The organism is Nocardia sp. IFM 10818 (assembly GCF_054655275.1).
The window spans coordinates 564,168-620,236 of sequence record NZ_BAAHJH010000001.1; the positions used below are offsets into that span (position 1 = coordinate 564,168).

The following is a 56,069-nucleotide window of genomic DNA, read 5'->3' on the forward strand; positions in this document are numbered from 1 at the left end:
CACACCGGGGTGGCGGCCTCCACCGCGACCGAGCATCTGAACCGGCTGCTGGCGGGCGGGCTGCTCGCGGAGCGGCGGCAGGGGCGGCATCGGTATGTGCAGCTGGCGGATTCGCGGGTGGCGGAACTGCTGGAGGCCATGGTCGCCTATGCCGGACCGCCGCGCACCGAGGCGACGGGGCTGAAGGCGGTCACCGTCGCGGCCACCCTGGCGCGCGGGCGGACCTGCTACGACCATCTCGCGGGCCGGCTCGGCGTCGCCATCACCGATGCGCTCACCGCGCGCGAATTCCTCGATCCCGATGCGGGTTTCGCCCTCACCGGCAGCGGTCTGGCCCTGCTGACCGGACCGCTCGGCATCGATCCGGCGGCCCTGCGCAAGACGCGCCGCCCGGTGGCCAAGCCCTGCCTGGACTGGACCGAGCGGCGCACCCATCTCGGCGGCGCCGCCGGGGCGCAGGTGTGCCGCCGCTTGCAGGAACTCGAGTGGGTCAAGCGGATCGGCTCCGGCCGCGCCATGGCGGTCACCGCGAAAGGCGAAGCGGGACTGCGTGATCTGCTCGGCATCGAACCGGCCGCGCTGGCCTAGCTATTGCCACCCGGGGCGGACCAGCCCGGATTCGTAGGCCATGACCACCAGCTGCGTGCGGTCGCGCGCATTGAGCTTCAACAGGATCCGGCTGACGTGCGTGCGGGCGGTGGCGGGGCTCATGAACAGCCGCTCGGCGATCTCGGCATTGGTGAGCCCCTCGGCGACCAGCGTCATGACCTCGCGTTCCCGGTCGGTGAGCTCGGAGAAACTGCCCTCGGGCGCGGGTTTGGCGTGGGTGGCGAATTCGGCCACCAGGCGTTTGGTGACGCTGGGCGAGAGCAGCGCCTCGCCGCCGGACACCACGCGCACCGCCTTCACCAGATCGGCGGGCTCGGTGTGCTTGACCAGGAATCCGGTGGCCCCGGACCGCATGGCCTCGAAAACGTATTCGTCCAATTCGAAGGTGGTCAGCACGACCACCTTCACCTCGGCCAGCTCGGGTGCGGCGGCAATGGCGCGGGTGGCGGCCAGCCCGTCGAGCACCGGCATGCGGATATCCATGAGCACCACATCGGGGACGAGCTCGCGGGCCAGCGCCACGGCCTGCTCGCCAGTGTCGGCCTCGCCGACCACCTCGATATCGTCCTGCGCGTTCAGCAGTGCGACGAACCCGCCGCGCACCAGCGCTTGATCATCCGCGATCAGTACTCGAATGCTCACGAAACCTCCCGTATCGCCGGCACGTCGAACCTAGGCGGCCGGTTCCGGATGTGCCAGGTGGATGGGCAGGCGCGCCTCCACGCGGAAGCCGCCGTCGGGTTTGGGCTCGGCCAGCAGGCGGCCGCCCAGGGCGTGCGCGCGCTCGGTCATGCCGGTGATGCCGTGCCCGCCGCTGGGGGTGGCGAGCGGCGGCCGGTCGGGGCGGGTGTTGTCAATGGCCAGGTGCAGCCGATCGGCCGAATATCGCACGGTGACAAGGACACTCGCGCCGGGCGCGTGCCGTACCACATTGGTGAGCGATTCCTGCACGATGCGCGCCGCCGTCACGTCCACCACCGACGGCAGCCGTTTGGGCGACCCGGTCACGATGGTGCGCACCAGCACGCCCGCGGTCCGCGCGGACTCGGTGAGCCCGTCGAGATCGCCGATGCCGATGGCCGGGGTGGTGGGCGCGGTGGTGGTGCCCGCACTGGAGCGAATGGACCGCAGCAGCGCGTGCACCTCGCCGAGCGCGTCCTTGCTGGCGGTCTTGATGGCGGCCAGGGCGGTGGCGGCCTGCTCGGGCTTGCGATCGATCAATTCCAGGGCGACCGAGGACTGCACATTGATCAGCGAAAGGCTGTGCGCCAGCACATCGTGCAGATCGCGGGCGATGGCGAGCCGTTCCGCACTGGCCCGCTGCTCGCGTTCGGCCAGCTCCCGGGCGCGCTGCGCCTGCTCATTGCGCCGGGCCTCCTCCTCCCGCTGCCGCCGCGCCAGCACGGCCGCGCGGCGCTGCCGGATGCCCTCGGCAATGGCGACGAGCACCACGAGCCAGGCCAGCAGCCCGAACTCCCGCCAGCCATTGCTCTCGTAGCCGCGCCATCCGGGCACCGGCCACACCATGAGCAGATAGCCGAGCGGCACGACAGCGTATGTGTACCAACGGGATCCGATGACGGCGGCGGTGAGGAAGGCGATGATGAGCGAGAGGAAGATCGGGCCGTAGCCGTAGCCGATGAGCACATAGGCGGCGTTGGCGGCCAGCACCCCGTAGAACACCGGATACGGGTACACCTGCCGCACGATCAGCAGCAGCGGTCCCGCCACCAGCAGTGCGTAGCCGAGCACGTCCAGGGCGCGCATATCCGGTTGGTGCTGATTCGCGAAGGTCCCCGCGATCACCGTGATCGCGGCGACCGCCGCGGCCAGCGGTACGTCCCACCGCCCGATTCGTCCCCCACTCGTCTCCATAGCTGAACCGTAGCGCCGTACGCGGCCCGGCGGCACCGCTCCGGACCAGAAATACGTCCGGATACGTATGCCGGATCGGGCTCCGCGGCGGATGTTCCGCCGCAGGTCGGAGCGGATCGTTGAACCCATGAACGAAGCAGAATCCGATAGCGGCCGTCGCGAGCCCTCCGTGGCTACGCAGGCTGCCTCCTCCGGGCTCGACGCGACGGCCGCGGTCGTCAATACCGACCGGTTGACCAAACGCTACGGCTCCCACACCGCGGTGGACGCCGTGAGTATGAGTGTCCGGCGCGGTGAGATCTACGGATTCCTCGGCCCGAACGGCGCCGGCAAGACCACGACCCTGCGCATGCTGGTGGGCCTCATCTGGCCCACCGACGGCGCCGCGACCGTGCTCGGCCGATCGCCGGGCCATCCGGAAACGTTGTGCCGCATCGGTGTTCTCATCGAGGGCCCGGGCTTCTACCCGTATATGTCCGGCCGCGACAACCTGCGGGTGCTGGCCCGCTATCGGGGCGCCGGCCGTGGCGAGGTGGACCAGGCCCTGGCGCGGGTGGGCCTCACCGCCCGCGGCGGCGACAAGTTCCGCACCTACTCCCTCGGCATGAAGCAGCGGCTCGGCGTGGCCGCGGCCCTGCTCGGCCATCCCGACCTGCTGATTCTCGATGAACCCACCAATGGTCTCGATCCGGCCGGCATGGCCGAGATGCGGGAGCTCATCACCGGACTAGCCGCCGACGGGCACACCGTCGTGCTGTCCAGTCACCTGCTCAGCGAAGTGCAGGAGATCTGCGATCGCGTCGGCGTCATCTCCGGCGGGCGGCTGCGCACCGAGTCCACGGTGCGGGAATTGCGCGGCGCGGCATCGCTGTTCGTCCGCGCCGAACCCCTCGAGCTGGCCTTCCCGGCGGTGCGCCGGGCGGTCGGCGACCGGTCCGCGCTGCTCACCGCCACCGGCATCAGAGTCGATGCCGGTGTGGCACAGGCGCCCGCGGTGGCGCGCGCGGTCATCGAGGCGGGCGCGGACCTGCTGGAACTGCGCAGCGATGAGAAGTCCCTGGAAGAAGTCTTTTTCGAGATGACGGAGAGCGTGAAATGACCGACCTACTCGCGTCCACCCGGGCCGAACTGCTGCGCCTGCGCACCTGGCCCGCCTTCTGGATCGTGCTCGGGACGTGGATACTGCTGAATCTCACCTTCGCCTACCTGTTCAACTATCTGGCCTACACCTCCGGAGACAGCGGCCGGATGTCCAATGGCCAGCCGCGAGATGTGCTGTTGCAGTTGATGCTTCCGGCCGCCGTGCCGGAGGTGTTCACCCAGGGCATGGCCCTGTTCGGCGGGGCGCTCATGCTGGTGCTGGGCGCGCTGGTCATCGGCAGCGGCTACGGCTGGGGCAGCTGGAAAACCGTTCTCACCCAAGGCCCGTCGCGGGTCGCGGCCGTCGGTGGAGTGGTGATCGGCCTGGCGGTGACGGTGGTCGCGCTGGTGATCGCCGCCTTCGTGATCGACACCGGGGTGGCGGCGCTCATCGCCGCGACCGAGGGGCAGTCCCTGGCGCTGCCCGCACCCCGGCAGGCCGCGCTCGGAATCGGCGTCGGCTCGGCCATTCTGGGCATGTGGACCCTGGCGGGTGCGCTCATCGGCGCGATCGCCCGCGGCCCGGCCCTGGCCGTCGGCCTGGGCCTGGTGTGGGTGCTGGTGGTGGAGAACCTGCTGCGCGGCGTCGCGGGCATCTTCGAGCCGATCGAGATCCTGACCGACCACTTGCCGGGTACGGCCGCCGGATCGCTCGCGGGCTCCATGCGCACGGTGGGCGGCGGCGGCCCGGCCACCCCGGGCGTACTGGATGTGCTCGGCCGCACCGAGTCCCTGGTTGTGCTGACCGCCTACCTCGCGATCTTCGTGGCGGGCACGGTGTGGCTGATCCGCCGACGCGACATGATCTGAGCGGCAATCGAATACCGCTGGCAAGCGACCGTCCGTACACCGCGGGCGGTCGCTTCGTCGTGCCGAAGTCCTATGCGGCCGTGCCGATCACGCCGTGCGCCAGCCGCGTGAGCGCGGCGCTGATCTGCTTCGAGCTCAGTCCACGCTCGCGCTGGTGCTGATAGACCTCCGCGGCCAGCGGTGCCAGCAGCGCGTCGACCAGCGGATCCGGTTCCGCCACACCGGCTTCCACGAGCAGCGACCGCACGTGCACGGCCCAGAACTGATAGGCGCCCGTCCGGAACCGGGCGCCGCCGGCCTCCGCGCCGAGCACCAGATTCGCGTGCGTCTCGAGCAGCTCCACCATGGCGGCATAGAACGCGGCCAGCCGTTCGGCGGGCGGTGCGCCGGGCCCCAGCGGCGGCTCCCCGCGCAGCAGCTGCTCCTGGATCGCGCGCTCGTGTTCGTCCAGCAGGGCGGTGGCAATGGAGACGACATCCGGATACCGGCGATACAGCGTCCCGCGCCCGATCCGAGCCGCCTTCGCGATGTCGTCCATGGTCACCCCGCGCGGATCGCGGGCGGCGAACAGCTCCGCCGCGGCGCTGAGGACCTTGGCGCGATTGCGCGCCGCATCGGCCCGTTCGGTCCGTGCGGCCGAGCCCGATTCCGTGACGAGGGGCAAGTCCACCATGCCGACCACTGTATCCGAATCCCGGAATAAGTGGACAGAATGTCCGGTTGAGGTCATTATCGACACGGAAACGGACACAAAGTCCACTTATTGGAGGTTCGAAATGCCCGCCCTGCTGCACCTCGACGCCAGCGCCCGCCGCAACTCCCTCAGCCGCGAGCTGAGCTCCGTCTTCGCCGATGCCTGGCGCGCGGAACATCCCGGCGGCGACTACGTCCACCGCGATCTGGCCGCCGAGCCGATCCCGTTCATCGGCGAGGGCTGGACCGAACTCTGCGATGCCGTTCTTGCGCAAGGAAATACGGATCTGGATCGGCTCGCGGAGCTCGCGGTCTCACCCGCCCAGCGCGCGGCCTGGGCCATTGTCGAACCCCTGCTCGCCCAAGTGCGCGCCGCGGACGTGATCCTCATCGGCACGCCCATGTACAACTACTCGATCCCGGCGAGCCTCAAGGCCTGGCTGGATCAGATCACCTTCCCGCGAATGTCCCTCGCCCCCAGGCGTTTCGTAGTCGCCACCGCCCGCGGCGGGGCCTACTCGCCGGGTGCCCCGAAGGCCGTCTACGACTACCAGGAGCGCTACCTGCGCGACTTCTTCGCGGGCCATTTCGCCGTGCACGACACGGTTTTCATCAATGCGGAGCTGGTGAACTCGCGCCACGACCCGGCGCTGGCGCACCTGCGCGACAAGCACGACGCCTCCTACGCCGCCGCGCTCGAGACCGCCCGCCGACTCGGCAAGGAGTACTGAAATGAACTGGCTGATACTGGGTTTGGCCGGATTGGTGGAGATCGCGTGGTCGCAGTCCATCAAGCCGACGGAGAACTTCACCAGGCCGCTGGCCACCCTGGTCTGCTTCGTGCTCGGAGCCGCGGCGGTGTACCTGCTGTCGGTATCCATGCGGACCCTGCCCGTCGGCACCGCCTACGCGGTCTTCACCGGCATCGGGGCGGTGGGCGCCATCGGGCTGGGCGTGCTGGTGCAGAAGGATCCCATGAGCCTGGGCCGGATGCTGGCGCTGGCCATGATCGTCGGCGGCATCGTGCTGGCTCGGGTGACCAATCCCGAATGATCGGCCCGGCGAGCGGTATCTTCTCGCCCATGGACGTTGCGCCGATACGGCCGCCCGACCTCTCCGCGCGGCCCTTCTTCCTGGTCGCCGAACGAATCATGGCGGCCTCGCCCGAAGAGCTGTACCGCATGATCACCCAGCAGCTGAGCCTCTGGTTCGCCGATCCCGGTTCGGTGCTCAGCCGTCCCGCGGTGAACGAGCCGTTCTTCTTCACCGCGGGCGGCGGCCATCCGCACTACGGCCGCTTCCTGCGCCTGATCCCCGATCAACTGGTGGAACTCACCTGGGTGACCGGCGCCGGCGGCACCGAGGGCGCGGAAACCGTTCTCACCGTGGAACTCACGCCGCACGGCGCGGGCACCGCGCTGCTGCTCACCCACGCCGGATTCCCGCACGCGGCGGCCCGTGACCGGCACGAGAAATCCTGGCCGCTGGTCCTGGAACAGTTGGACCAGCGGGCCACCGCACCGGTCTGACGGGGAGTACGTTCGAACGCGGACGGCTTCCCTCAATCGAAAGGACAGTGATGCCAGTACGTACCGCACGCACCGCTTGGACCGGCGGGCTGCAGGACGGCTCCGGCCAGGTCGAACTCGTCAGCTCGGGCGTCGGCAAGTACGACGTTTCCTTCCCGAAGCGCTCGGCCGACAATGCCGACGGCACCACCAGCCCCGAGGAGCTGGTCGCCGCCGCGCACTCCTCCTGCTACTCCATGGCGCTGTCCGCGCAGATCGCCGCGGCCGGCGGCACGCCGCAGAGCCTGGATGTCACCGCCGATGTGACGCTGGGCCCGGATCCGGCGGGCGGGTTCCGCATCTCGAACATCAAGCTCACCGTGGTCGGCCGGGCCGCGGGCATCGACGAGGCGGGCTTCCTCGCCGCCGCCGCGGCCGCCAAGGCCGGCTGCCCGATCTCCAAGGCGCTGGCGGGCGTCGACACCATCGAGCTGGACGCCACTTTCGAGGCGTGAGTTCCCGATTCCGGCCCGGGGGTAATCGAAAGAGCTACGCCCGGGCCGGAGTCGTTTCCCATGGTCGGCTGTGGAACTAACTCTTTCGTCTATTTCTCGCCTTGAATCGGACATCGGGCTCGTAATGGGCCATTGCTCGTAATTAGCCTGGCGATCATGTCGTCGTCGAAAACCGTAGATGCACAGCAGCGATCGGACCCCGCCCCCTCATTGCCCCGGGTTCTGGCACTCGACGCCGCGCGCGGTATCGCCGTCCTGGGCATGTTCGCGGTCCACGTCGGACCGCAGCCGGCCGTGCCCGGTGGCGATTCCTGGCTGACCATCTTCCAAGGGCGGTCGGCGGCACTGTTCGCCGTGCTGGCCGGCGTCTCGCTGGCCCTGATGTCCGGCGGACAGCGGCCCTACACCGGGAAAGCCGCACAGCGCGGCATGGTCCGCATCGCCGCCCGCGCGGTGATCGTGGCGCTGCTCGGATTGGCCCTCGCGCTGCTGCACTCCGGTATCGGCATCATGCTCATCCTGACCTACTATGGTCTCTACTTCCTGCTGGCGTTGCCGTTCCTGCGCGCGAGCGCGCGCACACTGGCCCTGCTCGCGGCGGTGTGGGCGATTGCCGGTCCCGTCGTCTCGTTCCTGATCCGAAGCCGTATGGAGCAGAACAGCTTCGGCGGCAGCCCCACTCCGGAGATGCTGACCTCGCTGTCGGGGCTGCGGGAGATGGCGGAGATGCTGCTGTTGACCGGTGCGTATCCGGCGCTGTCGTGGATGCCGTTCGTGCTGGCCGGAATGGCGTTGGGACGGCTGGGAATTCGTGCGCTGCGCCCGGTGTCGGTCATGCTGGCCGGTGCGGGTCTCGCGGTCCTCGGCTACGGCGGATCGTGGCTGGCGCAGCATCCCTTCGGCGGGCGCGCGCATCTCGCCGACCTGATCACGCAGAGTCTGGGCGCGGCCGGGGTGGCGGATGTCGATCCCGGCGCGATCATCGACGCGGGCAATTTCGGGACGGTCGCCACGTCGAGCTGGTGGTGGCTGACCGTCGCCACCCCGCACAGCGGCACGCCGTTCGAGGTGATCGGCGCGACCGGCGCGGCCTTCCTGGTCATCGGCGCACTGCTGGCCGTCACGCCGCGCGCCGGGATCGCCTTGCGGCCCTTGATCGCCGCCGGTTCGTGCGCGCTGTCGCTCTACATCGTGCAGGCCGTCGCCGTGAGCGTGCTGGTTCCGATCCCGGACGCCGACGCCCAGGCGCTCCCCGGCGGCCTCCACGGTCCGGGGTGGCCGCTGCTGACGCTGCTCGTGCTCGGCTCCCTGGCGCTGGCGACCCTGTGGCGCAGTGCATTCCGCCGCGGCCCGGCGGAATGGGCGCTGCACGAGATCAGCTGGCGCACAGCGAAACGGGCGGTGCCCGTCGGATGACCGGCACCGCCCGTTCGGATCGTCGGTAGACTACGCCGCGGCCGAATCCTTTTCGCGCACCCCGCGAGACGCGAATTCGGTCAGCGCCGCGAAGGCCAGGCCCAGTGACAGCCACAGCGTGGCGGTCTCGGCCAGCGAGGCCACCCGGAACTCCCACAGCAGCGAAGCCGGGAAGTCGGACTTCACCTCGTCGACGCCCGGCAGCAGGATGTAGCCCACGGCCGTGATGAGCACGAAAGCCGCTACCGCACCGATCAATCGAAGGGTCGGCAGGCTGCCGCGCAGCAGCTTGAACACGTACACCCCGACCCCCACGGCCGCGAAACCGAGCAGCACCACCGCGACCCACAGCCAGGTGCGGTCATTGATGGTCTCCGGATCGCCCACGGCGGGCGGATTGGCCGGGTACTTGAAGAACGGCACCGCGACAATGGCCAGCCAGCCACCGGCCGCGAGCCCCAGCGACAGCCGCGCGCCCGGCAGGGTGGTGTAGCGGCGGGCCACATTGGCCACGGTGGCGAAAATGGCTCCGATGGCCAGGCCGTAGATGCCCAGCGCCAGGAACTGACCGGCCTTCTGGCCGGTCCGGCTCACCAGGGGTTCTTCCTCGTCGCCATGGGAATGCCCGCCCGCCTGGGCCTCCTCTATGGCAATCGCCGCTTCCACCTTGGGTTCCCCGAGGAAGTACCCCACGGTGCCCGCCAGCAGGCCCGCGATGAGGCCGGCCAGCAGGCCGCGCAGCAGCAGCGTCTTGAGCGAACCCGTCAACTGCTGGGATTCGCTCAGTGACACGGGACGCCCAGCAGGTGCCGTCCATCGTGCATGAGCTCGTGCATGAACATGCCGCTGCGCGAGATCGCGCCCTGATCGAAGCCGACCAGGTACAGCGTGAGCAAAGCGAAAAGAACGACAGCCGCGGACACGAGCAGCGGGGTGAGCGCGTCGCCGGTCCGGCCGGGGGAGTGGACGATGGCCATTCGAGTCCTCCTTGGGGATTTCGCGTCCCCATCGAGTTGGGTGCGACGGTGCCGGTGTCTGGCTCTCCCGGCACCTCACCAGACTCGGCTCGAGTGCTTGGAACTACAGTGGCGCGACCGCCCCGGAATCACACCGGGTTACTCGCCACCGTCGCGTACTTCATCTCGAACTGTGACAGCTCACCTGGCCATACGTCAATCAGGCGCGCTTGCCCGCCACGTCCAGGACCACCTCGAACTCCAGCAGCGAGGCGCCGGTGGCGACGGGCTTGCGGGCCTCGCCGGCATGCGCCTCGCGCGCCGGGCCGTCCCGCCAGGCGGCGAAGGACTCTTCCGAATCCCACTGCGTGACAACGAAGTACCGGTTGTCACCGGCGACCGGGCGGAGCAGCTGGAAACCCAGGAAGCCGGGGGAGTTCTCCACGGCGTGCGCGCGATGGGCGAAGCGCTTCTCCAGTTCGGGGCCCGCGCCCTCGGGAACCTCGATTGCGTTGATCTTGACGACTGCCATGGAGTGGAGGGTACTCCCGGCGCCCGGGAATGCCGCGGGCACGGAACGAGGGCGGGAGCGGCGTCGTATCGTCAGCATGGTGTTGTACGACGAAGGCGGCGCGGGCGCGCCGATTCTGCTGCTGCACGGGCTGATGGGCAGTGCCCGCACCTGGCGCGGTCAGCTGGACTGGTTGCGCGAATTCGGGCATGTGTACACGTTCGACGCCGCCGGGCACGGCCGCCCCGCACCGGACGAGCTCACCACCGAAGCCTTCGTGGCCGATCTGGCGGCGGCCACCGCGCGCATTACCGAACCCATGGTGGTGATCGGGCATTCGATGGGCGCCCTGCACGGCTGGGTGTTCACCGCGGCGCATCCGGCGCGGGTGCGGGCGCTGGTGGTCGAGGACATCGCGCCCGATTTCCGCGGCCGCACCGCCGCGCACTGGGCGGCCATGATCGAGGCGTGGCCGCAGCCGTTCGCCGACGCCGCCGCCCTGGTCGAGTTCTTCGGCCCGGTCGCCGGTCGCTACTTCCTCGACTCCTTCGAGGAGGGTCCCGACGGGTACCGGCTGCACGGCGAGGTCGCCACGTTCCGGGACATCTCCGAGGAGTGGGGCGCCCGCGATTTCTGGGCCGAGTGGAAGTCCGTCACGGTCCCGGCGCTGCTGATCGAGGGCGAGCACACCATCACCCCGCCCGGGCAGATGCGCGAGATGGCCGCGGTGCACCCCGATGCCCGGCATGTCGTGGTCCCGGGCGCCGGGCATCTGATCCACGATGAGGAACCCGCGCTCTACCGGGCCGAAGTCGAGGCGTTCCTGCGCCGGATCAGAATTTGATGGCGGGTGCCTTCAGTCAGTGGGGGGTGGCGTCGTATGCTCGGCTCGCAGTCAAACCGGAACGAATGGGTGACCAATGATCGACTTCTCGATTCCCGCCGAGCTCGCCGCCGAACGTGATCGGGTCCGGCAGTTCGTCATCGACAAAATCGTCCCCTTCGAGCGTGATCCGCGGCTGACCGCGCACGGCCCGAACGACGATCTGCGCCAGGAACTGGTCGAGCTCGCCCGCGCCGAGAAGCTGCTGACCATTCAGGCCCCTGTCGAACTGGGCGGTCGCGGGCTGACCCATGTGGAGCAGGCCGTGCTGTACGAGGCCGCCGGCTGGTCCACCCTCGGCCCGGTCGCCATGAACTGCGCCGCCCCCGACGAGGGCAATATGTTCCTGCTCTCCAAGATCGCCAACCCGGAGCAGACCGCCAAGTACCTGCAGCCGGTCATCGACGGTCATCAGCGTTCCGTCTTCGCCATGACCGAGCCCGGCGGCGCGGGCTCCGACCCGAACCAGCTGGCCACCGAGGCCGTCTTCGACGGCGAGAACTTCACCGTCAACGGCCGCAAATGGCTGATCACCGGCGCCGACGGCGCCAAGACCTGGATCATCATGGCGCGCTTGGCCGCCAACCCGCACCTGCCCGAGGGCCCGACGCTGTTCGTCACCGCCGGCGACACCCCGGGCATCGTCATCGAGCGGGTCATGAACACCATGGACCGCAACTACGTCGGCGGCCACGCGGTGGTCAACTTCGAGAATCTGGTGCTGCCGCGCGAATCCGTGCTCGGCGAGACCGGCCAGGCGCTGCGCTACGCCCAGCTGCGGCTGGCCCCCGCCCGCCTCACGCACTGCATGCGCTGGCTGGGCGCGGCCGAGCGGGCGCAGTCCATCGCCGTCGACTACGCCAAGACCCGCACCGCCTTCGGCAAGCCCATCGGCGAGCATCAGGGCGTGTCGTTCATGCTGGCGGACAACGAGATCGCGCTGCACCAGTGCCGCCTCACCATCTGGCACGCCTGCTGGCTGATGGATCAGGGCGAGAAGGCCCGGCACGAGAGCTCCATCGCCAAGTCGTATGTCTCCGAGGAACTGTTCAAGGTCACCGACCGCTGCGTGCAGGTGCTCGGCGGCATCGGCATCAGCGATGAGACGGTGGTGGAGATGATCTTCCGCGATATGCGCGCCTTCCGCCTCTACGACGGCCCCACCGAGGTGCACAAGTACGCCATCGGCCGCAAAATACTGCGTTGAATTTGCCTACGCTTCGCTCCGGCTGTTCGCGGCCCTCGCGACCCCGATCTTCCCTCCTCCGCTCCTCCGCTTCGCTCCCGCTTCCGCTCCAAGCGCGGGGAGGCGGAGCGCAGTCCAGATCGGGGCGGGCCGCGAACTCGGGGGTGGTCGACCCCGGGCGTGGCGGACCAGCATTGCACTAGGATTTGCGCGTATGAGTTCGGAACTGCACGTCGACGTCTCCGGCGGCGTCGCCGTCCTCACTCTGAATCGTCCCGCCCAGCAGAATGCGCTGACTCCCGCCATGGCCGCCGAACTCGGTGCGGCGCTACGGCGCTGCGATATCGAGGACGCTATCGGCGCGGTGGTCATTACCGGCACCGCGCCCGCGTTCTGCGCGGGCGCGGATCTGTCGCTGCAGGTCGGCGAGGTCAACGGCCTCATCGATCCGCCGCCGTTCCGGATCCGCAAGCCCGTCATCGCCGCGGTGAACGGGCATGCCGTCGGCATCGGGCTGGAGATCGCGCTGCAGTGCGATCTGCGCTACGTGGCCCGCGATGCGGTGTACGGCCTCAACCAGGTTCGCCGCGGCGCGCTCGCCGACGGGTACGCGCACTGGACCCTGCCCCGGCTCATCGGCAGCGCCAACGCCGCAGATCTGCTGCTCACCGGCCGCACCTTCGACGGTGACGAGGCGCGGGCCATGGGCCTGGCCAATTCGGTCCTGCCCGCCAGCGAGGTGCTGCCCACCGCCCTGGCCGTGGCGCACGATATCGCGCACGGGTCCGCCCCGCTCCCGGTCGCCCTGTCCAAGCGCCTGCTGTGGGAAGCGCCGACCATGACCCCGGAGACCGTGGGCCGCTTGGAAACCGAGCTCAACGACTACGTCGCCAAGAGCGCCGACGGCGGGGAGGGCGTGGCCGCGCTCAAGGATCGCCGCCAGCCCAAGTGGAGCGGCAGCGTGAGCACCGAATGGCCGGCCTGGGACGCCGTCACCGGCGGCGAGGCGCGCCCCGGGCTGGACTGAGCCTCAGGCGTTTCCGCCGAGGGCCATGAGCAGGAACAAGGTGCCCATGATGATCATGAAAATGGTGCCGACAATGCCGAGCACATAGCCGACCACCACCTGCACCCGGCCGCCGTACTCACCGCCGGACGCCTCGATCTCATTGAGCGCCCGCCGCCCCAAGACCCAGGCCACCGGCCCGAGGATGCCGCAGCAGAAGACGCTGAGCACCCCGAGTAGCAGCACCGTCGTCGCATACTCGTGCTCGACGGTTGGGCCGATGGGCTTCTCGGGGATGACCACCGCCCGATTTTACGGTCGCAGCCCCGTTGCGAACAGGGTGACGCGCGGGATTCGGTTGCGCCACTTCGCTCATCGCGACGGTGGCGCCACCCGAACCGGCGAGAATCAGGCGCGGCGCTGGCGCGCGACCTCGGCGAGCACCACACCCGCCGCCACGGACGCATTGAGCGACTCGACCGGACCGGCCATCGGAATCGACAGGATCGAATCGCAGGTCTCGCGCACCAGGCGCGACAGGCCCTTGCCTTCGGAGCCGACCACGATGACCGTCGGTGCACTGCCGTCGAATTCGTCCAGGGTGGTGTCGCCGCCGGCGTCCAGGCCCACGATCTGGAAGCCCTGATTCGCCCAATCCTTCAGCGTGCGAGTGAGATTGGTGGCGCGCGCGACGGGCAGGCGGGCGGCCGCGCCGGCGCTGGTGCGCCAGGCGACGGCGGTGACGCTGGCGCTGCGGCGCTGCGGAATGACCACGCCCTGGCCGCCGAAGGCCGCCACCGAGCGGATGACCGCGCCCAGGTTGCGCGGATCGGAGATATTGTCCAGCGCGACCAGCAGCGCGGGCTCACCCGAGGCGCGGACCTTGTCGACCAGATCGTCGGGGTGGGCGTACCGGTACGGCGGCACCTGCAGGGCCAGGCCCTGGTGCATGCCGTTGTGGCTCATCTTGTCCAGGTCGGTGCGCGGCACCTCGAGAATGGAGATGCCGGTATCCGCGGCGATCTTCACCGATTCGGTGAGCCGGTCGTCGTTCTCGGTGCCCACGGCCACGAACAGCGCGGTGGCCGGAACACCGGCGCGCAGGCACTCCACCACCGGATTGCGGCCCAGCACCAGCTCCGGGCCCTCATTGTCCTTGCGGCCCGGAATCGGGCGGTTGGCATCGCGGGTGCGCGCCTTGGCGGCGCCGGCCTCCGCCTTGGCCTTGGCCTTGGCGCGCTTGGCCGCGGGATGATAGACGCGATCCTCGGCCTTGGGGGTGGCGCCCTTGGGCGCGAGGGCGCGGCGGCGCTGCCCGCCGGACCCGACGGTCTGCCCCTTCTTGCTGCCCGACTTGCGCACCGCACCGCGTCGCTGAGAATTCCCTGCCATCACTTCGCCTTCCGTATCACGCGGGCATCCCGCATCGAGCCGGCCGCGGGCGCACCCGCTCACGGTCGATCATGCGGGATACCTGCATCCGGACGACGCAGCGAACGGCTGCGCCACTGTAAAACTTGTGCCGCCGAATGGCGGTGCTGGTTACCCATTCTCCTTGGTCAGGGTCCACTCCGGACCCCGCGGGGTGTCGGTGACCTCCACGCCGGCGGCTTTGAGCCGGTCGCGCACCGCATCGGCGGTGGCCCAGTCCTTGTCCGCGCGGGCCTGTTGGCGGCGCTGCAACTCCGCGCCGATGAGTACATCAAGGGCGCCGATGGCGGCGGAATTGTCGGCGGGCGCGGCCCAGTGCGCGTCCAGCGGATCCACGCCGAGAATGCCCAGCATGGCCCGCACCTGACCGGCCAGCAGGCGCGCACCCGACAGATCGCCGGCCTCGAGGGCCCGGTTGCCGTCGTTCACCACGCGATGGATCTCGGCCAGCGCCCGGGGCACCGCGAGGTCGTCGTCCAGCGCGTCGGCGAAACTCTCGGTCCAGGCGCCGACCGCGACCTCGCCCGCGCGCTCGACGACCCGCTGCACGAAGGCCTCGATCCGCTGATACGCGGTCGCGGCCTCGGTGAGCGCGTGGTCGGAGTACTCCAGCATGGACCCATAGTGCGCGCTGCCCAGGTAGAACCGCAGCTCCACCGGCCGCACGCCGACGCGTTCGAGCACATTGGGGATCGACAGCACATTGCCCAGCGATTTGGACATCTTCTCGCCGCTCATGGTCACCCAGCCGTTGTGCAGCCAGTAGCGGGCGAACCCGTCCCCGGCCGCGCGCGACTGCGCGATCTCGTTCTCATGATGCGGGAAGACCAGATCCATTCCACCGCAATGGATATCGAATTCCGGTCCGAGATAGAACTCGGCCATGGCAGAGCATTCCAGATGCCAGCCCGGCCGGCCCGGACCCCACGGCGACGGCCAGCTCGGCTCACCCGGCTTGGCGGCCTTCCACAGTGTGAAGTCGCGCTGATCCTTCTTGCCCTGCCCGGCGCTCTCGCCCTGGTGCACATCGTCGAGCTTGTGTCCCGACAGCTGCCCGTACTCCGGATAGCTCAGCACGTCGAAGTAGACATTGCCCTCCGACGGATAGGCGTGCCCGCGCGCGATGAGCCGCTCCATCATGTCGATCATCTGGGTGATGTGCCCGGTGGCGCGCGGCTCCGCGGACGGCGGCAGCACACCGAGAGTCTCGTAGGCGCGGTCGAAGGCGCGCTCGTGGGTGGCGGCCCATTCCCACCACGGCCGGCCGTGCTCGGCGGCCTTGTTCAGGATCTTGTCGTCGATATCGGTGACATTGCGAATGAAGGCGACATCGAAACCATTGGCGCTCAGCCACCGTCGCAGCACGTCGAACGCGACGCCGCTGCGCACATGCCCGATGTGCGGTTCACCCTGCACGGTCGCGCCACACAGGTACACCGAGGCGTGGCCGGGGACCAGCGGCGTGAATTCACGCAGGGTCCGCGTCTCGGTGTCGTTAAGGCGCAGAGTCACGACAGAGCATCCTAGCTTCTGGGATAGGGCGGAATTCGGGCGGATACGGCTGTAGTTCGCCGTGCAAGGAAATCGCGTTAACGCCGGTCCGGATTCAGGACCGACAACAGAGCAGGGCATTGGCGATGGCCGCCACGCCCTCACCGCGGCCGGTCAGACCCAGGCCGTCGGTGGTGGTGCCCGAAACCGATACGGGGGCACCGAGAATCTCGCCCAGAACCTGCTGCGCCTCGGCGCGGCGCGGCCCCATCTTGGGGCGATTGCCGATCACCTGCACCGCGGCATTGACGATGGTGAAGCCCGCCTCGTCCAGCAGCCGCCGGACTTCCTTCAGCATGGCCGCGCCGGAAACGCCTTCCCATTCCGGGCGTCCGGTACCGAAAACCGCGCCGACATCGCCGAGACCGGCGGCCGACAACAGCGCGTCGCACAGCGCGTGCGCCGCGACATCGCCATCGGAATGACCGGCGCAGCCGCTGTCGCCGTCGAAGAGCAGGCCCGCCATCCAGCAGGGCCGCCCGGGCTCGATGGGATGCACATCGCTGCCGATACCGGTGCGCAGAGAGGTGGGATCGATCATGGGGCCGCCACCACCTCTCGGGAATCGTTCTGGGCCACCAGTGTATTCGCCAATACCAAATCGAGGGGCGTGGTGATCTTGAAAGCCAGGGGATCGCCGGGCACGGTCCGCACCGTGGCCCCCAGCAATTCGACCAGACCCGCGTCATCGGTCGCTCGAGTTCCGGTCGAATAGGCCGCGCGCAGCAATTCGGCCTCGAACCCCTGCGGGGTTTGAATGGCGCGCAAGCCGGATCGATCGGGCGTTCCGGTCACCGCGCCCGCCGCGTCCACGGCCTTGATGGTGTCGGTCACCGGCAGGGCGGGCACCACCGCCCGGGCGCCGGCCCGCAGCTCGGCCACCACGCGCGCGATGAGCGACGGCGGCGTGAGGGCACGGGCCGCATCGTGCACGAGCACATGGGTGGCATCGGGTGCGGCGGCCAGGCCGGCGCGCACCGAATCGGTGCGCTCGGCGCCGCCGGGCACCACGTGCACCGGCGTGTCGGTCACCGGGAGCAGGGCTCGGGTCTCGTCGACGAGTTCGGCGGGCACCATAACCACAACCTCGTCGACGGAACCGGAGGAGATCAAGCCATTGACCGCCAGTGTGAGCATGGGACTGCCGCCGACCGGTACGAACGCCTTCGGTGCATTCGCACCCAGGCGCACGCCCATGCCGGCGGCAGGAACCAACGCTACGACACGGCGGTGTTGCTCGGTGAGCAGAGCAGAACCGTGCGTTTCGTTCACGGTCAGGAGGCCGCGGCGAGGACCTCGTCGAGCAGGGTCTCGGCCTTGACGTCGTCGGTGCCCTCGGCGAGCGCGAGCTCCCCGACGAGGATCTGGCGAGCCTTGGCCAGCATCCGCTTCTCACCGGCGGACAGGCCGCGGTCCTGCTCCCGGCGCCACAGATCGCGAACGACCTCGGCCACCTTGTTCACATCGCCGGAGGCGAGCTTCTCGAGGTTGGCCTTGTAGCGGCGGGACCAGTTGGTCGGCTCCTCGGTATGCGGAGCGCGCAGTACCTGGAAGACCCGATCCAGGCCCTCCTGGCCGACGACGTCGCGGACGCCGACATACTCCGCGTTCTCAGCGGGAACCCGAACGGTCAGATCGCCTTGCGCGACCTTCAGGACCAGATACTCCTTTTGCACACCCTTGATGGTGCGGGTTTCGATAGCTTCGATCAGCGCCGCTCCGTGGTGGGGGTAAACGACGGTGTCTCCGACCTTAAAAATCATGTGTCCCGTGCCCCTTTCGATGTTCACAGTTTAACATGCGACTCGGTAACGGCGCGATCAACGGCGCAGGTCAGGGCCACAACGAGCCAGCGGCGGGGGTTGACAGAACGCGATGAGTGTGCATCTTGTTGTGCCATAACGGGATACCGCTCAGTTCCGTCAGAACGCATATGCCGATGCCTTCTCCGCATACGCACTGCGCACCCTCACATAAACGACAATGCATCTATTGTGACGCATGACCGGGTGTGTCCTATTCCGGGACGCGTCGGATGCGACCGCCCGCGTGCGAGGCGTGGCGGGACACGCATTACTCTCTTTGACTACTACTCTCCATAGTGGAGTGAGCCGGTCGACATGGAGGACAACCCGTGACTGCCCTGAAAGCCACCTCAGCGTCGAAGATGCGACGGCGTGCCGTGACAGTTGCAGCATTCGCCGCCGGTGCGGTGCTCGCGCTGTCGGGCTGCAGTGCCGGCCAGATCTCGCAGACCGCGACCCAGGTCGCGGCCGTCAACGGTAACGAAGCCAATGTCGGCCAGGTGGCGCTGCGCGACGTGCGCATCCTGCTGCCGCAGTCCGAGCAGTACAACAATGCCAAGGGCGGCAGCGCCGTGCTGGCCTTCTCCGCCATCAACCTGGGCGAGTTCAAGAGCGACGAGCTGGTCAGCATCACCAGCGAGCTGGGCCCGGTGAAGATCGGCGGCAAGATCGAGCTGGGCGCCCAGCAGACCGTCGTGGCCAACCTGCCGGACAAGACGGGCGCGGCCGCGGCGGCCGAGAGCCACGGCGATTCGCACGGCGCGCCGGCCACCCCGGCGGCTGACCAGGGCGATCCGGACGCCACCCCGGTGCTGGTCGAGATCACCGGCCTGACCAAGGACATCACCCCCGGCCTGACCTACCCGGTCACCTTCAACTTCAAGGAGAACGGCACCGTCGTGGTGAACGTTCCGGTCGACGCCGGGCACGAGCTCGAGCGCGCCGTGAGCGAGAAGTCCGGCGGCGAGAGCGAGCCGAAGCCGGCCGGCGGCGGCCACTGAGATACGGAACGGTTACGACAGAGCCCGCTTCGGATCACCGAAGCGGGTTTTGTTGTTTCGGGGGGTTGACGATGTGCGCATCTCACAGTGATGACGAGCCGGTGACCGGAAAGAATCATGAAGGTCCCCGGATGCACGGAACTGTCGGGGCCGCTGGCTAGGCTGCCGGGCGTGGCCAAGGTGAAATCGCTGTACCGGTGCGCGGATTGCGCGCACGAGGTCGCCAAGTGGGTGGGCCGCTGTCCCGGGTGCGGGGGGTGGGGAACCATCGAGGAGATGGCCACCTCGTCCGCCGCGGTGGCGGTGGGGCGGCGCGCCATGCTGCCGAGCACCGCGGCGACGCCGATCTCGAGCATCGACTCGACGCACACGCAGGCGCGCGGGACCGGGGTGTCGGAGTTGGACCGGGTGCTGGGCGGGGGCATCGTGCCCGGCTCGGTGGTGCTGCTGTCGGGCGAGCCGGGGGTCGGGAAGTCGACGCTGCTGCTCGAGGTCGCGCACCGGTGGGCGCGAGCGCGCGGCGAGATCGCGCTGTACGTGACCGCGGAGGAATCGGCGGGCCAGGTGCGCCTGCGGGCGGACCGGACCGGCGCGGTGCACGAGAAGGTCTATCTGGCGGCCGAATCCGATCTGGCCACCATTCTCGGGCATGTCGAGCAGGTGCGGCCGACCCTGCTGGTGGTGGACTCGGTGCAGACCATGCTGGCCGCCGACGCGGACGGCGTGATCGGCGGCGTCACCCAGGTGCGGTCGGTGACCGCGGCGCTGACCTCGCTGGCGAAGGCGAGCGGTATCGCGGTGCTGCTGGTCGGGCACGTCACCAAGGACGGTGCGGTGGCCGGGCCGCGCACGCTCGAGCATCTGGTGGACGTGGTGCTGCAGTTCGAGGGGGACAAGCATTCGACGCTGCGCATGGTGCGCGGCATCAAGAACCGCTTCGGCAGCACCGACGAGGTCGGCTGTTTCGAGATGCGGGAGGCCGGCATCGCGTGCGTGGACGACCCCTCCGGGCTGTTCCTGCACCACCGCGAGACCTCGGTGGCGGGCACGGCGGTCACCGTGGCCATGGACGGCAAGCGGCCCATGCTGGGCGAGGTGCAGGGGCTGACCGTGGACACCCAGGCGCCTGCGCCGCGGCGCGCGGTCAGCGGGCTGGACTACAACCGGGTGGCCATGGTGCTGGCGGTATTGCAGAGCCGCTGCGGGGTTTTCATCGCCAAGAGCGATGTGTACGCGGCGACGGTGGGCGGTATGCGGCTGGTGGAACCGGCCGCGGATCTGGCGGTGGCCATGGCGGTCGCCAGCGCGGCGACGGATCGGGCGCTGCCCAAGGGCATGGTGGTGCTCGGCGAGGTCGGCCTGGCCGGTGAGGTGCGGCAGGTGACCGGGCTCAGCCGTCGGCTGGCCGAGGCCGAGCGGCTCGGGTTCACCGAGGCGCTCGTGCCCACCGGGGTGGAGCGCACGGGCCGCAAGATGACCATTCGCGAGGTCCCGGACCTGGGCGCGGCGCTGGCGATCGTCGGGCTGCGGCAGCGGCGCGGCGGGCGGCCGCGCACCGATGCCGCGGAAATGGCCGAATAATGGCCGGGCGGTGGATGAGCGGGCTGCTGGGCCGCACGGGGATCACTCCGGATGAGCCCGCGGCGGATTCGCGCGGCGGGCACGAGAATTCGGCGGACGCGGTACGGGATGTGATCGCGCGACTGGTGCCCGGAACGCAATTGCGGGACGGGATAGATCGAATTCTGCGGGCGAACACCGGCGGTCTGGTGGTGCTCGGATATGACGAGCGGGTGGAGCGGATCTGCGACGGCGGATTCGAATTGGATGTGGAATTCGCGCCGACCCGGTTGCGGGAATTATCGAAAATGGATGGCGCGGTGGTGCTTTCCACCGACGGCGCCCGGATAGTGCGCGCCAATGTGCATCTGGTGCCCGATCCGGCGCTGCCCACGGTGGAATCCGGGACCCGGCACAAGGCGGCCGAGCGCACCGCGGCGCACACCGGCCACCCGGTGGTCTCGGTGAGCCGCTCCACCGGGCTGGTGACCGTGTACGTGCACGGGGCCCGGCATCTGGTGCAGACCACCCCGGCCATCCTGACCCGGGCCAATCAGGCCATGGCCACCCTGCAGCGCTACCGGATCCGGCTGGACGAGGTGACGCGGCGGCTGTCGGGGCTGGAGATCGAGGATTTCACGACGCTGCGCGATGTGCTCACGGTGCTGCACTGCCTGGAGCTCATGCGGCGCACCGCCGGCGAGATCGACCAGGACGTCCTGGAACTCGGGGTGGACGGGCGGCAGCTGGCCCTGCAACTGAGCGAGCTGGTCGCCGACACCGAGAACCTGCGCCGGCTGCTGGTGCGCGACTACGTGGTGGCGGAGGCGGCGGGGGAGGCGCAGGTGGATCGCGCGCTCACCCGGCTGGACGGGCTGGTCGAGCCGGATCTGCTGGAGCTGTCGAATCTGGCTCCGTCGCTGGGCTATCCGGCCACCCTCGAGGCCCTCGACACCGCCGTCGGCCCGCGCGGCTACCGTTTGCTCGCCCAGATCCCGCGGGTGCCCTTCCGCAGGGTCGAACCCCTGGTGGGCGTCTTCGGCACGCTACGGGCGCTGCTGGAGGCCTCGCAGGCCGATCTGGAAGCGGTCGAGGGCGTGAATGCCCCACTGGCGCGCCGCATTCGCGAGGGCATCGCACGCCTCGGCGAACACGGCTACGCCTAGCCGGGACGAGTACGGCCACGCCCGGCCGGAATCAGGCGATATTGAACGGCTCCGGGGCGCTGCGCACCGAACCGAGCTGCGCCACAACGGTGTAGGGACCCGGCGGCACCGGGACGCGCTCGCCCGCGCAGCTGGGCTGCGAGGTGGAGCCGGTCCAGGTGACCGTGAAGGCGGCCTGCTGGCCGGGATTGAGGGTGCGCACATCCGGTGTGCCGTCCGGATAGCAGTCGGTGCTGGCCCACAGCCGGCGCGCGCCGTCGAGCGACTGCACCGACACCAGCTGCAGGCCCGAACCCATATCGCGTTCACAGGCGGCGCTGGAGATATTGGTGATGACGATGCCGAACACCGGCTGCTCACCGGACTTGTAGGTGGGCTGGCCGACATTCACCTTCACGGCGAGGGACTGATCGGGGCACTGGCCCTGCGCGACCGGGGCCGCGCTGCCGCTGGTCGTGCTGCCGGAGGGTTTGCCCGACTCGGCCGGGGCGGAGGAGCTGCCGGCGGCCTTGTTGGTGGCCTCGGCGGAGGTGGTGGTCTTGCCGTCGGCCTGCTTGTCCTCGCCGCCGCCACCGCGCAGCAGCGCGAACGCCACCCAGATCACCAGCGCGGTGGCGACCACCAGCGCGCCGATCGCCACCAGGCGACGGCGCCAGTAGATTTCCGGCGGCAGTGGTCCATTCGGTTCCAGCACGGTGACAACGGTAAGGGCACGGTCGGGTGCAGCAGCCGCAGGGTCTCGGCGTGTCGGAGGTGAAACAGCCTACGCGCCGGGTAAATTCCGCGGACCCCTGACACTTCCCTTCTACAACCCCGCCCCACTGCGTCAGCAGTGGGGCAGGGGAGACCCTGAGGGGCGCGGTTACACCACCTCGCCGATATTGCCGATCACGCGGTGCAGCTTGATCTGGCCCTCGGCCAGGTTGTAGGTGATGCACGCGATGGCGCACTCGCCGGTGGCGACGCGCTGCGAGATGATCATCGACCGCTGCATGAGCAGCCGCGCCGTCTCCTCGACGTGCCTGGCCTCGAGCTCGTCGACGGTCTCCAGGCCCTCGCGGCGGCCGATGAGGATCGACGGAGTCACCCGTTCGACCACGCTGCGGATGAATCCGCCCGGCACATTGCCGTGATCGAGGGCGTCGATGGTGGCGCGCACCGCGCCGCAGCTGTCGTGGCCGAGCACCACGATGAGCGGCACGTGCAGCACCTGCACGCCGTATTCGATGGAGCCCAGCACCGAGGAGTCCACCACGTGGCCGGCGGTGCGGACCACGAACATATCGCCGAGGCCCTGGTCGAAGATGATTTCGGCGGCCACGCGGGAGTCGCCGCAGCCGAACAGGATCGCCGAGGGCTGTTGTCCACTGACGAGCTTGGCCCGGTCGGCGGCACCCTGGCTAGGATGCTGCAACGTGCCATTGACGAAGCGCTCGTTGCCCTCGCGCAGGGCCTTCCAGGCACTGATCGGGTTGGTATGCGGCATGCGTCCCATTCTCCATAGCGCATCGGTTACCGGCGAGTCCGTGACGTTACGGTCCCGCAACTACCCGCTGGCAGGTATCCCGCGAACATGGTGAGCTGGTGGCAATGGACAGCGACGCGCTGATCGACTGGTACGGGGCCACGGCCCGCGATCTCCCGTGGCGGCGGCCGGGCGTGAGCGCCTGGCAGATCCTCATGAGCGAGATCATGCTGCAGCAGACGCCGGTGGTGCGGGTCGAGCCCATCTGGCGGGAATGGGTGGCGCGCTGGCCGGTGCCCTCGGCCATGGCCGCCGCGCCGCAGGGCGAGGTGCTGCGCGCCTGGGGCAAGCTCGGCTATCCGCGGCGCGCCCTCCGGTTGCACGAGTGCGCCCGGGTGCTGGCGCGCGACCACGGCGATGTGGTGCCGGCCGATGTGGACACGCTGCTGAGCCTGCCCGGCATCGGCGCGTACACCGCCCGCGCCGTGGCCTGCTTCGCCTACGGGCAGCGAGTTCCCGTGGTGGACACCAATGTCCGTCGCGTGGTGGCGCGCGCCGTGCACGGCAGGGCCGAGGCGGGCAATCCCGCCGCCCGCGATCTCGGCGAGACCGAGGCCCTGCTGCCCGCGCGCGTCGACCGCGCCGCCACCATGTCCGCGGCCCTCATGGAGCTGGGCGCGCTGGTGTGCACGGCACGCAATCCCGATTGCGCCCGTTGCCCGCTGCCGAGCTGTGCGTGGGTGGCGGCGGGCCGCCCGGCCTCCGATGTGGTGCGCCGCGTGCAGAAGTACGAGGGCACCGACCGGCAGGCCCGCGGCCGCCTGCTCGACGTCCTGCGCGACGCCTCCGGCCCGGTGGAACGAATCCGCCTGGACCTGGCCTGGACTCGTGATCCGGGACAGCGCGACCGCGCCCTGGACTCCCTGCTCGTGGACGGTTTGATCGAGCAGACCTCCGATGGGCTGTTCGCCTTGGCGGGCGAGGGCGGCGCCGCCCGCTAGCGCGGTCCCGGAAGGGCTTGTGCGCGCACCCCTTCCAGGCGTGAACGAGGGGGCGTCACGCGGAAGGGGTGCGGCGGGCGCGATCTGCCGCCCCTCATGCGGTAGATCGCGAGTACGGGGCGATCAGGCGGGCACGAGGGCGCGGCGGCGATTGCGGGTCCGCGACCCGACCACGCGGCACACCAGATAGATCGTGAACGAGATGGTGGTGACGAAGGTGGATACCGGGACGCCGGGGGCCAGGGAGAGCAGAATGCCTCCGACGGCGGCGGTTTCGGCGAAGACGATGGCGAGGACGGTGGCCTTCACCGGATCCGCGGTGAGCTGACCGGCCGCGGCGGCGGGGGTGATCAGCAGGGCCAGCACCAGCAGGGCGCCGACGATCTGGACGCCGAAGGCGGCGGTGATGCCGAGCAGTACGGCGAAGACGATGGACAGCGCGCGCACCGGAACGCCGCGGGCGATGGCCACTTCCGGATCGGAGCTGGCGAACAGCAGCGGGCGGTAGATGGCGGCCAGCACGATGAGCACGCCCGCGGTGCAGGTGGCCAGCAGGCCGAGACCGCTGTAGCCGACGCTGACGACCTGACCGGTGAGCAGCGAGAACTTGGAGCCCGCGCGCTCGGGGCCGAGCCAGAGGAACAGCACCGACAGGCCGAGGCCGAAGGACAGCACCACGGCGATCACCGAATCGCGTTCGCGGGCACGCGAACCCAGGACGCCGAAGAGCACGGCCGCCACCACGGATCCGAAGATCGCGCCCAGTCCCACGCCGACTCCGGCGAGCAGCGCCGCGGCCGCGCCGGTCAGCGAGAGCTCGCTGGTGCCGTGCACGGCGAAGGACATCTGGCGGCTGATGATGAGCGGGCCGATGGCCCCGGCCAGCAGGCCCAGCAGGGCCGCGGCCAGCACCGCCTGCTGGACGAAGTCGTAGGACAGCAGGTGCGCGGTGGTGGAGAAGTCGAACATCGTGGTGAAGACGCCGGAGAGCTTGTCGATCACGGCCGCGCCTCCGGGGTCTCGCCGTGGCAGTGCTGGGCGCCCGCCTCGCCGAGCGCGTCCATGGTGTCGCCGGTGCCGACGACCACCAGCCGGCCGCGCACCCGCAGCACGTCCACCTCGGTGCGGTACAGCTCGGAGAGCACCTCGGAGGTCATGACCTCATCGGGGGTGCCGATCCGGAACTTGCCGTCCACCAGGTACAGCACCCGATCCACCAGCGGCAGAATCGGATTGATCTCGTGCGTCACGAAGAGCACGGCGGTGTCGTGGGTGTGCCGCCGCTTGTCGATGAGTTCGGAGACCAGGCGCTGATTGGCCAGGTCGAGCGACAGCAGCGGTTCATCGCAGAGCAGTACCCGGGGATCGCCGACCAGTGCCTGGGCCACGCGCAGCCGCTGCTGTTCGCCGCCGGAGAGCGCGTCCAGCGGGGCGTAGGCGAAATGCTCCGCGCCGACCGCCGCAATGGCCTGCGCCACCTTGCGCTGTCGCTCCTTGCGCCCGCGCAGGCCCAGGCCCCAGCGGTGCCCGTCCACGCCGAGCCCGACCAGATCCACGCCGCGCAGCTGAGTGCCGGCCTCGATGGTCTTCTGCTGCGGAATGTAGCCGATATCGGGATTGCCGGTGCGCGTGGGCGATCCCGCGATCTCGGCCGCGCCCTCCGACAGCGCCAGCTGCCCGAGCAGCATGCGCAGCAGCGAGGTCTTGCCCGATCCATTGGGTCCGAGCACCGCGATGAACTCGCCCGGCGCGACGTCCAGATCGAGGCCCTGCCACAGGGTTCGCTCGCCGAAGGACAGCCGGGCGTTCGACAGCCGCACCGCCGGAACCGCGACCGTTGCCGAATCGGGACCCGGAATTTCCTTCTCCGCAACGTTTTTCGGCAGGGGTGCGGGCTCGTTCGCCGAGCCGGTGGATGAATTATCCACAGCTGTGGATGGTTTCGTGTTCATGATGGTGCTCCCGGTGTGGGCAGCGAGGGTGGCGGGCACGAGGATGCCGGACTACGCGAGGGCCTGGGCGAGCGCCTGGGCGTTGCGGGTCATCCACTGAATGTAATCCAGCCCCTCCGGCAGGGTTTCGGTCACCTCGACGACCTTCACGCCATTGGCCTCGGCCAGGGCGCGCAGGTCCTTGGTGGTCTTGTCCTCGGTCTGGATGTTGTAGACCAGGGCGCGAACCTGCTTGCCGGTCAGCAGGTCCCGAACGGCGGCGACATCGGCGGGGGCCGGATCGGTGCCCTGCTCGACGGCTTCCTGGAATTCGTGCGGCGTGCGGTCGTCCACCTTCGAATCGACCAGCAGGTAGTAGGCCAGCGGCTCGGTCTGCAGCACCGGCTGGTTCGGATGCTCGGCGGCGGTCTTCGCGGTGATGGCGGAAATGCCGTTCAGCTGACCGGTGAAGGCGGCGGCGCGATCGGTGTAGGCCTGCTTGTGGTCGGGATCGAGCTCGCCGAGGCTCTCGGCAATGTGCTCGGCGACCTCTCGCACGCCGGCCACGTCGTACCAGACGTGCTCGTTGGCGTGCTCGTCGCCGTGTCCGGCTGCCGCGGCGCCGCCGTGGCCGTGCGCGTCGCCGGTCTCGCCGGTGACGACCCGGTAGGCGTTGACGGCCTTCTTGTTCTTGCCGTCGATGGCCTTGTCGATGAATTTGTCGTAGCCGCCGCCGTTGTAGACGACCAGGTCGGCGTCGGTGATCTTGGCCGCCTCGACGGCGGTGACCTCGTAGGAGTGCGGATCGGCGGACGGGTCCGAGATCAGCGACTCGACCTTCACATCCGGGCCGGCAATGGCCTTGGTGATATCGCCCCAGACATTGGTGGAGGCGACGATGGATAGTTCTCCGGAATCGTTCTTCGCGCTTCCGCAGGCGGTCAGGGTCGCCACTGTGGCGAGACCCGCGGCGAGCAACGCAAATCCTCGGGCAGAGCTTCTAGTCACGCGGGGGTACTCCTGAAACACTTAAGTAAAACGAAAACGATTGCCATTAAAATGTAGCGCATTTGTCCAGCGGGTTCCGCATCGCCTCCAGCGTCTGTGGTGCTCAACACCGTGGGCTGCGCCCCGCATCCCCGGACGAGAGAGGGGATGGGGGGCTAGGCCCCCGGGCCCCCATAGGGCTGCGCCCGGCTGACCGAGCCGGGCCTCCGCATGGCTGTGCCCGCTGACCGAGCCGGGCCTCCGCCTGGCCGTGCCCGCTGACCGAGCCGGGCCTCCGCCTGGCCGTGCCCGCTGACCGAGCCGGGCCTCCGCCTGGCTGCGCCCGCTCACCAATACGGATCGGCCCCCGCGAACTCTTGTTCGCGGGGGCCGAAATTCTCTTCGTGCCGAGCGGCTTACGTCAGTGCGGCCACCGGCTGGCTCAGGAGCTGGGCGCAGCGGAGCAGACCCAGGTGGCTGTAGGCCTGCGGGTGGTTGCCCAGTGAGCGTTCGGCGACCGGGTCGTACTCCTCGGAGAGGAGTCCGGTGGGGCCGGCCACGTCGACGAGCTGGGCGAAGAGGGCTTCGGCGTCCTCACGCTTGCCGATGAGCAGGTAGGCCTCGACCAGCCAGGCGGCGCACAGGTGGAAGCCGCCTTCCCCGCCGGGCAGGCCGTCGTCGTGGTGGTAGCGGTAGACGGTGGAACCGCTGCGCAGTTCCGCCTCGGTCGCCACGACGGTGGCCGCGAAGCGCGGATCGGAGGGGTCGATGAGCCCGCTGAGCCCGATGTGCAGGGTGGCGGCGTCGAGATCGGTGCCCTCGTAGGCGGCGGTGTAGGACTGGACCTCCTCGTTCCAGCCTTCCACCTTCACCTCGTCGGCAATGGTGTCGCGCAGCTTCTGCCATTCCGGATCGCCGGGCCGGTCGAACTGGCGGGCCAGGGTGAGCGCCCGGTCCACCGTGAGCCAGCCCATGACCTTGGAGTACACGTGGTGGCGCGGATTGCCGCGAATCTCCCAGATGCCGTGGTCGGGTTCGCGCCAGCGCCGCTGCACCGCCGAGACCATGGCGTGCACCAGCTCCCAATCCGCGTCCGGCAGCGCCTTTTTCGGATCGGTGATGCCCTTCTTCTCGCGGGCGTGCGCGAGCTGGGAGATGAGGTCCACGATGGGACCGAACACGTCCAGCTGCACCTGCATGTTCGCCGCGTTGCCGACGCGCACCGGCCGCGATCCGGCATAGCCGGGCAACTGGTCGATGACGGCCTCGGGCGGCAGGGTCTCGCCGTAGAGGGTGTAGAGCGGGTGCAGGCGCTCGGGTCCGGGCAGGGTTTCCAGCACCCGGTGCACCCAGTCCAGCAGATCCTCGGCCTCGGTCAGCGAGCCCAGCGACACCAGCGCGGAGGCGGTGAGCGAGGCATCGCGCAGCCAGCAGTACCGGTAGTCCCAGTTGCGCACGCCGCCGATGTCCTCGGGCAGCGAGGTGGTGGCCGCGGCCAGGATGGATCCGGACGGCGCATGCACCAGGCCGCGCAGGGTGAGCGCGGACCGCTTCATGAGATCCGGTTTGAGCGGCGGCAGTTCGAGCGTGCCGGCCCAATCCGACCAGTACCGTTCGGCTTCCCGCCGCCGGTCCGGTTCGGGCGTCATGGCGGGCGCCAGATCGGAGGTGCCGCAGCGCAACTCCAGCATGATCGGCCCCTGCCGCGGATCCACCACGGCGCGGGCGGTGTGGTGATTGCCCTCGTCGATGATCTCCCACTCGACGCCGGGGGAGCGCAGCACCATGGGGTCGTTGGTGCCCTGCACCACGAGCCCGCCGGCCGCGCGCACCAGCCGCACCGGCACCTGGCCGAATTCCGGCCGCGGCGCGAAGGTCACGACCGCCTTGGCGTCACCGGTGATGATGCGGGTGAGGTCGGTGCGCTCGGGAACGACATCGTGCGGCAGGTAGTCGACGACCTGCAGACTGGCCCAGCGGGTTTCGACGGTCATGGTGCCGTCCTTGTAGCGCTGCGACAGCGGCAGGCCCGCGCGTTCGGGCTGAATGGTGAAGTGGCCCGCGCCCGGCCCGCCGAGCAGGTGCGCGAACACCGCCGCCGAATCCGGTTCCGGATGGCACAGCCAGGTAATGGTGCCGTCCGGGGTGACCAGGGCCTTGGTGCGCGGGCTGGCCAGCATGGTCAGCCGCTCGATTCGGGGGGCGCTGGCCCCGGCCAGCCAGGTACGGCGTTCCTCCAGCAGGTAGGCGAGGGCTTTGGACACCTCCTCCGTGCTGGCGACCCGGAATTCGGCGAGGCTCTCGCCGTCGCCGACCTTGATGCCCACATCGGGGCCGGACAGCCGTTTGAAAGCCTTCTCGTCGGTGACGTCGTCGCCGATGAACACCGCCGCCGAGGCGCCCTGCTGGTGCCGGACGATATCGAGCGCCGCGCCCTTGTCGGTTTCCACGACGGCGAGCTCGATGACCTCCTTGCCCTCGGTGGTCTGGACGCCGACCCAGCTGGCCGGGCCCTGCCGCACCTGAACCAGTGCGCGGCGGCCGATTTCGGGGCTGGCATTGCGGACGTGCAGGGCCACGCTGGCGGGTTTGATCTCGACGGTCGCGCCCGGATTGTCGGTCGCGATCTGCGTGAGCGTCGCCTGCACTTCCTGCAGTAGCTGTTTGGCGTCATTGTCGATGGCATGGACGAAGCCGACATCGAATTCCGAACCGTGGCTTCCGATCAGCTGCACCTCGACGGGCAGCCGGGACAGGGCCGCGAGATCACGCAGGGCGCGCCCGGAGATCACGGCGGCAGTGGTTCCGGTGAGGCCGGCGAGCGCGCGCAGCGCACTCACGGACTCCCGGTGGGGATAAGCCTTCGCCGGGTCCGAAACGATGGGCGCGATGGTCCCGTCGTAGTCCGAGGCGACCAGCAGCCGCGGCACGCGGGCGACGGCCGACAACGCACGGCGAAGTTCCAGTGGCAAATCCTGTGCGCTCACGCATCCAACCTAATGATCGGAGGAGTTTTTTCAGGGCGCGAGTGATGGTACTGGGTATTGATTGCCCACTCGTTCTGGTGGTGATACATAGCGTTTACAGGACACTTGCATGTCGTTCACCGAATGTCCGAATTCCGCGAATCGTTCCCGGGCTCTGTGCCTCTGACCAGTGACGTTCCAGCAACGGCAAAGGAGGCCTGTCCGCTCTCCGGGGGCGGGCAGACCTCCTTTGTTACCCGTGCGTATGCACGGGTGGCGTTCGCTAAATGTGATTTGAGCCGCAGGCTCTCCGTTGAGGGTGGTGGTGGGCGACGGGTGGGCGGGAGTCGCTCACTCCTTGCCGCCGATGAGCAGATCGACGGTGAGTTCCAGGCGCTCGGTCACGTCGGTCGCGGAGGCGCGGCGGGTCAGCCAGGCAACCAGATTCGACAGCCACACATCGCTGATGACGCGGGCGATGGCGAGCTGGCGATCGGTGGGGTTGTCGTCGGCCAGGGCGCGGGCGAAGAAGCGGTCCATCACCTTGCCCACCCGATCCACCTCGGCCGCGGCGGAGGCGTCGGCGAACATGAAGGCGCGCGTCATGGCCTCGGTGAGCAGCGGGTCGCGCTGCATGGCCCGGGTGACCTGGGTCAGCAGCAGGTGCATGCGCTCCTGCGGGGTGGCCCCGGCCAGCGGCTTGCGGCGTCCCTCGAACTGCTCGAATTCCCGGGCCAGCGCGGACACCAGCAGGTGCACCTTGGACGGGAAGTAGCGGTAGAGCGTGCCGACGGCGACATCCGCGCGCTCGGCGACCGCCCGCATCTGGACCGCGTCGTAACCGCCCTTGGAGGCCAGCGCGAGGGTGGCGTCGAGGATGCGCTTGCGGCGGTCGCGTTGCGCGGCCGAACTCAGATCCTCCTCGCTGAGGGTGGTGACTGGCGCGGTGCGCGCAGCCGTCGCCCCATCGGCTGCCTGCGATCGGGAGGGACTGGCCATCGGTTGAAAGTCCTTTCCTGCACGAATCATCGGGTCTCTCACCCAGCGTCGGCTGGCTACGAGTTCGTACCGCGACCGGGCGGCGCTTGACTTACGCCCGGCTCGAACATTAGAACATGTTCTAGGAGTGGAAGTCACGCCGGAAAGGCGGTATGGAGTGTGACCATAGCCACCACTGACGAGCATAAAGCCGTTCAGGAATCGATGCGCGGATGGGCCGCCGCGGTGCGCCCAATTGCAACACTGCGTTCAGGTGCACCGGATTATTGGCGCGAATACTGGTCGCGCCTGGCCGATCTCGGGATATTCCGGGTCGCGGTTCCGGAAGAGGCCGGCGGTGCGGGTGGGACCATTGGTGATCTCGCTGTTCTGGTGGAGCAGGCAGCGCATGATCTCGTCGGCGGACCCGTGCTCTCGACGGCGCTGGCGGGACTCGTTGCCGGCGAGATGCTCGACGAGAATACGCCGTGCGGCATCGCCCTCGGGGGTGAAATCGCAATATCGGCGGGTGAATCCGGTCTCAGCCTTTCCGGCGCCTGGGACTCGGTGCTCGGCGCCGCCCCGGGCGCCGCGGTGCTGGTCCCGGTGCGCGACGGCGTCCGGCGGCTGTGGTGCCTGGTCGACGCGGACGCCGCGGGCCTGCGGATCGAACCGCTGGACGTGATCGACCGCAGCACGCCGCTCGCCAATGTCACGTGCGCGAATGTTGCTGTAACTCCGGATCGCATCTTCGAACCGGCGCAGGACGTTCTCGATCTGGCCGCCGTTCTGATTGCCGCCGAGGCCGCGGGCATTGCGGGCTGGTGCCTGGAAACCGCCACCGAATACGCCAAGGTGCGCGAACAATTCGGGCGCAAGATCGGCGAATTCCAAGCGGTGAAACACATTTGCGCGTGGATGCTGTGCCGGGCCGAACAGATTCGCGCGGTGGCCGCCGATGCCGCGCATGCCGCCGACACCGGCAGTGCGGAACTGCGGCTGGCCGCGGGCGTCGCACTGGCCATCGCACTCGATGCCGCGGTGGAGACCGCCAAGGACTGTATTCAGGTACTGGGTGGAATCGGTTTCACCTGGGAGCACGACGCGCACCTGTATTTGCGCCGGGCCACCGCGGTGCGGCAGTTGCTGGGCGGTTCCGCGCGCTGGCGGGCCCGGGTCGCCGAGCTGACCCAGGCGGGCGTGCGCCGCACCGTCGGCGTGGACCTGGGCTCCTCCCCGGCCGGGGACGCCGAACCCGATTGGGATGCGGTCGGTGTGGACGCGGCCGAGGCCGCGGTGCTGGCCGCCGAGCTGACCAAGATCGCCGCCATCCCGGCGCCGGAACAGCGCGCCGCGCTGGCCGCGTCCGGGCTGCTGGCCGCGCACTGGCCGGCGCCCTACGGCCGCGGCGCGGGCCCGATCCAGCGCACCTGGATCGAGGACCAGATCCGCCGGGCCGGAATCGACCTGCCGGATCTGGCCATTGCCAACTGGGCGATTCCCACCCTGCTGCAGTGGGGCACGCCCGAGCAGATCGAACGCTACGCGCTGCCGACGCTGACCGGCGAGGTGATCTGGTGCCAGCTGTTCTCCGAGCCGGAGGCCGGTTCGGATCTGGCGGCGCTGCGCACCACGGCCGAACGCGTCGAGGGCGGCTGGAAGCTGCGCGGCCAGAAGGTCTGGACCTCGCTGGCCGATCGGGCCACCTGGGGTATCTGCCTGGCGCGCACCGATACCGGAGCGCCCAAGCACAAGGGCATCAGCTATTTCCTGGTCGATATGAAAAGCGCGGGCATCGATATCCGGCCCTTGGTGGAGATCACCGGCGAGGCGCGCTTCAACGAGGTCTTCCTCGACGATGTCTTCGTTCCGGACGAATGCTTGGTCGGGGAATTGGGCAATGGCTGGAAGATCGCCCGCTCCACCCTGTCGGCCGAGCGGGTCGCCATGGGCGGCAAGGGAATCGGCCAGGAGCTGGAGGCCCTGATCGCCGCCGCGCCGACCTCGGGTCCGGGTGCGGAATTGGTGGCCGACCGACTCGGAGGCCTGATCTCCGAATCAATTGCCGGAACTTTGCTAGATGCTCGTGCCGCACAAAAACTGCTTGCCGGCGGTGATCCCGGCCCGCAAAGCAGCGTGCGCAAATTGGTCGGTGTGCGACACCGGCAGGCGGTGGCCGAATTCGCCGTCGAATTGTCTGGTGTGGCGGGCGCCCTGGAAACCGACCTGGTGAAAGAATTCCTGCTCACACGCTGTTTGTCGATTGCCGGCGGGACCGAGCAGATTCTGTTGACCGTTGCCGGAGAACGGATCCTCGGTCTGCCCCGCGAATCGCACGGCTAATCCACACCACAACCGGGAGCATGGAATTGGACTTCACCAGGGACGAGAGCCAGGACGCTGTCGCCGAGGTTGTCGTAAGTTTGCTGGAACGCGAAAGCGCGCGCGATATCGCGCTGTGGCCGGTCATTGCCGACAGCGGCCTGCTAGCGGTGCCGCTACCGGAACGCTTCGGTGGGGACGAGATGGGCCTGCTCGAGGTCTGCGCCATGCTCACCGAACTGGCGACCGATGCCGTGCAGACCCCGGCGCTGAGTACGCTCGGGTTCGGCGTGCTGCCGCTGCTCGCCATCGGCGTCCCGGATGCGCTGGCGGAGAAGGTGTTCCCGGCCGTGGCCACCGGTGCGGTGCTCACGGCGGCGCTGCACGAGGCGGGCGCGCCGTTCACCGTGAAGCCGGAGACCACCGCCGTGGCCGACGGCGCCACGGTGCGGATCAGCGGGCAGAAGGTGGCGGTGCCCTATGCCGACACCGCGCGCTGGATCCTGGTGCCGACCGACGCCGGTATTGCCGTCGTCGACGGTGACGCGCCGGGCATCACCCGCACCGCCTCGCCGACTTCCGATGGGGTGCCGGAGTTCTCGCTGCGCTTCGATGCCGTGCAGATTCCGGCCGAGCACCTGCTGCCCGGCGGTCTCACCGAACTGCACCGCCTGGCTCTGGCCTGTCTGGGCTCGGTCGCCGACGGACTGCTCAAGGGCGTGCTGGCGCTGACCGCCGAACATGTGCGCACCCGCGAGCAGTTCGGCAAGCCGCTCGCCGAATTCCAGGCGGTGGCCCAGCAGATCGCCGATGTGTACGTGGTCTCGCGCACCCTGCACGCGGCCGCCGCCTCGGCCACCTGGGCGCTGGCGCAGGACGACGACAGCGCCGCGCACCGCGAGCGCACCGACGACGACCTGGACGTGCTGGCCTACACGGTCGCCTCGGAACTGCCCGCGGCCCTGCAGAAATGCCATCACCTGCACGGCGGCATCGGCGTCGACGTGACCCATCCGCTGCACCGCTACTACTCACAGGCCAAGGACATCGCGCGCTGGCTGGGCGGCGAATCGTTCCGGCTGGATCGTTTGGGAGCCAGATGTTCATCGAACTGACCGCTGAACAGCGGCAGCTGCGCGACGAATTGCGTTCGTACTTCGCCGGTCTCGTCACTCCCGAAGAGGAGGCCGAGATGCTGGTGAATCGGCACGGTGACGCCTACCGGGCCGTGGTGAAACGGATGGGCGCCGACGGCCGGCTCGGAGTGGGCTGGCCGAAGGAGTACGGCGGGCAGGGCTTCGGCCCGCTGGAACAGCAGATCTTCTACAACGAGGCCGTGCGCGCGGACGTGCCGGTGCCGCTGGTCACGCTGCTGACCGTCGGCCCGGCCCTGCAATCCTTCGGGACCGAGGCGCAGAAGCGGAAGTTCCTGCCCGGAATCCTCACCGGCGACATTCATTTCGGCATCGGCTACTCCGAGCCCGAGGCGGGCACCGATCTCGCCGCGCTGCGCACCTCCGCGGTGCGCGACGCCAATGGCGACTGGATCGTCAACGGGCAGAAGATCTTCACCACCGGCGCGCACGAGGCCGATTACATCTGGCTGGCCGTGCGCACCGGCACGGTGGAATCGCGGCACAAGGGCATCACGATCCTCATCGTGGACACCAAGGATCCGGGCTACTCGTGGACGCCCATCATCACCGCCGACGGCGCCCACCACACCAATGCCACCTATTTCGACAATGTCCGGGTGCCCGCCGACATGATCGTCGGCGAGGAGAACGGCGGCTGGAAGCTCATCACCACCCAGCTCAATCACGAGCGGGTGAGCCTGGGGCCGTCCGGCAAGATCGAGCAGCTCTACGAGCGGGTGCGCGAATGGGCGCAGCGGCAGGGCGTGCTGGGTGAGCCCGACGTGCGGCGCTCGCTGGGCCGCCTGCACGCCATGGTCCGGCTCAATGAGCTGCTGAACTGGCAGGTCGCCTCCAATATGGAACGGCCCGACACCGCTCCGGCGGAACTCATCGCCGATGCCTCCGCGACCAAGGTGTACTCCACCGAGGCGGTGCAGGAGGCCGGCCGGCTGGCCGAGGAGATCGTCGGGCGCTTCGGCGATCCCGCCGATCCCAAGACCGCCGAACTGCTGACCTGGCTGGACCGGCGCACCAAGCAGAACCTGGTGATCACCTTCGGCGGCGGCGTCAACGAGATCATGCGCGAGCTCATCGCCCAAATGGGCCTGCGGTTGCCGCGCGTCCCCCGATAGGAGCTGCCGACCGTGACGAGAGTTCCGATGCGTCGACGAGATCATGCGCGGCTGTGCCCGATGGCCCAAATGGGCCTGCGGTTGCCGCGCGTCCCCCGATAGGAGCTGCCGACCGTGACGAGAGTTCCGATGCGTCGACGAGATCATGCGCGGCTGTGCCCGATGGCCCAAATGGGCCTGCGGTTGCCGCGCGTCCCCCGATAGGAGCTGCCGACCGTGACGAGAGTTCCGATGCGTCGACGAGATCATGCGCGGCTGTGCCCGATGGCCCAAATGGGCCTGCGGTTGCCGCGCGTCCCCCGATAGGAGTCACAGTGACGCAGAGCAGCACCGCCGACGAGATCCGCGCGGCGGTCGAGAAGATCAAGGCGGCGGGGGAGTCCGCGCCCCGGGTGGGCCGGGATCCGGTCAATCAGCCCATGATCAACAACTGGGTCGAGGCGCTCGGCGACGCCAACCCCATCTACGTGGACGAGGCCGCCGCCCGCGCGGCCGGGCATCCGGGCATTGTCGCGCCGCCCGCCATGGCGCAGGTGTGGACCATGCTGGGGCTCAACGGGAAACGCGCGGACGACGATCCGATGGAGCAGACCAACAAGCTCTTCGACGCCGCCGGGTACACCTCGGTGGTCGCCACCAACTGCGAGCAGATCTACCACCGCTATCTGCAGATCGGCGAGCGGGTGACCGTGCGCTCCGGGATCGAGGAACTGGTGGGGCCCAAGCGAACCGGGCTCGGCGAGGGCTGGTTCACCACCTACCGCACCAATTGGTACGTGGGCGAGGAACTGGTCACCGAAATGCTTTTCCGCATGCTGAAGTTCGCGCCCGGGACGGCGGCTCCCAAGACCGCCGAGCCCGCCGGGGACGCGCCCAGCGCGGAGGATCTCGCCGAGCGGGTGCGGCCCACGGTGTCCAAGGACACCGAATTCTTCTGGGACGGAACGAAGCTCGGTGAGCTGCGCATCCAGCAGATGCCGGACGGCACGCTCCGGCATCCGCCGGTGCCCGCGCTGTGGAAGGACAAGTCGGAGCAGACCGACTATGTCGTGGCGTCGGGGCGCGGCACCGTCTTCAGTTTCGTCGTGCATCACGCGCCCAGGGTGCCCGGGCGGCAACTGCCGTACGTGATCGCACTGGTCGAGCTGGAGGAGGGCGTGCGCATGCTGGGCGAGCTGCGCGGCATCGATCCGGCCGCGGTCGAGGTCGGGCTGGCCGTCGAGGCCGGGTTCGAGAAGCTCGACGAGGACAACACCGTGCCCTACTGGAAGGCAATTCGATGACAGCATCGCGAAGCGATTCCGTGAGGGGCGGTGGTCGGGCCACGGGTGGGCTGACAGCGACCATCGAGCCCGCCGCTGCGCGGGTCGGAACCGTCTTGCCGGAGTTGGTGATTCACGCCGATCCGACCTTCGTGATCAGCACGGCGCTGGCCACCCGCGATTTCCAGGACGTGCACCACGACCGCGACAAGGCGGTCGAGCGCGGCTCCAAGGACATCTTCGTCAATATCCTCACCGACACCGGCCTGGTGCAGCGCTTCGTCACCGACTGGGCGGGGCCGCGCGCGATTGTGAAATCCCTGTCGCTGCGCCTGGGCGTGCCCCTGTACGCGGGCGACACCCTCACGCTGTCCGGCACGGTGATCGCCGTCGACGGCGGTGACATCACCATCGAGGTCATCGGCAAGGACAGTCTCGGCGACCATATTTCGGCGAAAGCCGTCATCTCCCTGCAGGAGGCACACCAGTGACGGCCCTGAGCCGCCGCGCCGCCATCGCCGGCATCGGCGCCACCGATTTCTCCAAGGACTCCGGCCGCAGCGAACTGCGCCTGGCCGCCGAGGCCGTCACCGCCGCGCTCGCGGACGCCGGGTTGACGCCGGCCGACGTGGACGGCCTGACCACCTTCACCATGGACACCAACACCCAGGCCGCGGTGGCCCGGGCGGCGGGCATCCCGAGCCTGAAGTTCTTCTCCAACATCCCCTTCGGCGGCGGCGCGGCCGCGGCCACCGTGCAGCACGCCGCCATGGCGGTGGCCACCGGCATCGCCGATGTGGTGGTGGCCTATCGGGCCTTCAACGAACGCTCCGGAAATCGCTTCGGCCAGTTCGCCACCCACCTGGCCACCGGCAACCCCACCTCCTCGGGCGTCGACAACGCCTTCTCCTACACCCACGGCCTGGGCACCCCCGCCGCCCAGGTGGCCATGGTGGCCCGCCGCTACATGCACGTATACGGCGCCACCAGTGCGGATTTCGGCCGCGTGGCCGTCGCCGACCGCAAGCACGCCGCGGTGAACCCGGCCGCCCACTTCTACGGCAAGCCGATCACCCTGGAGGAGCATCAGGCCTCCCGCTGGATCGCCGAACCCCTGCACCTGCTCGACTGCTGCCAGGAGACCGACGGCGGCGTCGCCATCGTGGTCACCAGCGCCGAACGCGCCAAGGACCTTCCGCACCAGCCCGCCCTCATCGCGGGCGCGGCCCAGGGCTCCGGCGCCGACCAGTACGTCATGACCTCCTACTACCGCGACGCCATGACCGGCCTGCCCGAAATGGGCCTGGTAGGCGACCAGCTCTGGGCCCAGAGCGGTTTGCGCCCGGCCGATATGCAGGCCGCCATCCTCTACGACCACTTCACCCCCTTCGTCCTGATGCAACTCGAGGAACTGGGCTTCTGCGCCCGCGGCGAAGCCAAGGACTTCATCCAGGACGGAGCCCTCGAAGTAGGCGGCCGCCTCCCCCTCAACACCCACGGCGGCCAACTCGGCGAGGCTTACATCCACGGCATGAACGGCATCGCCGAAGGCGTCCGCCAGATCCGCGGCACCTCGGTCAACCAGGTCGACGGCCTCGAGCACATCGTCGTCACCGCCGGCACCGGCGTCCCCACTTCGGGCCTGGTTCTCACCGCCAACTGAAATCCGCATCCGTTCGGGCGGGCGGGATGTCACACCCGCGGGACCTGTGTCGTCCTCCAGGCGTACACGGTTCAATTCCGCTCGGAAGGACACGGATTTCAATGAACACCGCCTACCACATCGTCGGAGTCGTCGCGGCCCTCTGGATCGGCTTCTCGGCGTATTCGATCCTCGCCAAGCAGGCGTTCGTCGTGGATCCGCTGCGGGACTACGGGGTTCCGGAGAGCTGGTGGAATCTGCTCGGGCTGGCCAAGGCCGCCGGGGCGCTCGGGCTGGTGGTGGGGTTCTTCGTTCCGGCGATCGGGATCGCCGCCGCCATCGGGCTGATCCTGTACTTCAGCGGGGCCGTGATCACGATCCTGCGGGCGCGGTCGTACAAGACGCTGCCGTTCCCGCTGCTCTACATGGGCCCGGCGATTGCCACCCTGGCGCTGCAACTCGCGGCGTAAGTTGGTTGGGAGACAGTCGAACACACCGAGGGGGACGTCGTGAACCTGCGTGAGGTAATGGACGAGAAGGCGCTGGGTGGTGCGCTCGTTTACGGGGAGCCGTATCAGACGCCCGAGGGGGCCACGGTTATTACGGTGTCGGCCGTCGGGTACACCGGGGCGCGGCCGGTTGGGGTGTTCGTGGTGCACGGGAGTGAGGTGAAGTGGGAGGCGGCCGAGGATCGGATCGGGTTGATCCAGGCGCGGACCGGGTTGATCGCGGCCACCGTGGGGACGATTACGGGGTTGCTGGCCGCTGCTTTCGTGACCGGGGCGCTGCTGCGGCGGCCGCCGTGGCCGGATATCCGGATGACGCAAGACTGCTGAGGGCGATGGTGAGGACCGCGGTCAGCTGGGCGATGCTCTCCGCGGTGTTCGGGGCGAGAGGGGTTCTGGCTCCGGCGAATCGGTCGAAGACCAGGCCCTCGATGATCGCGATGAAATCCGCCGCCGCGGCGTCGGGGGCGGTGGCGTGCAGGGCAGCGAACAGCTCTGTGGCGTGGCGGTGGGAGAACAGGCTCGTGGTGAGTTTCGCGTGGAGAGCCGCGTCGCCGAGTTGATCGATGATGAGGGCGTGCCGGGCGATCAGATGGTTACGGCGTTGTGCCAGTAGCTGATCCAGCCAGACCGCGATGCCGTGGGCTATGGCGTCGGGGTCGGTGACCGGCGGTCCGGCGGTGTCGCGGGTTGCGGCGAAGTCGGTGCGGGAGCGCAACGCGATGCGGTCCACGATGGCCTCGATGAGGGCGCGCTTGGTGCGGAAGTAATAGGACGTCGAGCCCGCGGGCAGTTCCAGGGCGGTGTCCAGCGCGCGGTGGGTGAGGGCTCGAAGGCCTTGGGTGGCAATGAGATCTATGGCGCTGTCCACGATGAGCGTGCGCCGATCCGATGTGGAAGTGGTCACCTTCGGTCCTCCTCGGCCGCGTAGTCCTCTACAACTATAGAGGGTGCTCTACGGATGTAGAGGACGGAGGAGGTTGTTGTGGACACGCGGGCCATCGTTCTGGACCACGACCAGCGGATCGCGGCGGACCGGCTGGCGGACATCGCCGCCCGGGTCGGCAAGCGCTGGGGCCGCAGGCCGCGCGGGCTGTACCTGCACGGCGGGCCGGGGCGCGGGAAGACCATGCTGATGGACCGGTTCTACGCGCAGGTGGAGTCGAAGCGTAAGCGGCGGTTCCACTTTCACGGCTTCTTCGCACAGCTGAACGCGGACATCCACGCGTATGGGACGGTCGACGCGGCGGCGGACGCGCTGCTCGGCGGGGTCGATCTGGTCTGCTTCGACGAATTCCACGTGCACGACTCCGGTGACGCGACGCTGGTCGCCAGGCTGCTGGAGACGCTGTTCGCCCGGCGCATCACGCTGGTGGTGACCTCGAACTACGCGCCGGAGCAGCTGCTGCCGAACCCGTTGTTCCATCACCTCTTCGAGCCGGCCATCGCGCGGATTCTCGAGCACCTGGACGTGCTGGCGGTGGACGGCCCGGTCGACTATCGCCGCCTCGGCGGGCGGCACACCGGATTCGCGGCCGGGCGGTACCTGGTCGGCGAGTGCGCCGTCGCCGGGCTCGCCGAGGTGCCGATCGCCCACCGCCGCATGCGCACCCGCAGCGCCGACGCGGACACCCTGATCGTCGATTTCGCCGAGATCTGCGGAATCCCGGTCTCGGCGTCCGACTTCCTGGAACTCGCCCGGCGATTCCGGCACTGGACCCTGTGCGGCGTACCCGCTCCGCACACCGTCCCGGCCGATTGGGTCATGCGTTTCGTGAACCTGGTGGACGTTCTCTACGACGCCGATCTCGATCTCACCGTGTACGCCGAGGTCCCGCTCACCGCACTCGCCGAGCAGGTCCCGCGCGTGCCCGACCTGTACCGCACCGTCAGCCGGCTGAGCGAATTGACCGTTCCGCAAGCCGCAGTCCTTCCATAGAACGCCTCGCGGACATGCGCGCGACCGTCCGGCGACACCTCGGTGAACATGCCTCCTTGATCGACAGGCACGGTTCACGTCCCGTCCACGCGCAGGGGGTCTTACGTTGCGAGCCACTTCCTACCTTGCTGAGAGGAGGCAGCACCGAACCGGAGGGGAACGATGCGAATCCGTGAGCAGGCTGGAGGTTCCGCGCCGCGGAACCCGAGCATCCCGAGCACCCGGCTGCGGGTGCTGGTCGTCGCCGAGTCCTTTCTTCCCCAGGTCAACGGTGTCACCAACTCCGTACGCCGGGTGCTCGACCACCTGTCCGCCAAGGGCCACGAAGCGGTGCTGCTGGCGCCCACCGGGCCCGCGAAGTACGCCGGATTCCGGGTGCACGTGGTGCGCGGGGCCCGGCTGCCCTTCTATCGCGACTTCCGCATCGGCCTGGAGACGCGCCGGCGCCTGCGTCGCATCATCCGGGAATTCGAGCCCGACGTCGTGCACATCGCCTCCCCGGCCACGCTCGGCTATCAGGCGGCCCGGGTGGCGGGCGAACTGGATGTGCCGACCGTGGCCGTCTACCAGACGGACCTGGTCGGCTTCGCCGAGCGCTACGACCTGCCCGGCGGCGTCCGGACCATGGCGGCGCTCACCCGGCGCATCCACTTGCAGGTGGACCGCACCCTCGCGCCGTCCACGGCGAGCCTGCGCCAGCTGGAGCTGATGGGCATCCCCGGGCTGGCACGCTGGCCGCGCGGGGTGGATCTCCAGCAGTTCGGGCCGTTCCGCCGGTCGGAGGAGCTGCGAAAGCAACTGGCCCCCAATGGCGAAGCCCTCGTCGGCTATATCGGCCGCCTGGCCCCGGAGAAGGAGCTGGAGCTGCTCGCGCACCTGCGCGAGGTGGACGGCGTGCGCCTGGTCGTGGTCGGCGGCGGCCCGGAGGAGAAGCGGTTGCGCAAGCTCCTCCCGGAGGCGGCCTTCCTGGGCGTGCTGCACGGTGACGAGCTGGGCGCGGCCTACGCCTCGCTGGATGTCTTCGTGCACACCGGCCGCCACGAAACCTATTGCCAGGCGGCGCAGGAAGCGCTCGCCTCCGGCGTGCCGGTGGTCGCTCCCAAAGCCGGCGGGCCGATCGACGTGGTCGCGCCCGGCGCCGGATTCCTTTATCCCCCGGGCGATGCCGAGGCCATGGTGAATCTGGTCCGCCGCCTGGTGGCGGACCGGCGGCTGCGCGAGCAGACCGCGGCCGCCGCGCACCGCAGCGTGCAGGACCGTTCCTGGTCGGCCGTCAACGATCTGCTGATCCGCCACTACCGCGAGGTCATCGCCGAACGCCGCACGCGTTCGCTTCCCGACTGCGGACCGCTCTCCAAGGAGGCCTCGTGATGCTCCGCATCTCCGTCATCGGCACCGGTTATCTCGGCGCCACCCATGCCGCGGGCATGGCCGAACTCGGCTTCGACGTGCTCGGTGTGGACAGCAATCCGGCCAAGGCGGCCGCGCTGTCGGCGGGCACCGTGCCCTTCCACGAGCCCGGCCTGCCCGAACTGCTGTCCGGTCACGTCGAGACCGGCCGGCTGCGGTTCGGCACCTCGCTGCGGGAAGCGGCGCACTTCGCCGATATCCATTTCCTGTGTGTGGGAACGCCGCCCAGCGCGACCGGGGCCGCCGATCTGTCCCAGCTGTATACGGTCCTGGACGGCCTGGTGCCGCATCTGACCCGCAACTGCCTGATCGTCGGCAAGTCCACGGTGCCGGTGGGTACGGCAGCGGCCTTGACGGCCCGCATCGCCGAGCTCGCGCCCGCGGGCATCTCCGTGGATCTGGCCTGGAATCCGGAATTCCTGCGCGAGGGCCACGCCGTCCATGACACCCTGCACCCCAACCGCCTGGTCTTCGGCGTCACCACCCCGGACGCGGAATGGGCGCTGCGCCAAGTGTATTCGATGCCGATCGCCGCGGGCTCCCCGGTGGTCGTCACCAATCTCCCCACCGCCGAGCTGATCAAGGTCTCCGCCAATGCCTTTCTGGCGACGAAGATCTCGTTCATCAACGCCATGGCCGAACTCTGTGAGATCACCGGCGCGGACGTGACCCTGCTGGCCGACGCGCTCGGCCACGACGACCGCATCGGCCGCAAATTCCTCGGCGCCGGACTGGGATACGGCGGCGGCTGCCTGCCCAAGGACGTGCGCGCCCTGATCGCCCGCGCGGGCGAACTCGGCGCGGGGGAGTCCGTCGACTTCCTGCGCGATGTGGATGCCATCAACCTGCGCCGCCGCGAACGCGTGGTGGCGGAAACCCTGGCGCTGCTGCGCGGTCCGGGCGCGCGTCCGGTGGGCCGCGTCGGTGTGCTGGGCGCCGCGTTCAAACCGCTCTCCGATGACGTGCGCGATTCCCCCGCCCTCGATGTGGCCGTGCGGCTGCGGGCCGCGGGCGCGGAGGTGACCGTATTCGATCCGGCCGCAACGGGTCCGGCCCGCGCCATCGCGCCGCAGCTGGTCTACGCCGCCACCGCCGCCGCGGCCCTGCACGAGGCCGATGTCGTGCTGCACCTCACCGAATGGCACGAATTCCGGGAGCTGGACCCGGTTTTCCTGCGCTCGGTGGTCCGGGGCGGCGTCATCATCGATGCGCGCAACACCCTCGATCCGACCCCGTGGCTGGCCGCCGGGTGGGACTTCCGCGCGCTCGGGCGGCTCGTCGAATCCCTGCCGGGGACGAGCAAAGTCACGCCGCTGCGGAATCCGGCCCAGCCGGTGCCGGAAGCGGCCGGTCGGGATCGCGAACGGTCGCCGCGCGTCCTGGCCGATTCCACGGCGTTCACGCGCTTGCGAGCCCGGGTGCGCCGCACCGCGTGAACGTGATGTGTATGTAACCGGTGTTCGCCATTTCCGTCCTCGCGGACCGATCGGCATGTAACTATGTGCCTGATTTGTGCGGAACTCTGGTTGGGAGCGCTCGTGACTGGGGTGGGGACGGTGGCAACGCGCGCGATCGGGCTGATCGCGCTGCTCGTGCTGGCCGTCGTCGCACTGCGCGGGCATATTCCCGGCACCGGCGGGCCGTCCGCGCCGCACACCCCCTCCGCGGTGGCGCTCGCGCTCATGCCGGTGCTGCTGCTGGTCTCGGCGGTGATCCTGGTGGCCGGGGTGATCAACAGCCAGCACCACCTGCCGCTGGCCCTGCCCGAACCGCAGCGCCGCCCGGATCGGCGGGCGTGGCGGCTCGGCGGGATCGCGTTGATCGCCCTGATCGGCCTGGCGGCGATCGTGCTGGTGGCCGCCGCGGCCATCTCGGTGTACCTGGTCGGTCCGGGCCAGGAACAGGCCACCATCGCTCCGCAGGCCCCGGCCTCCACGACGTTGGAGTCGGCGCCGCCCCCGCCGCCGGGTGAGCCGCCGATATCCGCACCGCCGCTGGGCGGTACCGCGCTGCTGCTGGTGGCCATCGGCGCGGCCGTGCTGGTACTGGTCGCTCTGATCGGCCTGGTGGTGGTCGCGGTGACCGCCGCACGCCGTCCGACGCCCGTGGCCGGACAGTTCGGTCCGGCCGAACCCACCGAGGCGGTATCCCTCGCGAAGGTGGCGGCCATGGGCCTGGCGGCCATGACCGCGCCGGGCCAGGATCCGCGCACGGCCATCATCGCCTGCTACGTCGCCATGGAACACGGCCTGTCGACCGCGCGGGAGGTGGCGCCGCTGGCCTCCGACACGCCTTCCGAGGTGCTGGCCCGCGCCTTCGATCGCGGCTTCCTGCACGATGCCTCGGCGCGCGAGCTGGTGGCGTTGTTCGAGGAGGCGCGCTTCAGCCCGCACTCGATGCTGGAGTGGCAGCGGATGCGGGCCGAGCAGCTGCTGCGTATCGTATTGGCTGATCTGCAGGGGCAGGCGGCATGAGAAGCATTGGCGCCGTGGCTGTCCGGCCGCGGTTTCGGGGGTACCGGCAATGAATCGGATCGCGATCGTGATAGGCGGGCTGGTCCTGGTCGTGGTGTTCGAGCTGCTGGCCTTCGGCAATGATCGCGCCACCCTGCTGCCGGCGGCCGGCATTCCGGTGGCCGGGGCGCTGGCGCTGCTGCTGTGGTCGCTGGTGGAACGCAATCGCCGGCTCCGCGAGGACGGGCCCGCGGATCACGAAATCGACAATGGCCCAGCCGAAATGCTGCACCGCTGGCAGGCTCGCGCCCAGATGCTGGCCGATCGGGCCGAGGGCTCGCGCGCCGACTGGGATCGGCATCTGAGGCCGCTGCTGGCCAAGGAATTCGAGCTGACCAGCGGACACCGCATGGCCAAGAACCGGCGCGCGCACGAGGCGGCCGGAATGCTGCAGTTCGGACCGGAACTGTGGCGCTGGGTGGATCCCGCGAATTCGGCGCTGCGCGATCAGGTCGGCCGGGCCCCGGGCCGACCGGCCCTGGACGAGATCCTGCGCCGCCTCCAGAACATGTGAACGAGATGCGAGATACGACATGACCTCACCGATGGACGTGACCATCAAGCGGACCGATGCCGTGCTGCGCGAGATGTCGCGGGTGGTGGTCGGCAAGCGGGACGAGCTGCAGCTGATCATGATCGCGGTGCTGTCCGGCGGCCACATCCTCATCGAGGATCTGCCCGGGCTGGGCAAGACCCTCATTGCCAGGTCCTTCGCCGCCGCCCTCGGCCTGAACTTCACCCGCGTGCAGTTCACCCCGGACCTGCTGCCCGCCGATCTCATCGGCTCCACCATCTACGACATGCAGTCCGGCCGTTTCAGTTTCCGCCGCGGGCCGGTCTTCGCCAATATGCTGCTGGCCGACGAGGTCAACCGCACCCCGCCCAAGACCCAGGCCGCGCTGCTCGAGGCCATGGCCGAGGGGCAGGTGTCCATCGACGGCGAAACCTTCCCGCTGCCGCAGCCTTTCATCGTCATGGCCACCGACAACCCCATCGAGTACGAGGGCACCTATCCGCTGCCCGAGGCCCAGCTGGACCGCTTCGCCATGCAGCTGCGCCTCGGGTATCTCTCCGAATCCGATGAGATGCAGATGATCCGGCGCCGCCTGGAACGCGGTGCGCAACCGGCGCAGATCGGCCAGGTGGTGGATGTCGACGGCCTGATGGAGATGCGGCAGTCCGTCGAATACGTCACCGTCCACCCCGATGTCGTCGGTTACGTGGTCTCGCTGGCCGCCGCTACCCGCAGCCACCCCCAGGTCGAAGTGGGCGCCAGCCCCCGCGCCGAACTCGATCTGGTCCAGATGGCCCGCGCCCGGGCCCTGCTCAACAATCGCGACTACGTGGTCCCCGAAGACGTGAAGGCCCTGGCCGTTCCGGCCATGGCGCACCGCATCACGCTGCGCCCGGAGATGTGGGTCCGCCGCATCCGCGGCGAGGATGTGATCGGCGAACTGCTGCGCCGCCTGCCGGTCCCGCGCGCCACGACGGCGTGAGAAGCCTACGGGCACAGGATGAGACGCGTATGAGACTCGGGCACACTCAGCCACGACCGGCCCCGGGCCGGTCCGGTGCTGGGTGCCGCAACCGCGCGCCGGGCGTTCCTGCGCTGTCTACCAGTGAGGCAGCGGTTATCGTCCTGGCCGAGCCTCCGGGGCCTGCCGAGATCGGCCGGCCCGCCATGCTCACGCGATCCGGGTTCCGGCGACCGGAACCCGCGCTCCGGCGCCATCGCTGTGCATCGCGCGGCGAGCGAGATGCGGGGTGCGCATGAGGCATCGCGACATGTCCACCGCAATCGAGGCGGAGTTGCGCTGGCGGCCGGCGCCGCTGGTGTTCATGCTCGCGGCGGTGTCGGCGCCCGCCCTCGTCCTGGCGGTGGTCATCGGGCAGTGGCAGCTGGTGGTGTTCGCCGCGCCCATGCTCGGGGTGCTGGCGACCGCGCCATTGCAGCAGTCGCGCACGCGGATTCAGGTCGATGGCGCCGGGATTCTGCGCTGCTTCGAGACCGAGGAGGTGGCGCTGACCGCCGCCGCGTTCGTGGAGAGCGGGCACGCGCTGCTGCGGTTGCATCCCGGGGGCGTGCCCGGGATGGAGTCGCGGGTGGAGGAGGCGGTGGATTCCGGTCCGGCCCCGGCCGGATTGCGGGTGGCGCTGTCGGCGCCGCGGTGGGGGCGGTATCCGGTGCCGGTGCGGGTGACGGCGCTGAGCCCGGCGGGGCTGGCGGTGGCGTCGGTGTGGCTGCCCGCCGGTGAGGTGTACGTGTACCCGATCACCGATCCGCAGCGAATGCGCTTGCCGCGCACCGAGCTTCCCGAGCGCATCGGCTCGCATCTGACGCGCCGGCACGGGCCCGGCGTGGAGTTCGCGGATGTGCGCGCGTACGCGCCCGGCGATCAGCTGCGCACCGTGAACTGGCGGGTGAGCGCACGGCGCGGGCGGCTCTTCGTGACCGAGCGATTCACCAATCGGGCGGCGGATGTGGTTGTGCTGGTGGACACCTCGCTGCAGGCGCCGGGCCCGGCGAGTGATTCGCTGGAGTTGTCCGTGCGGGGCGCGGCGCAGGTCGCGCAGTCGGCCCTGCAGGCCGGGGATCGCACCGCCGTGGTCTGCCTGGGCCGTGCGCCGCGCTGGCTGCGGCCCGATATCGGACGCCGCCAGTTCTATCGCATCGTCGACACCGTGCTCGATGTCGGCGATGAGCACATCAGCACCTCCGGCACGCTCGCCCCGCACGCGGCCGTGCCCATCGGCGCGGTGGTGATCGCCTTCTCCACACTGCTGGACACCCAATTCGCCTTGGCGCTCATCGATCTGCGCAAGCGCGGGCACGTGGTCGTGGTGGTGGACGTGCTGCGCGGCCCGCCGTTCCGCGACGGGCTGGACTCCACCCTCGCGCGCATGTGGCAGCTGGAGCGCACCTCCATGTACCGCGATATGGGCACCGTGGGCGTGGATATCGTGCCGTGGCCGGAGGACGCGCGCCTCGATCAGGTCATGCGGCTGCTGCCCGAACACCGCCGCACCGTGCGGGTGCGGCGATGACCCGATTCCTCGCCGTCCTGTCCGGCCTGCTGCTCGCCCTCGGCGTCGCACTGGTGCAGCCCTGGGCGGCCGTACCGGTGCTGCTGCTCGCGGTGGCGGGCTGGCGGTGGCGGGCCGCCGCGGTCGGCGCGGCCCTGGCGGCGCTGGCCGTGCTCGCCATCGCCGATACCGGTGCGCTGGTGGCGGGCGCCATCGGTCTGGTCGCGACCACGTATCTGCTGAATACGGCCACTGTGTCGGCTCCGGTGGGCGTGGTGCCGACCACGGGGCCCTCGGTGGCGGGCGCGCTCGTCTTCACCGCGGCCGCCGGCGCCGCGACACTGCTGCCCGCCGGTCTCGCCTGGATACCCATCGCGGCCCCGATCGCGGTAATCCTGCTCTACGCCTGGATAATCCGGGGCCTCGCCGATGACCGGCCCGCCGCGCCGCAGCCGGTCGCGGACCCACCGGTCGCGGGATAATTCGTTTCGAATCCGCCCGCCGCCCTGGTTGACTCTGCGCATGAACGACGCACAGCTGGTCAAGACCTCCAAGCGGCTGGCGTACCACCTGCGGCACGCACCGGGCGAGATCGGGCTCGAGCCCGATGCCGCGGGCTGGGTCGAGGTCGCCGAGCTGCTGGCGGCCCTGACGCGGGGCGGCCGCGTCCTCACGCGTCCCGAACTGGACGAAGTGGTCGTGAGGAACGATAAGCGCCGCTTCGAATTCGACCCCACCGGCACCCGCATCCGCGCCAGCCAGGGCCACAGCATCGACGTGGAACTCGACTACGCGGTGAGCGCGCCGCCGGACCTGCTCTATCACGGCACGGTCGCCGCTGCCCTGCCCGGCATTCGGGCCGAGGGGCTGAAACCCATGCGCCGGCACGCGGTCCACCTCTCCGCAGCCCTGGAGACCGCGGTGAAGGTGGGCGCGCGGCGCGGGAAGCCGGTGGTGCTCATGGTCGATGCCGCCGCCATGGCGCGCGACGGTCACGAATTCCGGGTCAGCACCAATGGGGTCTGGCTGGTGGCGGCGGTACCGCCCGGCTATCTCTCCGGATTGTGATTCGGCATCGTGCGTTCGAGGGTTTGCGCGAATCGGATCCGGGTCGCCGGACGGGTAAATCCCCGGTCCGGCATGGTAACCCGAGACAACGAGGATTGAGTGGCAGCAGACTGCGGGCGAACGGTAAGCGCAGATGCACGTGCACCGGCAACCTTGTAGCGAATCGGGAAACCGCCCCGCCCCACCGGAGGGCGACCGGCGGGGCGGGGCGGCCCGTCCAACCGCACTGCAGGTCAGACGGGTAGTTCCGGTTACTGGAGGGCGGGTGGCATGCGGGTCGGTTTGATCCGGCCGGCGTCGATGAGCGCCCGGAACGCGGCGGCCTTGCGGGCGCATTCGGTGACCGGGCACCGGCGGTGCTGTTGCATGGTGCGATGGGCCTCGCTCACCCCGAAGGGCTCCTCGGGAGCCAGGTGCGACCATGCGTTGGAGATGGGTTCGGGATCGGGAGATATATTGCGCTCGTTGCTGATTCGTTCGCGAATCCGGTCCACGGAGAGCCGGTCCGGATCGCGGGTGGGATGGTGCAGGCTCATGACGGTGATCGCCATTATCGCGAGCATCGCAAGGGTGGCCGTGAACACTTGCCAGGCGGCCATTTGCTCACCTTCTCCAGTCAATCGGTTTCAATTGGATGTAGTTCGCTAGATATTCACCGTATGGCTCGAGACGTTACTTCGGCCAGCGCGTCATGGGTCAGAAACAGGCGAATTTCGGCCTCCGCCAGCAACTTAGCCAGCCGTTTCGGGTCCGCATACGCCGAAAGTTTGCGACGATTGACAAGGTGACCGACGGGCAGGCACAACTGCGCTCCATTACCAGCGCGGCGCTGCTGGTCGACTTCGCCACCGGCCGGGGGCTGGAAACGGCTGTGGTGCTGCGTGACACGGGCATTCGGGAAGCCGATCTGGTGGATTCCACCGCCGAGATCACCCTCGGGCAGGAATTGGCCCTGATGCGCAATGTCGTGGCCGGAGTGGGCGATGAACCCGGCGTCGGCCTGATGGCCGGGCTGCTCTGCCACCCGCCCAGCCTGGGCGTTCTCGGCTTCGCCCTGATGAGCTGCAGTACCGTGCGCGACGCCGTGGAGATGGCGCTGCGCTATGCCGACCTGTCCTTCACCGTCGCCCGCCACACCCTGGTCATGAACGATCAGGAGGTCTCCATCATTCGCGACGACAGTCAGGTTCCGCCTGAATTGCGCCGTTTCGCGGTGGAGCGGGATGTGGCCGCCATCTGGACCATTCAGCAGGACGTCATGCCCATGCGCCCGCCCCTGACCAGGGTGGCCGTGGCTTTCCCGCCGCACCCGGTCTACGAGATGTTCGGCGCCATGCTCGGAGTCGAGGAGGTCGTCTTCAACGCGCCCCGCTCGGTGGTCACCGGTCCGGCCAGCATTCAGAATCTGCAACTGCCGCAAGCGAATGCGGCCACCGCCCGCTACTACGAGAAGCAGTGCGCCGACCTCATGCAGCGCCGCAAGCGCCGCCAGGGCGTCAGCGGCCGCGTGCGCCAGCTGCTCATCAGCCGCGGCGGCGTCGCCGATCAGGCCCGCATTGCCGCCGAGCTCGATATCAGCGTCCGCACCCTGCGCCGCCGCCTGGCCGATGAGGGCACCACCTTCCGCGAACTCACCACCGAGACGGTCGGCCTGCTCGCCGAGGAATTGCTCATTACCGGAATGACCGTGGAGCAGGCCGCCGTGCGCCTGGGCTATGCCAGCGTTTCCGCCTTCACCTCGGCCTTCCGGGCCTGGAAGGGGCAGTCGCCGGGCCAGTTCGCGCGCGCGAATCGTGGCCGGGTATCGGTCAAGGTCTAGATCAGGGCGGGCCGAATGGCTCGAAAATGGCCCAAATCAGACAAAACAAACCGAGCCGCGACCTAAATTCGGCCACGGCCCTGCTGTTTTGACCTGAATCAGGCCGAAAAGCTGAGGGTGACGTCGGCGAGCACCGGCGCGTCCTCGCGCTCCACGACCGTGGCGGCAATGCCGAGCTCGCCGTCCCCGCGCCAGATCCGGCTGCGAATGGTCTCACCCGGGTAGAGCACACCGGCGAAACGGGCGCGGAAACCGGTGACCCGGGCGGCATCCGAGTCCAGTGCGGTGTCCGTGGCGGTCTTCAGCACCAGCCCGTAGGTGCACAGGCCGTGCAGGATCGGATTGGGGAACCCGGCATTACGGGCGAATTCCGGGTCCGAATGCAGCGGATTGCGGTCACCGCACATGCGGTAGAGCAGAGCCTGCTGCGGCAGCGTCGGGGTGAGCACATCGTAATCCGGTGCGCGGTCGGGGAATTCCACCTTGGCCGAGGCGCCGCGCGCGCCGCCGAACCCGCCCTCGCCCTTGGCGAAGATGGACGAGCGCGCGGTCCACAGCGGTTCGCCGTCCGAGCCGACCACGGTGTCCTCGCGCCACACGACCGCCGCGGACCCCTTGTCCCAGATATCGGTGATGCGGCCGGTGGTGGTGGCCTTGCCGGAGGCCGGAATCGGGCGGTGCACCACGATCTCCTGGCTGCCGTGCACGACCTTCGCCAGGTCGATATCGATGCCCGGGAACCGCACCCGCGGCGGCTCGGTCTCGTGGAAGGACGGCGCGACGGTCGCGAACGACGGCAGCACTTGCGGATTCCGGTCGTCCAGATAGCGGAGTTCGGCCGGATCGGTCCAGCGCGCACCGCCGCCCAGCGCCAGGTTGTAGGTCTGCACATCGCTGGGAGTCCAGCTGAACTCCCGCGACGGAAGTGCCGCGCCGAGCGCGATATTCAGGTCGATGGGCATGAAGTTCTCCTCGGTGGGATCGGTGGACGGCACCCGCGATGCGAACTCACTCGGTTCGATCGTGCGGCGCTCGCGCGCGTCTCCGCAAGCCGCGGTCCGCTCGCCGGGACGCCTCGGGCGCGGCGCGCTGTTCGATTGGCTGAGAGGGTTGGGCGCGGGTCCCACGTGACCTGGACTCGCGCCCAACCCATTCCTGAACCGGGTTGGGTCGGTCCAGGAGGCTTTCACGGCGGCGGGCCGCCGGTTCTACACCGTGGCGGGCCGCCGGTTCTACACCGCGGCGGGCCGGCTGCTCTCCACCTTGGCGGCGATATCGAGGGCGGCCAGGTAGCCGAAGGTGATGGCCGGGCCGATGGTGGCGCCGGGCCCGGCATAGGTGTGGCCCATGACGGGGGCGGAGGTATTGCCCGCGGCGTAGAGGCCCTCGATCACCGAGCCGTCCTCGCGCAGCACGCGCGCGGTGGTGTCGGTGACCAGGCCGCCCTTGGTGCCGAGATCGCCGGGCACCATCTTGACCGCGTAGTACGGGCCGACCTCGAGCTTGTTCAGGCACGGGTTCGGCTTGATGGTCGGATCGCCGTAGTACCGGTCGTAGGCGCTGTCGCCGCGGCCGTAGTCCTCGTCCTTGCCGGTCTCGGCGAAGCCGTTGAAGCGGTTCACGGTGGCGGCCAGGTTATCGGCGGGCACTCCGATCTTCTCGGCCAGCTCGGCCAGGGTGGGCGCGATGACGATCAGGTCGTTTTCCATCCAGCGGGACGGAATCCGCTGGCCAGGCTGCAACCCGGCGAAGATGTAGCGACTCCGGTAGCGCTGATCGAAGACCAGCCAGCACGGCACGTTCTCGCCCGGACCCTCACCCTGCCCGTATTCGCCGCCGTACATGGTGTGCACGGCCTCGACGTAAGGAGCGGACTCATTACCGAAGCGCCGCCCCTGTTCGTTGATCATGATGCTGCCCGGCAGATTCCGCTCGGCCAGGCAGAACCAGGTCCGGCCCGGGCCCTGGAACGTGGTCGGACCCCACCAGGCGTCCTCCATGAAATCCAGTGCCGCGCCCGCGTCGTGGCCCGCGCGAATGCCGTCGCCGGTATTGGCGAGCGCACCGGTGGTCCAGTCGGCGGTAATGGGTTCGCGCTGATACTTGTGCCGCATATCGGCATTGCGCTCGAAGCCGCCGCTGGCCAGGATGACGCCGTGCTTGGCGGTGAAGCGGACGGTCTCGCCGTTCTGCTCGGCCTCGACTCCGGTGACCACGCCGTTCTCGATGATCAGCCCGGTCAGCGGAGTATTCAGCAGCACAGGCACATTCGCGTCCTGCAGGCCCTTGCGCATACCGGCGATAATGGCCCGGCCCATGCCGACCAGCTCCTTGCCGGACACCTTGCCCCAGGCCCAGCGCGCGCCGACCCGCAGGACGGTCGCGAACCCGATCGGGTGCCGCCGCATGAGATTCAGCTTGCGGTAGTCGGCCTGCATGACCACCACGTTCAGCGGCGCCTTGCTGTACGGCGGTTCCAGATTGCGCCGCTCCTCGCCGAGGATCTTGAGATCGAACGGCTTGGGCTCGCAGCTGCGGCCCTCCGAGCGGCCGCCCGGCGCCTCCGGGTAGTAGTCGGAATAGCCCGGCACCCACTTCATCTTCAGCGGGGTGTTGTCCAGGACGAAGTCGAAAGCCTCTGCGCCGCGGTCGATATAGGTATCGATCTTCTCCTTCGGCACCACATCGCCGATGATGTTGTACAGGTAGGTGCGCGCGTCCTCGCGGTCGTCGGGACGGCCCGAGGCCAGCAGCGCCTTGTTGCCCGGAATCCAGACGCCACCACCGGAGCGAGCGGTCGAGCCACCGTAGTGCGCGGCCTTTTCGATGAGCACCGTGCGCAGACCGCGGTGCGCGGCAGTGAGGGCGGCGGTCATACCGGCGGCACCGCTGCCGACCACCACCACGTCATAATCCCGATCAGTCATGTAGAACACGTTATAGAATCAATCCTGGTTTGGTCTATGTTGGTCTGGCAGATAGGACCGCTGACGCGATGTTCTTCACAAAAACTCGTTTCAGTTTCTAGTGGAAGGAAGACAGCGTGCTGAGCGACGCGCTCCGGAGTGAACTGGCAGATGAGCTCGCCGTGGCCGAGCGCGATCGGGTGCCGCTGGACCCGCTGGTCGCGCGGCATCCCGAGATCGACGTGGTCGACGCCTATGAGATCCAGCTGGTGAACATGCGCCGGAGGATCGCGAACGGCGCCGTTGTCATCGGGCACAAGGTGGGCCTGTCGTCGAAGGCCATGCAGCAGATGATGGGCGTGGACGAGCCGGACTACGGGCATCTGCTCGCCGAGATGGAAGTCTTCGAAAACGTTCCGGTCGATACGTCGAAATACCTCTACCCCCGGGTCGAGGTCGAGGTCGGATTCGTGCTCGGTGCGGATCTGCCCGGCGCGGACTGCACCGAAGAGGACGTCCTGAAGGCCACCGTCGCCTACGCGCCCGCCATCGAACTGATCGACACCCGCATCAAGGACTGGAAGATCGGGCTGTGCGACACCATCGCCGATAACGCCTCCTCCGCCGGCTGGGTGCTCGGCCCGGCGCGCGTCGCGCCGGATCAGCTGGATATCAAGAAGATCGACGCCGTCCTGACCCGCAATGGCGAGGTGGTCGCCGAGGGCCGCAGCGATGCCGTGCTCGGCGATCCGACCATTGCCGTCGCCTGGCTGGCCCGCAAGGTCGCCTCGTTCGGGGTGCGCCTGAAGAAGGGCGACATCGTGCTGCCCGGTTCCTGCACCCGCGCCATCGACGCCCGCGCGGGCGACGACTTCACCGCCGAGTTCGCCGGACTCGGTTCCGTCCGGCTGTCCTTCAGCTGACACTGACATCACCGCACAAGGGAGAAAGCCGTGACTGCAAGCAAAGTCACCGCCGCGATCGTCGGGTCCGGCAATATCAGCACCGATCTGCTGTACAAGCTGCTGCGCTCGGAGAAGATCGAGCCGCGCTGGATGATCGGCATCGATCCGGATTCCGAGGGCCTGAAGCGGGCTCGCGGGCTCGGGCTGGAAACCTCCGCGGAGGGCGCGGATTGGCTGCTGGCGCTGCCGGAGAAGCCGGATCTGCTGTTCGAGGCCACCTCGGCGTACGTGCATCGCGCGTACGCGCCCAAGTACGAGGCCGCGGGCATTCGCGCGGTCGACCTCACCCCCGCCGCGGTGGGCCCGGCCGTGATTCCGCCGGTCAACCTCGATTCGCTGCGGGATGCGCCGAACGTCAACATGATCACCTGCGGTGGGCAGGCGACGATTCCGATGGTGGCAGCGGTATCGCGGGTGGTTCCGGTGGCCTACGCGGAGATCGTGGCGTCGGTGTCCTCGGTGTCGGCCGGTCCCGGAACCCGCGCCAATATCGACGAATTCACCAAGACCACCTCCAAGGGCGTCGAGACCATCGGCGGTGCGCAGCGCGGCAAGGCCATCATCATCCTGAACCCGGCGGAACCGCCGATGATCATGCGCGACACCATCTTCTGCGCCATTCCCGAGGATGCCGACCGCGAGGCCATCACCGCGTCCATTCACGAGATGGAGAAGTCCATCCAGGAGTACGTGCCCGGCTACCGGCTGCTCAACGAGCCGCAGTACGACGATCCATCGGTGATTTCCGGTGGCATGGCGAAGGTTTCGATCTTCGTCGAGGTGGAGGGGGCGGGCGACTTCCTGCCGCCCTACGCCGGCAACCTGGACATCATGACCGCCGCCGCCACCAAGGTGGGCGATGTGCTGGCGGATCAGATCATCTCGGCTCGGGTGTAAGGAGATTCGACCCATGAGCACTGTGCTGAAGCCCTTCTCGGGCGAACTCGATGTGCGCGTCACCGACACCTCGCTGCGGGACGGTTCGCATCACAAGCGCCACCAGTTCACCGTCACCGAGGTGCGCGATATCGTCGCGGCCCTGGATACGTCCGGCGTGCCGGTCATCGAGGTGACCCACGGTGACGGCCTCGGCGGTTCCTCGTTCAACTACGGCTTCTCCAAAACCCCTGAGCAGGAACTGATCAAGGCCGCCGCGGAGACCGCCACGCAGGCCAAGATCGCGGTTCTCATGCTGCCGGGCGTCGGCGTCAAGGAAGACATCAAGATCTCCCAGGACAATGGCGCGAGCATTGTCCGCATTGCCACGCACTGCACCGAGGCGGATGTCTCCATCCAGCATTTCGGCCTCGCCAGGGAACTGGGCCTGGAGACCGTCGGCTTCCTCATGATGGCGCACTCCACCACCCCGGAGCTGCTGGCCAAGCAGGCCCGCATCATGGCCGACGCCGGCTGCCAGTGCGTGTACGTCGTGGACTCCGCCGGAGCCCTTGTGCTGGACCAGGTTACGGATCGC

59 protein-coding genes (2 of these 59 cut by a window edge) are annotated in these 56,069 nt (G+C 69.0%); 36 read left to right on the forward strand and 23 right to left on the reverse strand.

Going from position 1 to position 56,069, the window contains the following annotated elements; translation table 11 throughout:
• A protein-coding gene (locus ACYQ5L_RS02720) for an ArsR/SmtB family transcription factor (protein ID WP_459955240.1) crosses the window boundary here: on the forward strand, positions 1-588 show its 3' portion. Its footprint begins 120 nt before the window's first position; only the last 588 of its 708 coding nucleotides appear in the window; the start codon falls outside the window, past its left edge; it ends in the stop codon at positions 586-588.
• On the opposite strand, the gene ACYQ5L_RS02725 is transcribed toward ACYQ5L_RS02720, so the two are convergent.
• Positions 589-1,251: a response regulator transcription factor gene (locus ACYQ5L_RS02725; protein WP_459955241.1), complete on the reverse strand. Its 663-nt coding sequence runs from the start codon at positions 1,249-1,251 to the stop codon at positions 589-591.
• 30 nt (positions 1,252-1,281) lie between these two features.
• On the reverse strand, positions 1,282-2,484 hold the full coding sequence (locus tag ACYQ5L_RS02730) for a sensor histidine kinase (protein WP_459955242.1): 1,203 nt from the start codon (positions 2,482-2,484) through the stop codon (positions 1,282-1,284).
• Between the two features lie 127 nt (positions 2,485-2,611).
• On the opposite strand from ACYQ5L_RS02730, the gene ACYQ5L_RS02735 reads away from it, so the two are divergent.
• Together ACYQ5L_RS02735 and ACYQ5L_RS02740 are read left to right on the forward strand one after the other, a co-directional pair.
• Complete coding sequence (locus tag ACYQ5L_RS02735) at positions 2,612-3,583, forward strand: ABC transporter ATP-binding protein (protein ID WP_459955243.1); 972 nt, start codon at positions 2,612-2,614, stop codon at positions 3,581-3,583.
• Positions 3,580-4,434: an ABC-2 transporter permease gene (locus ACYQ5L_RS02740; RefSeq protein ID WP_459955244.1), complete on the forward strand. Its 855-nt coding sequence runs from the start codon at positions 3,580-3,582 to the stop codon at positions 4,432-4,434. Before ACYQ5L_RS02735 ends, ACYQ5L_RS02740 begins: the two co-directional genes overlap by 4 nt.
• Positions 4,435-4,504: 70 nt before the next feature.
• On the opposite strand, the gene ACYQ5L_RS02745 is transcribed toward ACYQ5L_RS02740, so the two are convergent.
• The gene (locus ACYQ5L_RS02745) at positions 4,505-5,107 is read right to left on the reverse strand and encodes a TetR/AcrR family transcriptional regulator (protein ID WP_459955245.1); all 603 of its coding nucleotides are present in this window, start codon (positions 5,105-5,107) and stop codon (positions 4,505-4,507) included.
• Positions 5,108-5,210: 103 nt separating this feature from the next.
• Between ACYQ5L_RS02745 and ACYQ5L_RS02750 the strand changes: the two genes are divergently transcribed.
• From ACYQ5L_RS02750 to ACYQ5L_RS02770, 5 genes are all read left to right on the forward strand, one after another.
• Complete coding sequence (locus ACYQ5L_RS02750; RefSeq protein ID WP_459955246.1) at positions 5,211-5,858, forward strand: FMN-dependent NADH-azoreductase; 648 nt, start codon at positions 5,211-5,213, stop codon at positions 5,856-5,858.
• A gap of 1 nt (position 5,859) precedes the next feature.
• Positions 5,860-6,180, forward strand: coding sequence for a DMT family transporter (locus tag ACYQ5L_RS02755; RefSeq protein WP_459955247.1), 321 nt, complete (start codon positions 5,860-5,862; stop codon positions 6,178-6,180).
• 29 nt (positions 6,181-6,209) lie between these two features.
• A complete protein-coding gene (locus ACYQ5L_RS02760; RefSeq protein WP_379192311.1) occupies positions 6,210-6,656 on the forward strand; it encodes an SRPBCC family protein in 447 nt (148 codons plus the stop codon).
• Between the two features lie 50 nt (positions 6,657-6,706).
• Positions 6,707-7,150, forward strand: coding sequence for an OsmC family peroxiredoxin (locus ACYQ5L_RS02765; protein WP_379192312.1), 444 nt, complete (start codon positions 6,707-6,709; stop codon positions 7,148-7,150).
• Positions 7,151-7,306: 156 nt separating this feature from the next.
• Positions 7,307-8,566: a DUF418 domain-containing protein gene (locus ACYQ5L_RS02770; protein WP_459955248.1), complete on the forward strand. Its 1,260-nt coding sequence runs from the start codon at positions 7,307-7,309 to the stop codon at positions 8,564-8,566.
• 30 nt (positions 8,567-8,596) lie between these two features.
• Here the strand turns inward: ACYQ5L_RS02770 and ACYQ5L_RS02775 are convergent, their stop codons facing one another.
• The 3 genes from ACYQ5L_RS02775 to mhuD form a co-directional block, all read right to left on the reverse strand.
• The gene (locus ACYQ5L_RS02775; protein WP_459955249.1) at positions 8,597-9,358 is read right to left on the reverse strand and encodes a CbtA family protein; all 762 of its coding nucleotides are present in this window, start codon (positions 9,356-9,358) and stop codon (positions 8,597-8,599) included.
• Entirely contained in the window at positions 9,349-9,543 is a 195-nt protein-coding gene (locus ACYQ5L_RS02780) for a CbtB domain-containing protein (RefSeq protein WP_459955250.1), read from the reverse strand. The genes ACYQ5L_RS02775 and ACYQ5L_RS02780 overlap by 10 nt, the downstream gene beginning before the upstream one ends.
• A gap of 199 nt (positions 9,544-9,742) precedes the next feature.
• A complete protein-coding gene (gene mhuD / locus ACYQ5L_RS02785) occupies positions 9,743-10,054 on the reverse strand; it encodes a mycobilin-forming heme oxygenase MhuD (RefSeq protein WP_459955251.1) in 312 nt (103 codons plus the stop codon).
• Between the two features lie 79 nt (positions 10,055-10,133).
• On the opposite strand from mhuD, the gene ACYQ5L_RS02790 reads away from it, so the two are divergent.
• The 3 genes from ACYQ5L_RS02790 (at position 10,134) to ACYQ5L_RS02800 (ending at position 13,129) form a co-directional block, all read left to right on the forward strand.
• The gene (locus ACYQ5L_RS02790; protein WP_459963302.1) at positions 10,134-10,877 is read left to right on the forward strand and encodes an alpha/beta fold hydrolase; all 744 of its coding nucleotides are present in this window, start codon (positions 10,134-10,136) and stop codon (positions 10,875-10,877) included.
• A gap of 76 nt (positions 10,878-10,953) precedes the next feature.
• Positions 10,954-12,123 carry an acyl-CoA dehydrogenase family protein gene (locus tag ACYQ5L_RS02795; RefSeq protein ID WP_459955252.1) on the forward strand — a complete coding sequence of 390 codons (1,170 nt, stop codon included), beginning with the start codon at positions 10,954-10,956 and terminating at the stop codon, positions 12,121-12,123.
• A gap of 193 nt (positions 12,124-12,316) precedes the next feature.
• Complete coding sequence (locus tag ACYQ5L_RS02800; protein WP_459955253.1) at positions 12,317-13,129, forward strand: enoyl-CoA hydratase/isomerase family protein; 813 nt, start codon at positions 12,317-12,319, stop codon at positions 13,127-13,129.
• A 3-nt stretch (positions 13,130-13,132) separates the two neighbouring features.
• On the opposite strand, the gene ACYQ5L_RS02805 is transcribed toward ACYQ5L_RS02800, so the two are convergent.
• The 6 genes from ACYQ5L_RS02805 to carD all read right to left on the reverse strand — a co-directional run bounded on the left by ACYQ5L_RS02805 (position 13,133) and on the right by carD (position 17,853).
• Positions 13,133-13,411 (reverse strand): DUF4190 domain-containing protein, encoded by a 279-nt coding sequence (locus tag ACYQ5L_RS02805; protein WP_459955254.1) that lies wholly within the window; start codon positions 13,409-13,411, stop codon positions 13,133-13,135.
• A gap of 105 nt (positions 13,412-13,516) precedes the next feature.
• Positions 13,517-14,500 carry a 23S rRNA (guanosine(2251)-2'-O)-methyltransferase RlmB gene (rlmB, locus tag ACYQ5L_RS02810; protein WP_459955255.1) on the reverse strand — a complete coding sequence of 328 codons (984 nt, stop codon included), beginning with the start codon at positions 14,498-14,500 and terminating at the stop codon, positions 13,517-13,519.
• 150 nt (positions 14,501-14,650) lie between these two features.
• Positions 14,651-16,051, reverse strand: coding sequence for a cysteine--tRNA ligase (gene cysS, locus ACYQ5L_RS02815; protein WP_459955256.1), 1,401 nt, complete (start codon positions 16,049-16,051; stop codon positions 14,651-14,653).
• A 94-nt stretch (positions 16,052-16,145) separates the two neighbouring features.
• Positions 16,146-16,613, reverse strand: coding sequence for a 2-C-methyl-D-erythritol 2,4-cyclodiphosphate synthase (gene ispF, locus ACYQ5L_RS02820; RefSeq protein ID WP_379193091.1), 468 nt, complete (start codon positions 16,611-16,613; stop codon positions 16,146-16,148).
• 14 nt (positions 16,614-16,627) lie between these two features.
• On the reverse strand, positions 16,628-17,362 hold the full coding sequence (gene ispD / locus ACYQ5L_RS02825) for a 2-C-methyl-D-erythritol 4-phosphate cytidylyltransferase (RefSeq protein ID WP_459955257.1): 735 nt from the start codon (positions 17,360-17,362) through the stop codon (positions 16,628-16,630).
• A 2-nt stretch (positions 17,363-17,364) separates the two neighbouring features.
• Complete coding sequence (gene carD, locus ACYQ5L_RS02830; RefSeq protein WP_019931623.1) at positions 17,365-17,853, reverse strand: RNA polymerase-binding transcription factor CarD; 489 nt, start codon at positions 17,851-17,853, stop codon at positions 17,365-17,367.
• A gap of 419 nt (positions 17,854-18,272) precedes the next feature.
• On the opposite strand from carD, the gene ACYQ5L_RS02835 reads away from it, so the two are divergent.
• The 3 genes from ACYQ5L_RS02835 (at position 18,273) to disA (ending at position 21,622) form a co-directional block, all read left to right on the forward strand.
• Positions 18,273-18,896, forward strand: a complete 624-nt coding sequence (locus ACYQ5L_RS02835; RefSeq protein ID WP_459955258.1) for a copper chaperone PCu(A)C domain-containing protein — start codon at positions 18,273-18,275, stop codon at positions 18,894-18,896.
• Between the two features lie 171 nt (positions 18,897-19,067).
• Positions 19,068-20,477: a DNA repair protein RadA gene (gene radA, locus ACYQ5L_RS02840; RefSeq protein WP_459955259.1), complete on the forward strand. Its 1,410-nt coding sequence runs from the start codon at positions 19,068-19,070 to the stop codon at positions 20,475-20,477.
• Positions 20,478-20,491: 14 nt separating this feature from the next.
• The gene (disA, locus tag ACYQ5L_RS02845) at positions 20,492-21,622 is read left to right on the forward strand and encodes a DNA integrity scanning diadenylate cyclase DisA (protein ID WP_459955260.1); all 1,131 of its coding nucleotides are present in this window, start codon (positions 20,492-20,494) and stop codon (positions 21,620-21,622) included.
• A gap of 31 nt (positions 21,623-21,653) precedes the next feature.
• Here the strand turns inward: disA and ACYQ5L_RS02850 are convergent, their stop codons facing one another.
• Complete coding sequence (locus tag ACYQ5L_RS02850) at positions 21,654-22,316, reverse strand: hypothetical protein (RefSeq protein ID WP_459955261.1); 663 nt, start codon at positions 22,314-22,316, stop codon at positions 21,654-21,656.
• A 168-nt stretch (positions 22,317-22,484) separates the two neighbouring features.
• On the reverse strand, positions 22,485-23,108 hold the full coding sequence (locus ACYQ5L_RS02855) for a carbonic anhydrase (protein ID WP_459955262.1): 624 nt from the start codon (positions 23,106-23,108) through the stop codon (positions 22,485-22,487).
• A gap of 104 nt (positions 23,109-23,212) precedes the next feature.
• Here ACYQ5L_RS02855 and ACYQ5L_RS02860 point away from each other — a divergent pair, with 104 nt between their 5' ends.
• Positions 23,213-24,088, forward strand: a complete 876-nt coding sequence (locus tag ACYQ5L_RS02860; RefSeq protein WP_459963303.1) for an HhH-GPD family protein — start codon at positions 23,213-23,215, stop codon at positions 24,086-24,088.
• Positions 24,089-24,211: 123 nt separating this feature from the next.
• On the opposite strand, the gene ACYQ5L_RS02865 is transcribed toward ACYQ5L_RS02860, so the two are convergent.
• The 5 genes from ACYQ5L_RS02865 to kstR form a co-directional block, all read right to left on the reverse strand.
• Positions 24,212-25,090 (reverse strand): metal ABC transporter permease, encoded by an 879-nt coding sequence (locus tag ACYQ5L_RS02865; RefSeq protein ID WP_459955263.1) that lies wholly within the window; start codon positions 25,088-25,090, stop codon positions 24,212-24,214.
• On the reverse strand, positions 25,087-25,947 hold the full coding sequence (locus ACYQ5L_RS02870) for a metal ABC transporter ATP-binding protein (protein ID WP_459963304.1): 861 nt from the start codon (positions 25,945-25,947) through the stop codon (positions 25,087-25,089). The genes ACYQ5L_RS02865 and ACYQ5L_RS02870 overlap by 4 nt, the downstream gene beginning before the upstream one ends.
• 144 nt (positions 25,948-26,091) lie before the next feature.
• A complete protein-coding gene (locus ACYQ5L_RS02875; protein WP_459955264.1) occupies positions 26,092-27,027 on the reverse strand; it encodes a metal ABC transporter solute-binding protein, Zn/Mn family in 936 nt (311 codons plus the stop codon).
• Between the two features lie 395 nt (positions 27,028-27,422).
• A complete protein-coding gene (gene otsB, locus ACYQ5L_RS02880) occupies positions 27,423-29,993 on the reverse strand; it encodes a trehalose-phosphatase (protein ID WP_459955265.1) in 2,571 nt (856 codons plus the stop codon).
• Between the two features lie 330 nt (positions 29,994-30,323).
• Positions 30,324-30,971: a cholesterol catabolism transcriptional regulator KstR gene (kstR, locus tag ACYQ5L_RS02885; RefSeq protein ID WP_379192344.1), complete on the reverse strand. Its 648-nt coding sequence runs from the start codon at positions 30,969-30,971 to the stop codon at positions 30,324-30,326.
• A gap of 159 nt (positions 30,972-31,130) precedes the next feature.
• On the opposite strand from kstR, the gene ACYQ5L_RS02890 reads away from it, so the two are divergent.
• From ACYQ5L_RS02890 to ACYQ5L_RS02925, 8 genes are all read left to right on the forward strand, one after another.
• Complete coding sequence (locus ACYQ5L_RS02890) at positions 31,131-33,293, forward strand: acyl-CoA dehydrogenase family protein (RefSeq protein ID WP_459955267.1); 2,163 nt, start codon at positions 31,131-31,133, stop codon at positions 33,291-33,293.
• Positions 33,294-33,319: 26 nt separating this feature from the next.
• Positions 33,320-34,387, forward strand: a complete 1,068-nt coding sequence (locus ACYQ5L_RS02895) for an acyl-CoA dehydrogenase family protein (protein ID WP_459963305.1) — start codon at positions 33,320-33,322, stop codon at positions 34,385-34,387.
• Positions 34,372-35,541, forward strand: a complete 1,170-nt coding sequence (locus ACYQ5L_RS02900) for an acyl-CoA dehydrogenase family protein (RefSeq protein WP_459955269.1) — start codon at positions 34,372-34,374, stop codon at positions 35,539-35,541. The genes ACYQ5L_RS02895 and ACYQ5L_RS02900 overlap by 16 nt, the downstream gene beginning before the upstream one ends.
• A gap of 314 nt (positions 35,542-35,855) precedes the next feature.
• Positions 35,856-36,824 carry a bifunctional MaoC family dehydratase N-terminal/OB-fold nucleic acid binding domain-containing protein gene (locus tag ACYQ5L_RS02905; RefSeq protein WP_459955270.1) on the forward strand — a complete coding sequence of 323 codons (969 nt, stop codon included), beginning with the start codon at positions 35,856-35,858 and terminating at the stop codon, positions 36,822-36,824.
• Positions 36,825-36,874: 50 nt separating this feature from the next.
• Positions 36,875-37,294, forward strand: a complete 420-nt coding sequence (locus ACYQ5L_RS02910; RefSeq protein ID WP_459963306.1) for a MaoC family dehydratase — start codon at positions 36,875-36,877, stop codon at positions 37,292-37,294.
• Positions 37,291-38,466, forward strand: a complete 1,176-nt coding sequence (locus ACYQ5L_RS02915) for a lipid-transfer protein (RefSeq protein ID WP_459955271.1) — start codon at positions 37,291-37,293, stop codon at positions 38,464-38,466. The genes ACYQ5L_RS02910 and ACYQ5L_RS02915 overlap by 4 nt, the downstream gene beginning before the upstream one ends.
• Before the next feature lie 101 nt (positions 38,467-38,567).
• Positions 38,568-38,915, forward strand: a complete 348-nt coding sequence (locus ACYQ5L_RS02920; RefSeq protein ID WP_459955273.1) for a DoxX family protein — start codon at positions 38,568-38,570, stop codon at positions 38,913-38,915.
• Between the two features lie 39 nt (positions 38,916-38,954).
• Positions 38,955-39,281 carry a hypothetical protein gene (locus ACYQ5L_RS02925; protein ID WP_459955274.1) on the forward strand — a complete coding sequence of 109 codons (327 nt, stop codon included), beginning with the start codon at positions 38,955-38,957 and terminating at the stop codon, positions 39,279-39,281.
• On the opposite strand, the gene ACYQ5L_RS02930 is transcribed toward ACYQ5L_RS02925, so the two are convergent.
• Positions 39,193-39,858 carry a TetR/AcrR family transcriptional regulator gene (locus ACYQ5L_RS02930; protein WP_459955275.1) on the reverse strand — a complete coding sequence of 222 codons (666 nt, stop codon included), beginning with the start codon at positions 39,856-39,858 and terminating at the stop codon, positions 39,193-39,195. The genes ACYQ5L_RS02925 and ACYQ5L_RS02930 overlap by 89 nt on opposite strands.
• Before the next feature lie 78 nt (positions 39,859-39,936).
• On the opposite strand from ACYQ5L_RS02930, the gene zapE reads away from it, so the two are divergent.
• The 9 genes from zapE to ACYQ5L_RS02975 all read left to right on the forward strand — a co-directional run bounded on the left by zapE (position 39,937) and on the right by ACYQ5L_RS02975 (position 48,905).
• The gene (zapE, locus tag ACYQ5L_RS02935; RefSeq protein WP_459955276.1) at positions 39,937-40,890 is read left to right on the forward strand and encodes a cell division protein ZapE; all 954 of its coding nucleotides are present in this window, start codon (positions 39,937-39,939) and stop codon (positions 40,888-40,890) included.
• A gap of 225 nt (positions 40,891-41,115) precedes the next feature.
• Positions 41,116-42,261, forward strand: coding sequence for a glycosyltransferase family 4 protein (locus tag ACYQ5L_RS02940; protein ID WP_459963307.1), 1,146 nt, complete (start codon positions 41,116-41,118; stop codon positions 42,259-42,261).
• Positions 42,261-43,736 carry a UDP-glucose dehydrogenase family protein gene (locus ACYQ5L_RS02945; RefSeq protein WP_459955277.1) on the forward strand — a complete coding sequence of 492 codons (1,476 nt, stop codon included), beginning with the start codon at positions 42,261-42,263 and terminating at the stop codon, positions 43,734-43,736. Before ACYQ5L_RS02940 ends, ACYQ5L_RS02945 begins: the two co-directional genes overlap by 1 nt.
• A gap of 120 nt (positions 43,737-43,856) precedes the next feature.
• Complete coding sequence (locus tag ACYQ5L_RS02950; RefSeq protein ID WP_459955278.1) at positions 43,857-44,774, forward strand: DUF4129 domain-containing protein; 918 nt, start codon at positions 43,857-43,859, stop codon at positions 44,772-44,774.
• A gap of 49 nt (positions 44,775-44,823) precedes the next feature.
• Positions 44,824-45,327, forward strand: a complete 504-nt coding sequence (locus ACYQ5L_RS02955; RefSeq protein WP_459955279.1) for a hypothetical protein — start codon at positions 44,824-44,826, stop codon at positions 45,325-45,327.
• A gap of 19 nt (positions 45,328-45,346) precedes the next feature.
• Positions 45,347-46,309, forward strand: a complete 963-nt coding sequence (locus ACYQ5L_RS02960; RefSeq protein ID WP_459955280.1) for an AAA family ATPase — start codon at positions 45,347-45,349, stop codon at positions 46,307-46,309.
• 289 nt (positions 46,310-46,598) lie between these two features.
• Complete coding sequence (locus tag ACYQ5L_RS02965; RefSeq protein ID WP_459955281.1) at positions 46,599-47,858, forward strand: DUF58 domain-containing protein; 1,260 nt, start codon at positions 46,599-46,601, stop codon at positions 47,856-47,858.
• On the forward strand, positions 47,855-48,319 hold the full coding sequence (locus ACYQ5L_RS02970) for a hypothetical protein (protein ID WP_459955282.1): 465 nt from the start codon (positions 47,855-47,857) through the stop codon (positions 48,317-48,319). Before ACYQ5L_RS02965 ends, ACYQ5L_RS02970 begins: the two co-directional genes overlap by 4 nt.
• 40 nt (positions 48,320-48,359) lie before the next feature.
• Complete coding sequence (locus ACYQ5L_RS02975; protein WP_459955283.1) at positions 48,360-48,905, forward strand: RNA 2'-phosphotransferase; 546 nt, start codon at positions 48,360-48,362, stop codon at positions 48,903-48,905.
• Between the two features lie 251 nt (positions 48,906-49,156).
• On the opposite strand, the gene ACYQ5L_RS02980 is transcribed toward ACYQ5L_RS02975, so the two are convergent.
• Complete coding sequence (locus tag ACYQ5L_RS02980; RefSeq protein WP_459955284.1) at positions 49,157-49,504, reverse strand: hypothetical protein; 348 nt, start codon at positions 49,502-49,504, stop codon at positions 49,157-49,159.
• A 185-nt stretch (positions 49,505-49,689) separates the two neighbouring features.
• Here ACYQ5L_RS02980 and ACYQ5L_RS02985 point away from each other — a divergent pair, with 185 nt between their 5' ends.
• Positions 49,690-50,724 carry an AraC family transcriptional regulator gene (locus ACYQ5L_RS02985; protein ID WP_459955286.1) on the forward strand — a complete coding sequence of 345 codons (1,035 nt, stop codon included), beginning with the start codon at positions 49,690-49,692 and terminating at the stop codon, positions 50,722-50,724.
• A 98-nt stretch (positions 50,725-50,822) separates the two neighbouring features.
• On the opposite strand, the gene ACYQ5L_RS02990 is transcribed toward ACYQ5L_RS02985, so the two are convergent.
• Both ACYQ5L_RS02990 and kstD read right to left on the reverse strand, forming a co-directional pair.
• The gene (locus ACYQ5L_RS02990) at positions 50,823-51,686 is read right to left on the reverse strand and encodes a MaoC family dehydratase (RefSeq protein ID WP_459955288.1); all 864 of its coding nucleotides are present in this window, start codon (positions 51,684-51,686) and stop codon (positions 50,823-50,825) included.
• A 270-nt stretch (positions 51,687-51,956) separates the two neighbouring features.
• A complete protein-coding gene (gene kstD, locus ACYQ5L_RS02995; RefSeq protein ID WP_459955290.1) occupies positions 51,957-53,660 on the reverse strand; it encodes a 3-oxosteroid 1-dehydrogenase in 1,704 nt (567 codons plus the stop codon).
• Between the two features lie 107 nt (positions 53,661-53,767).
• Between kstD and ACYQ5L_RS03000 the strand changes: the two genes are divergently transcribed.
• The 3 genes in view from ACYQ5L_RS03000 to dmpG are tightly spaced (at most 30 nt apart) and all read left to right on the forward strand, a layout consistent with a single transcriptional unit that may run on beyond the window.
• Complete coding sequence (locus ACYQ5L_RS03000; RefSeq protein ID WP_459955291.1) at positions 53,768-54,553, forward strand: 2-keto-4-pentenoate hydratase; 786 nt, start codon at positions 53,768-53,770, stop codon at positions 54,551-54,553.
• A 30-nt stretch (positions 54,554-54,583) separates the two neighbouring features.
• On the forward strand, positions 54,584-55,492 hold the full coding sequence (locus tag ACYQ5L_RS03005) for an acetaldehyde dehydrogenase (acetylating) (protein ID WP_459955292.1): 909 nt from the start codon (positions 54,584-54,586) through the stop codon (positions 55,490-55,492).
• 13 nt (positions 55,493-55,505) lie between these two features.
• Positions 55,506-56,069, forward strand: the 5' portion of a protein-coding gene (gene dmpG, locus ACYQ5L_RS03010; protein WP_459955293.1) for a 4-hydroxy-2-oxovalerate aldolase. 489 nt of this gene lie beyond the right edge of the window; only the first 564 of its 1,053 coding nucleotides appear in the window; it begins with the start codon at positions 55,506-55,508; its stop codon lies beyond the right edge, outside the window.

Bases quoted from the DNA above. Each gene is read 5' to 3' on its own strand.
- kstR (WP_379192344.1), bottom strand. From the start codon at position 30,971: ATGGCCAGTCCCTCCCGATCGCAGGCAGCCGATGGGGCGACGGCTGCG.
- ACYQ5L_RS02990 (WP_459955288.1), bottom strand. From the start codon at position 51,686: ATGCCCATCGACCTGAATATCGCGCTCGGCGCGGCACTTCCGTCGCGG.
- ACYQ5L_RS02740 (WP_459955244.1), top strand. From the start codon at position 3,580: ATGACCGACCTACTCGCGTCCACCCGGGCCGAACTGCTGCGCCTGCGC.
- ACYQ5L_RS02970 (WP_459955282.1), top strand. From the start codon at position 47,855: ATGACCCGATTCCTCGCCGTCCTGTCCGGCCTGCTGCTCGCCCTCGGC.
- ACYQ5L_RS02855 (WP_459955262.1), bottom strand. From the start codon at position 23,108: ATGCCGCATACCAACCCGATCAGTGCCTGGAAGGCCCTGCGCGAGGGC.
- ACYQ5L_RS02765 (WP_379192312.1), top strand. From the start codon at position 6,707: ATGCCAGTACGTACCGCACGCACCGCTTGGACCGGCGGGCTGCAGGAC.
- ACYQ5L_RS02745 (WP_459955245.1), bottom strand. From the start codon at position 5,107: ATGGTGGACTTGCCCCTCGTCACGGAATCGGGCTCGGCCGCACGGACC.
- ACYQ5L_RS02750 (WP_459955246.1), top strand. From the start codon at position 5,211: ATGCCCGCCCTGCTGCACCTCGACGCCAGCGCCCGCCGCAACTCCCTC.
- rlmB (WP_459955255.1), bottom strand. From the start codon at position 14,500: ATGGCAGGGAATTCTCAGCGACGCGGTGCGGTGCGCAAGTCGGGCAGC.
- ACYQ5L_RS02780 (WP_459955250.1), bottom strand. From the start codon at position 9,543: ATGGCCATCGTCCACTCCCCCGGCCGGACCGGCGACGCGCTCACCCCG.
- ACYQ5L_RS02955 (WP_459955279.1), top strand. From the start codon at position 44,824: ATGAATCGGATCGCGATCGTGATAGGCGGGCTGGTCCTGGTCGTGGTG.
- ACYQ5L_RS02760 (WP_379192311.1), top strand. From the start codon at position 6,210: ATGGACGTTGCGCCGATACGGCCGCCCGACCTCTCCGCGCGGCCCTTC.
- ACYQ5L_RS02800 (WP_459955253.1), top strand. From the start codon at position 12,317: ATGAGTTCGGAACTGCACGTCGACGTCTCCGGCGGCGTCGCCGTCCTC.
- ACYQ5L_RS02920 (WP_459955273.1), top strand. From the start codon at position 38,568: ATGAACACCGCCTACCACATCGTCGGAGTCGTCGCGGCCCTCTGGATC.
- disA (WP_459955260.1), top strand. From the start codon at position 20,492: ATGAGCGGGCTGCTGGGCCGCACGGGGATCACTCCGGATGAGCCCGCG.
- ACYQ5L_RS02795 (WP_459955252.1), top strand. From the start codon at position 10,954: ATGATCGACTTCTCGATTCCCGCCGAGCTCGCCGCCGAACGTGATCGG.
- mhuD (WP_459955251.1), bottom strand. From the start codon at position 10,054: ATGGCAGTCGTCAAGATCAACGCAATCGAGGTTCCCGAGGGCGCGGGC.
- ACYQ5L_RS02755 (WP_459955247.1), top strand. From the start codon at position 5,860: ATGAACTGGCTGATACTGGGTTTGGCCGGATTGGTGGAGATCGCGTGG.
- ACYQ5L_RS02735 (WP_459955243.1), top strand. From the start codon at position 2,612: ATGAACGAAGCAGAATCCGATAGCGGCCGTCGCGAGCCCTCCGTGGCT.
- ACYQ5L_RS02730 (WP_459955242.1), bottom strand. From the start codon at position 2,484: ATGGAGACGAGTGGGGGACGAATCGGGCGGTGGGACGTACCGCTGGCC.
- ACYQ5L_RS02965 (WP_459955281.1), top strand. From the start codon at position 46,599: ATGTCCACCGCAATCGAGGCGGAGTTGCGCTGGCGGCCGGCGCCGCTG.
- ACYQ5L_RS02770 (WP_459955248.1), top strand. From the start codon at position 7,307: ATGTCGTCGTCGAAAACCGTAGATGCACAGCAGCGATCGGACCCCGCC.
- carD (WP_019931623.1), bottom strand. From the start codon at position 17,853: ATGATTTTTAAGGTCGGAGACACCGTCGTTTACCCCCACCACGGAGCG.
- ACYQ5L_RS02960 (WP_459955280.1), top strand. From the start codon at position 45,347: ATGACCTCACCGATGGACGTGACCATCAAGCGGACCGATGCCGTGCTG.
- ACYQ5L_RS02980 (WP_459955284.1), bottom strand. From the start codon at position 49,504: ATGGCCGCCTGGCAAGTGTTCACGGCCACCCTTGCGATGCTCGCGATA.
- ACYQ5L_RS02975 (WP_459955283.1), top strand. From the start codon at position 48,360: ATGAACGACGCACAGCTGGTCAAGACCTCCAAGCGGCTGGCGTACCAC.
- ACYQ5L_RS02860 (WP_459963303.1), top strand. From the start codon at position 23,213: ATGGACAGCGACGCGCTGATCGACTGGTACGGGGCCACGGCCCGCGAT.
- ACYQ5L_RS02945 (WP_459955277.1), top strand. From the start codon at position 42,261: ATGCTCCGCATCTCCGTCATCGGCACCGGTTATCTCGGCGCCACCCAT.
- ACYQ5L_RS02900 (WP_459955269.1), top strand. From the start codon at position 34,372: ATGTTCATCGAACTGACCGCTGAACAGCGGCAGCTGCGCGACGAATTG.